This window comes from Candidatus Liberibacter africanus PTSAPSY (assembly GCF_001021085.1).
Taxonomy (GTDB): domain Bacteria; phylum Pseudomonadota; class Alphaproteobacteria; order Rhizobiales; family Rhizobiaceae; genus Liberibacter; species Liberibacter africanus.
Map to the genome: position 1 here is coordinate 1 of NZ_CP004021.1, position 57671 is coordinate 57671.

Below are 57671 nucleotides of genomic sequence, written 5' to 3' on the forward strand. Positions count from 1 at the left end.
CAAACATCAATAATAAAATATTCTCTTCTACTTATCATACCATATACGTTTTTCGGTCATATCATTACCAATTTGCAAAAACGCATCATGCATAGAATTTGAATCTTCCACGAAATAAAATTGATCCGGCGAAGCGCACTTTTTAAGAAAATCTCTCGCTTTAAGGACACGAATACCAACAGAATAAATTATTGCCCCTTTTTTCTTTGCCTCATTACAATAATATAGACTTTTTTCATTTTCTTTCTCCCTACTATTATCTCCATCCGTCACAAATATGATAAATTTTTTATAATAACTATTTTCTGCGAGAAAAATTCTCTGTGTTTGTAAGCCGAAAATTTGGTTGTAAGCATATTCCAACCCAGGAGTTGAGTTCGTAGAATAACCCATATTAAAATTATCCATTTTCCTCTTAAGATGTTTTATGCCCCAGTCCAAAGGAATAGACTCCATAATCTTTTCAGCAAATGTTACTAATCCAGTACGAACAACATTTTTCACATCTGAAATGCATTTAAGTGAATTTAATATTATATGAATGCATTCTTTTGCTAAATCTATCTTTTTTTTACATGAAGATAAATAATTCATCATAGAACGGGAAACGTCCAAAACTATCATCATATCTAGCCCAACGTCATTTTGAAGGCTTACTTGTAAGGAACTGGTAATCAAGATTAAATTATGACCGCTATTAACTCTATTAGCATACCAAGAAGCAAAATTATAAAATTTAAACGGTACTCTATGCCGCGAAACAGCAATTAAATTATATGATTTGTTGATATAATTTGAAACAACGCTAAATGATGTAGAATTGATCAGATCATCGACATATTCCGCAAAACCATTTTGGTATAATTCATTGTAAAAAGCTTTTTGCCAAATATCTTTTATTTTACATTGAACGTCCCTGGCAATTGGTGTTGCAGTTGTACTACTCAATTCACCTGTTATTTGTGATGCCGTATATAAGAGAGAACGATCAAGAATAGACCGAATTTCTTCCTTTACATATAATATATTCGATAATTCAACTATTATCCCCGTAACTATTAAAATTATAGGGAATATAATAGCCGATAATATACTTACACTTCCTATAAAATCATGAAAAATTCTTTTAATTTTTAAAAAAAACATAAAAACCTATATATCTATTACTTTCCTTTTATAAAGAATACGACATAGGATTAATATATAATAAGTATATATTATATTTATATGATATATATAAATAATTTATAATTATAAATGAATTTAAATACAAATATAAAATGATTTATAGATAGTCTTAGTATTATACTTTTTGTTATTTAATGAATTTATTATTATAAAAAATCACTTATTATTTTGGGGCAACCATTTTCTCAGCAGGATGTGGAGAAACTTTACCCATCTTGTGGGCTGTATCTCCAGACAACAAAAGTCCTTTAGACTTCTTATAACCCTTCAAAATCTTCTGAGATTCATGAGCTAAAAATTCAGCTTTTTGCAAACTAACCTGTACATTGCGAAAAATATCTCGAAAAGACATGTAAAAACCATGGCGATTTCCAGATATATAATCTCTGGTCTGCCGATACAATCCAACTACTTTGGATATTTTAATATCCGAACCATCAAGGTATAACAAGGAACGAATAAGTTGGTAAGATGCAACACCATATAAGACATGAGCATTATCCAAGTTCTGAAGATCATATTCCTGTCGTGCAAGTTGTATATTTTTTTCTGCTTCTTTGATGATATTATTAGCTATTTCTTCCCGATTTTTATCATCTAAAGTTTTTGCCCATTTCCTTTCAATATCACGTAAAATACAACCCTCATGATTATAAAAATTACCCGCAGAAAACTTAATATCATTATAATAAAGCAATTTCTTGATAAGATTGCTGGTGTTTCCTTCAAGATGTATTAAGCGTCGATAAGCAGAACGCGAAGGCTCAACAGAACGATCATAAGATGATATAATATTGATGTGCCACTGAGCAGCAGAATCAAAATCTTTCTTTTGAAGGCTTTCTTGAGCTTTAGTCTTATACATATCTAAATCTTTAAACATATTTATAGCAGATGAAATATCCTGCTCAAATTGATCATCGCTGACATTCTTAATTATGTTTATATTATGAATAATCCGATCTCGCAGATCTATAAGACCAGGAGATGGGTAATGCAATATCATTTTATTAAGCCCGTCTAAAGAGACGTTTAAACTATTTTCAACTTTCAATGATCTTTCTATAAGAGCATCATTCAATTTATATAACTTATTTTTTGCAAGATCATAGATTTCACTATACTCTTTGAAAAACTCCTTCATAAGCCTAGTGTATTGATTGTTTATACTCCTTTCTTCGGTGATAATAAATTTATTTGGAACTGATTGCACACGAATAAAAGAGCGTGAAGTTTTTCTTAATACATCAAGAATCTTTTCCAAAGTGAGATCTTTTTTCTGTGCTTTTTGTGTTGCTATTTTAGTTCTTTTGAGGGTCCTTTCTGCTTCTTGCAGTATCTTTTTTGCCCCCTCAAGATTCATTGTAAGTGTCTTGTTTTGCCCCTGTGGCACAGTAATATTTGTCTTGTTTTTTGGACGCCAAAGAGACCATCCGCCATTAACAAAAAGGCTTAGAACTACAATACTTCCTATTAATCGTTTATTCATATCTCACTGCCAACCACTTTATATTTTAGGTTGAAAAACAAAATTATAATGAAAATCTTTAATTATCAACCAACAAAATCCCTAATACCAGTTGGCCTATAAGCCGGGTTCTGTATATTTCTCTGCGAGAAACTGGTAATCATTCATCTAGTATGCTATTCACATAGCACCTCATGCGACCTACCCGGACAGCTAGATCGAAAACAAATCTGGAAATTACTCCGCGCTATCCCTATTTGGTCTTGCTCCCAACGGGGTTTACCCTGCCATTTTTGTTACCAAAAACGCGGTGAGCTCTTACCCCACCATTTCACCCTTACCTTTAAATTTAAAGGCGGTATATTTTCTGTGGCACTTTCCCTAAAGTCACCTTTGCCGGACGTTATCCGACGTTGAGTTTTCATGGAGCCCGGACTTTCCTCATCTTAAAAAAAAAATCTTTCAAAACGCGATTACCCAGCCAACTGGTTTATTGACTGTAAAGAAAACAAAACAATAATACTATTAAAATATATTCAATATGGTAAAAAACTCTAGATAAAAGACACAATACTCAATACCCATAATGACAACTGATATCCTTTTATAGAAATATGGAATGATAATGATGAATATGCGATATTTAAATGACTTTTAGAGGACATTGCATATTTGCCTCGGCAAGTATTATCCTTACCAAAAAATAAACCTCTAGAAATCTTTTGAAGATATGGAATGATAATGATGAATATGCGATATTTAAATGACTTTTAGAGGACATTGCATATTTGCCTTGGCAAGTATTATCCTTGCCAAAAAAATAAACCTCTCAACATCTTTTGAAGATGCTGAATGGGGTATAGTGATTGCAGGCGCATTATTATCTTGTCTTTTGCCAGATATTGATCATCCTAAATCATTTATTTCTCAACGTTTTAAAACCTTTTTCTTTTTTCCTTCCTTTATATTAAACCATCGAGGTTTTACGCACAGTATCCTCGCAGTTATCTTATATGGATGGCTTATACATTATTTTTTCCCATTAGAAAAAATATCTTATCAAGGGTTTCAAGATTCGCTCATCATCGGATATGTAAGTCATTTAGTCGCAGATATCCTTACCCCATCTGGCATACCGTTATTATGGCCTTATCAATGGAGATGTCGCTTGCCTTTATTACAATCAAAATCTCCTACGATAGAAATATTCTTTTGTGTATTATGCCTTATTTATGCCATAATCATCGTTAGTTAAAATACTAAAAGACACTGCTATTATTAAAAATATCCACTCGAATTATCTATACAATGATGAAATGTCCGCTTAAAAATGTAAAATAAAAAAATAATTATGAACTAAATGACTTAATTATATAAAAAATGACATATAATTTAATTGTATTTTTCTATAATAGAGATATCCCATACCATAGGTATGAAAAGGAGTTAAGCGATTGCGAAAAGTATTTCATAAAAAACCAAATCTATTGATTGGTTGAAGAGTAATAATAGAGATTAAACAGAGAGATTTTCTAATTAGCATGAAAGAAATATCAAGCATATCAATGCCCATGCGTTGGATCGGGCCTATTAAAATAACAGGAAATGTTATCCAAGAAGAGGTAAGCGTTCCTCTCGCAACCTACGAATATCCTCTTTGGCACTCTGTAAAAAGAGGCGCATATATCTCAAGGCTTTGTCAAAATGGTATACGCGCAACACTCATTGATGAACGTATGACCCGTTCTATATTTTTTGAAACTGAAAATGCACAAATGGCTTTAACCGCACTCCAAGAAATAAGCCTACGAAAAGAAGAACTAGAAAAAATTGTAGAAAAAACAAGCCGTTTTGCCCGTTTTATTCAGTTACACCCTCAAATAGCAAGCAATCTCCTTTTTCTCCGCCTTGAATTTTCTACTGGAGATGCCTCGGGACATAATATGGTAACCAAAGCAGCCGATGCCGTCATGGACTGGATTTTATCACAATGGACTTATTTACGTTATGGGTCTGTTTCTGCTAATATTTGCTCCGACAAAAAAGCAACTGCCATTAATGGTATTATGGGGAGAGGAAAAAATTTTGTAACAGAAATAACGATTAATCGTGAAATATGTCAAAAATATTTACATACTACTCCAGAAAATATTATCCGTCTTAATATGCAAAAAAATTTGATAGGAACTATTTTAGCCGGGGGTATACGCTCGGCTAATGCCCACTTTGCTAATATGCTGTTGGCCTACTATCTCGCAACAGGACAAGATGCCGCCAATATCGTTGAAGGATCTCAGGGTTTGACTTATGCCAATTTGCAAAACGATTCTCTTTACTTTTCTTGTACAATACCAAATCTCATTTTAGGATGTGTTGGAAACGGCAAAAATATTCCTGCTATAGAAAATAATTTAACAGCATTGGGTTGCACCCAAAAAAGGAATAATGGAGATAATGCCCGTCGTCTTGCAACAATATGTGCAGCAACTGTACTCTGCGGTGAATTATCTCTTATGGCAGCACAAACGAATCCTGGCGAACTAATGAAAGCTCATTTGCGCCTAGAAAGGACGCATGCAAATGCTAAATGATCGAAAAATTGACCATATCAACATTGTATGTAATGATTCTGAAGTAGATCGCAAAAAAAATTTTTTTGATGATTGGCATCTAATCCATAGAGCTTTACCAGAAATATCCCTTGATGAAGTTGATCCATCCGTTACTTTTTTAGGGAAAAAATTGTCTTTTCCATTGCTGATTTCTTCTATGACAGGAGGAAATCATAAAATGATTGAGCATATTAATCGTAATCTCGCTATTGCAGCGGAAAAAACCCAAGTAGCAATGGCTGTCGGTTCACAAAGAGTCATGTTTACTGATCATGAGGCTATTAAAAGCTTCTCCCTACGTCAATATGCTCCTAATACAGTTCTCATCTCTAATTTAGGTGCAGTGCAATTGAATTATGATTTTGGTATTAGTGAAGCACGTCAAGCCGTTAATGTTTTACAAGCAGATGGATTATTTCTTCACCTTAATCCGTTGCAAGAAGCAATCCAGCCAAATGGTAATACGAACTTTGCTAATATCAGCTCCAAAATTTATATGCTATCGTCAAAAATAGACGTACCTATAATTCTTAAAGAAGTAGGATGTGGTCTCTCTCCTATGGATATAGAGTTAGGATTAAAATCAGGGATTCGCTATTTTGATCTCGCAGGACGAGGAGGAACATCTTGGAGCCGAATCGAAAGTCATCGCGACCCCAGCGATACCGGTATTGTTTTCCAAGATTGGGGAATTCCAACACCTATTGCTTTAGAAATGGCTCGTCCATACTGTAATAAAGCACAATTTATTGCTAGCGGAGGTCTCCGCAATGGATTAGACATATTAAAATCAATGATCTTAGGGGCTTCCCTAGGAGGATTGGCTGCACCTTTTTTAAAACCAGCTATGGATTCGTCTGAAGCCGTTGTCTCTTTAATAGAATCCCTGCGTAGAGAGTTCATCATATCAATGTTTTTAATAGGAATAAAACGTGTGAAAGAACTATACCTAAATACAGATCTTATACGGCGTCAATAAGCGGAGTATTTGGTTTATGGCAATTGGAATCGAAGATATTTCTTTTTACACCACCAATCAGTATATAGATTTATCTGTGATAGCAGAAAAAAATGGTGTAGACGTAGCCAAATTTTATGTAGGAATTGGACAAGAGCGAATGAGTGTCCTAAATCCCGATGAAGATATTGTTACGATGGCAGCGGCAGCGGCTTTACCCATATTAGAAAATCAAGATAAAAACTTAATCAACACTCTATTTTTTGCAACAGAAAGCAGCATCGACCAATCAAAATCTGCAGCAATATGGCTTCATAATCTTTTAGGTTTAAATTCTTCTTGTCGTGTAGTGGAGCTGAAACAAGCGTGCTATAGTGCTACTTTTGCGTTACATATGGCTTGTGCATTAGTCGCTAAAACACCACAACGCAAAGTACTTATCGTAGCTTCTGATGTGGCACGATATGATCGTGGTTCATCCGGAGAACCCACACAAGGATGTGGTGCAGTTGCAATACTGATCTCATCTCAAGCATCTGTTTTGGAAATTGAACATGCAACAGGAATGTATACAAATGATTGTATGGATTTTTGGCGCCCTAATTATCGTAGTGCAGCATTTGTCGATGGGAAATACTCCACTAAAATTTACCTACAATCTTTAAAGTTATCCTGGCAAGATTATAAAAAAAATAATGGCCATGATTTCAGTCAATTTCAACATTTTTGCTATCATCAACCTTTTACACGCATGGCTGAAAAAGCCCATATTCACTTATCTAAAACTGTTAATATGAATCTTTCTGCTACTGAAATTGAAACTGCTATCGGAATGACTGTACTGTATAATCGTCTGATCGGGAATAGTTATACAGCATCTTTATATATTTCTTTGATCTCTCTATTGGATCATAGCGAAGAAAATCTTGCTGGTAAACGTATAGGATTTTTTAGCTATGGTTCTGGTTGTATGGCAGAATTTTTCTCAGGAATTGTCCAAGAAGGATATCGTTCAAGATCACATAAAAAACATCATCAATATATCATAAACTCTCGTATTCCTGTTTCTTATCAAATATATTGCAATTTACATCAAGAAATGATTCCATCTGATGAAGGGAATTGTATAATACCCCATACAACAACAGGTCCATTTCGTTTAAGCGCAATTAAAAATCATAAACGAATTTATGAAAAAACAACCGTTACAAAATTCTAGTGCTACGAGCATTTCTCCTGCCAAAGTCATATTAAGCGGCGAATATTCTGCTTTATATGGAGGATCAGCGCTAGCTATGACGATTTCTTTTTATTTAAGGGCCTCTCTCACAACCATTGAGCCATCGATAATCCGCATTATAAATCCAGATCCTATCGAATATTCTTTTAAAAAATGTCTTTCGATTGGAAATCAAATCGATCAACGATATCATGATTTTACAAAAAAAAAAATTCCAATATCATCTGTTTTAACCAATCCAAATGATCTAATCATCTATATTGTTAATCGTCATTTCCATAATATATCTTCGGGAATATCATTAGAGATTCATTCTACCATTCCTATAGGAGCTGGTTTTGGTTCTTCTTCTGCAATTATTTCTGCCGTATCTTTAGCCTTAAGTGCTATAACGAACAAACCTTTCTGCAATAAAGAAAAACTTATTTCTGAAACAAGTTACATAGAACGTCTTCAACATGGAAAAACTGGTGTAGTTGATCCTACGACAATAATAATTGGAGGAATCGTATATATAAATCCTCCTCATATTATAAAAAATGAAATTCTTATAGGAGAATGGTGGGCTATAAATACAGGAACGCCAAACAGTTCGACAGGAGAATGTATTTCTTTTGTTGAAAAACACTTTTCAAAAAGCAATATTTGGAGCGAATTTAATTCTGTTACTAATGAAATAATGAATTGTATCCAAAAAAAAGATGAAGAAAAAATATATCATTTAATAAAAATCAATCAATCTCTATTGCAATCTATTGGTGTCGTCCCAAAATCAGTCAGCCAATTCATTCATGCTATTGAGGATAAAGGAGGATCCGCAAAAATTGCAGGCGCTGGAAGTGTTCAAGGAGAAAATGCGGGCCTTGTTCTTGTAGGTGGCTATAATCCAGAAGAATTATCTTCCCTCTATGGCTATACATGTTATAAAATAAAAGAGGAAAAAAATGGGACAAAAATTATATAAAATTCAAGTAAGCGCACCAGGAAGCTTAGTACTGATAGGAGAACATGGAGTACTCTATGAACACGCTGCACTAGCTTTTGCCATTGATAAAAGAATAAAATTATCCCTGACATTACGCAAAGATCGTCTGATAAAAATAAATTCTTCCCTAGGTCAATATTGTGTATCTCTTGATCTTCCAATGATGAATCATCCATTATTTTCTTTTATTCTAGTAGCAATTGAACATATAAAACCACCTTGCGGCTTTGATTTAAACATCATATCTGATCTTGATTCTGGATTGGGTCTTGGCTCTTCTGCTGCCATTACGGTTGCTATAACTGCAGCTCTACTAATGCTTCAATCTCATAAAGAACCTTCATCAAAAGAAATACTTGCACAAGCACATGCGATTGTTTTGAAAACACAAGGAAAATCCTCTGGCATTGATCTTGCTACTTCTATTTATGGAGGATTGATTTTTTACAGCATGCCACAATATAGCGTAGAAAAGATTGATTTTATTTTCCCTATACATTGCGTCTATTCAGGATATAAAACCTCCACTGCTCAGGTTTTAAAAAAAATTGTCCTTATAGAAAAAGAATGTCCTGAAATCAAAAAAATAAATCAAAGTATTTATACTCTTATGGGAGAACTTAGTCATATAGCTGCGCATGCTCTCCGTAATAAAAATTTAAAAGCATTGGCACAGATCATGAATAAACAGCAGGGATTATTGGAAACATTAGGCGTATCTGATCCAAAAATTTCTGAAATTGTTTGGAAACTCCGCGAACAACCTAATATTATAGCCTCTAAAATTTCAGGATCAGGATTAGGAGACTGTGTCATTGCTCTCGGAGAAGGAAATATACACTCTCTTCCTTATAACTCCATCGATTGTCACATGCATTCAAAAGGAATACACATTGTCCCTATCACTTCGTCATATTCTACATAGTTACATTGGTGAATGTAACCCTATCATCCAGAATACAGGAAGCGCTTTTCTTCCTAGTAACATTGCATTATGTAAATACTGGGGAAAAAGAGATTCAAAATTAAATCTGCCATTTAACAATTCTCTTTCTTTGAGTCTGGGATGTCTCGGCACAACGACACATATAACAGTCATTGATTCCGATGCCGATTGTATCATACTAAATGGTCAAAAAATATCTCCTCAGAGTAGTTTCTTTAATAGAATCACTCAATTTTGCGATCTTTTTCGTCAATTTAAAGAATCCTATTTTTTAATAGAAACTTCCAATAATATCCCTACTAAAGCAGGATTAGCCTCTTCTGCTTCTGGCTTTGCAGCATTAACTTTAGCATTATTCCGAATTTATTCTATTCCCGAAAAAAATGAATCTCTATCTCGTGTTGCACGTCTCGGTTCAGGGAGTGCTTGTCGCTCGTTTTATAGAGGATTTTGCGAATGGATATGCGGAACAGATCAAGATGGCATGGATAGTTTTGCTATACCATTAGAAAATCAATGGCCTGATTTACGTATTGGACTATTAAAGATAATCAATAAAGAAAAAAAAATAGGATCGCGTGAAGCGATGGAAATTACACGTCATAGTTCTCCTTTTTTTACACAATGGATAAAACAAATTCCCACAGATCTTGCACACATTAAACAAGCGATTATAAATCAAGATTTTGTCAAATTTGGAGAATTTTCTGAACAAAATGCTTTAAAAATGCACGCAACTATGATTAGCGCATCTCCTCCTCTTTTATATTGGCAAGAAGAAACAATCCAAGGTATGCAAAGAGTATGGAATGCGCGAAAACAATCCATCCCTATTTATTTTACTATCGATGCTGGACCTAATTTAAAACTCTTATTTACTCATAAAACAGAAGAAATAATAAAACAATTTTTTCCAGAAATAACTGTGATCAACCCTCTTGATAGTCCAGATTTATGGGGCAATAAAAAATAATTTTATTCAATAATTATTTTAATAGACCAAAATCAATAGATTATACCTCCCGAACCTAATAATTCCCATATCTTTAATATCCTTTGCATTTTTTTACCATTGCATAATTTCTGATAAAATGAAGAAACAATCCAAGGTATGCAAAGAGTATGGAATGCGCGAAAACAATCCATCCCTATTTATTTACTATCGATGCTGGACCTAATTTAAAACTCTTATTTACTCATAAAACAGAAGAAATAATAAAACAATTTTTTCCAGAAATAACTGTGATCAACCCTCTTGATAGTCCAGATTTATGGAGCAATAAAAAATAATTTTTATTCAATAATTCCCATATCTTTAATATACTTTGCATTTTTACCATTTCATAATTTCTGATAAAATATTGAATTATAGAAATTTTAATCAAATAAATATCCAAGTCATTCGAAAAACATTATGGCCATTAATGATAACAAGATATTCAAAGGGCTATTTGATAAAATGTTTTTTTTACAAGAATAAATGTATTTGCTAGCTTTAAAATACCATCGTAAAATCTATACTTTTGTATTTCTTTATGTATTTAGTGTGACGGTTTTTGCTTAGAAGCAGGAGACTTCTTCAACAAAAGTTTATTATTGTCCTTATCATGTACAATAACAAAGGTTACCCCTTTATCGGGTAATTCTTCCGTCGCAGTACCAGTGAGACCTAACATAATACGTTTTGATTGAAGATGTCGTGTTATAAAAATTGGAAAAGGATGCTTTCCTTGCTGATTCCATAATGCATTAGATAATACCCATAAAAACACCAAAGAATACCCTATAATCATAGATGTAAAAACAGAATTACAAAAAGCTATTTTCCCTAACTTTTTGATGATTTTTAAAAATATCTTGAGAAAAACCGATGTCATATTTTTCCTTAAAACATTTTTTCTCAATGCCTACTTACAGTCATGCACTAATGATATGTTATATTAATAAACAATTAAAAACCACATATAAAAAACATCGATTATAGCTATATCATTATGATAATAAATGTAATTTTACTTTAAAAAATAATATTATTGTACAAAAAAATCAAACTATAAAACAATTGATAGCTCAAGGGGAAAGCCCTATTTCTATATTAACATAAAATAAACAACTTGTATTACTTTTCATCATAATTATATTGGCCTTACATTTTTATTAGTACAAATCCACTCTTTTTTGAGTATTAAAATGCCTTTGGGTTTTCAATAATATCCCCCTTTCAATCCCCCTTTTTTTTCAATTACTTAATTAACACAAAAAATTAACCATATAAATTAATATAATAATTGGATATTGGTACAAATTTTAATGCAATGTTACATAGATATGCAATTAAAATGATAAGTCGTAAAAAAAATTGAGGATATGAAAAATATGTTTAAGATCGCCTCAATAACAGCTAGCTTGCTAATGTTGCCAGAATATATATTGGCTAGTATTCCCAATCGTGATAACAATGCACGTACTTCTGAATCAGCAAGAAATTTAAGGGAGACAACACACCCCATACACACGCTTTACCTTTACCTCCTGCTCTTTATAATTAACCTGTTAGATAAGAGGAAAATCCGGTCATGGCAAGACTGATGGAACGGATACAATCTCTCGACGTTACTGTTGAAGAATCGAATGCAAATTTAAAAAGATCAAGAATAGATACACTAGGCATTACTCCGAAACAACGAGGAGAAAGTTTGGCTCTTACTCTACTAGCTATTCCTCTATATCTAGTCACTCATCGACTGCAACTCATATGATCCACCATATTATGGAAGATAAATATTCAATTATTTTGTATACTACCTGCATTAAAAGGGAGGATACATGAAAATATTAGACGATATCATATGTTTAAAAATTTGTTCGTAAAAAAAAAATTTACATAAGAATGTTTATCAAATATAATTAATGAGTGTAATCTATTTTTTTAAAAAAGTGCAAGGATCTGAGAAAAAGATGTTTTTTATCGCAAAAAAGATTTTTTGGATATCAATGTTTTTAGTAATTTTATCTAGTGTGTATCCGCCATCTTATTTAAAAAACACAACCAAAGATAATCAAATGCAAACAGAAATAAAAGATGTAGTGATTGCTGTAAGCAGTACAGTAGATTATGCAAGAAATATTTGTAATGAAAAACCAGAATTATGTGTCTTATGGAAAAAAATCATTCATGATACTAAAGTACATACTTTAAATGGAGCAAGAATTGCATATAATTTTGCAAAATCTACTCTTGGAAAGTATGAAAAAGAAAATTCAGGGAATCTTGATAAAAAATAATATTTTTATCCCCTACATGATTTAAAAATCATCAGTTGTAATAAAATTTGTTCAGTATATTAAAAAGTATGACGCCTCTTTTTTGGTGAATAAAATTTTCAATGATTCGTACAATAGTATTACTTAAGGATTTATGATCCCGACCATCAAAAATGGTGGTTAGGGTAAGAAAAAACATTGTTATATCACATGCTTAATCTATATTAAGTGTCAACTACAAGGAATTGCTTGTTTCTTGCGATAACTCTAAAAAATATATCCTGTCCAAAACTTATTGTAAAATTAAGAGAAGCGGCAATCGAATCGACTTTTTGGATACGTTTTTTCCTTGACACTTCCATATCTGCCAAAATTTGTTGTTTAGGGTAAGAAAAAAAATGTTATATCACACACTTAATCTATATTAAGTGTCAACTACAAGGAATTGCTTGTTTCTTGCGATAACTCTAAAAAATATATCCTGTCCAAAACTTCTTGTAAAATAAGAGAAGCGGCAATCGAATCGACTTTTTGGATACGTTTTTTCCTTGACACTTCCATATCTGCCAAAATTTGTTGTGCGGATACTGTAGTCAAACGTTCATCCCAAAAAACAAAAGGCACACATATTTTTTTATCGATCATATTATTCACAAAAGCACGCGTGGAGTGCACCCGTGGACCTTCGGAACCATTCATATTCAATGGAAGTCCAATGATAAAAGCTGCTATATTTTCCGTAGTAACAAAAGAAAGTAATTCTAATGCTGTTTGTGTAATCTTTCTTCTCATAATAAATGGACGAGGATATGCAAATTTTCTTCTAGGATCAGAAATAGCAATGCCAATCCTCTTTGTTCCTAAATCAATAGACGCTATAGGTTGATTGGGTTTAAGAGACTTGACCAAGTCTTCAATAAGAAGTATTGACATGCGAACAGTACCTGCTTTTGCATAGTATTTTATAATTTGTTACGTAAAAAAATAAAGGTATTCGTCTTCATTCACCGTATTAATTTAATCAACGTACATACTAGATTATAATGATATTCTTCGAAGATAGCGAGTATAATTTTTTGTAATTGTTTTAACTATTGAGATATTTACAAAAAAATATTACGAAGATTTATTTTCTTGATTACTACTACTCTTGATATAATTAATTTTTATATCTGTGTCCTCATTTAATATTTTAGAGTAAAGTAATGCGCTGTGATAGGAATACATTTGAGATGAAAGGTTCATAAAGATGTTAATTGATGTAGCAGAGGTCAAACGCGTTGCGCATCTTTCTCGCATATCAATAAAAGAGGAAGATATACCCATTCTTTTATCACGTCTTAACAATACTTTGAATATCTTAGAAAAAATTACAGAAGTTAATATTGAGGGTATAGAACCTATGGTATCTGTTGTTCCTATAAAAATGGTGCAGCGATCTGATAAGGTCTCTGATAGCAGTAATGTAGAATCCATTCTGTCAAATGCACCCCATGTTGAAAACAATTTTTTTATCGTGCCTAAAGCCGTAGAGTAATGAATAATACAGTAATTTTTATCGGTTAATTTTATAATGGGAGTTGTATTGAAATGTCAGAATTAAATTTCATGACTGTCTCAGAAGCTAGAGACCGATTAAAATCAAAGGATATTTCCGCAGTAGAACTCGTTGATGCTTATATTAAATCTATTGAAAGTTCTAATAGTAAAATTAATGCATACGTGAAAATAGTTGCACAAAAAGCTCTCGAGTCCGCAGAGGAATCTAATAAGCGGATTATAAAGGGAGATTCAAGGGATTTAGAAGGAATTCCTGTCGGAATTAAAGATTGCTTTGCCACGAAAGGCATTCACACACAGGCGTGCAGTCATATTCTTGATGGTTTCCTCCCCGAGTACGAATCAACGGTTACACAAAATTTATGGAATAACGGCGCCATTATGTTGGGGAAACTAAACATGGATGAGTTTGCTATGGGATCTTCCAACGAAACATCTTATTATGGTCCTGTGATTTCTCCTTGGAGAAGTGATGGCTCTACCGATAAGTTTACGCCTGGCGGATCTTCGGGAGGATCTTCTGCAGCAGTCGCTAGTTTTTTATGTGCCGCTTCTATAGGAACAGATACAGGAGGATCAATTCGTCAGCCTGCATCTTTTACTGGAACAGTAGGAATAAAACCAACATATGGTAGATGTTCTCGTCTGGGTATCATTTCTTTTGCGCCATCTCTAGATCAAGCAGGTATCATTACTCGTACAGTTAGAGATTCAGCAATTTTACTCAAAGCAATTGCAGGACACGATGAAAAGGACGCAACATGCGTTGATTTGCCCGTTCCTGACTATGAATTAGCAATTGGCAAATCTATTAAAGGAATTACAGTCGGAATTCCAAAAGAATATCGACTTGATCAACTGCCTCTTACAATTGAAAAAACATGGCAAAAAGGGATTTCTTGGCTTAAAGATGCAGGAGCAAAAATTGTTGAGATATCTTTGCCTCATACCCAATATGCTTTACCCTCTTATTATATTATTGGTCCAGCAGAAGCTTCTTCTAATCTTTCTCGTTATGATGGTGTGCGTTATGGTTTACGTGTAGAAAGCAAAGACATTGTCGAAATGTATGAAAAAACCCGTTCTATTGGATTAGGTCAAGAGGTTAAGCATCGTATTATGGTTGGTACTTATGTTCTTTCTTCTTGTTGTTATGATTCTCATTATTTACGAGCTCGTAAAATTCGCACGCTTATCAAGCGTGATTTTACAGAGGTTTTTGAGAAAGGTGTAGATGTTATTCTGACACCAACCACACCAACATCAGCTTTTACCCTTGGCAAAAAAGAAAACAACTCTGGTTCCATGGAACATATATACAACGATGTTTTCACAGTTGCCGTTAACATGGCAGGACTACCAGCTATTTCAGTACCAGCAGCTTTATGCGAGAGAAAAATGCCTCTCGGGTTACAGTTGATTGGACAACCATTTCGCGAAGATATACTCTTTAGCGTCGGAGAAGTTATAGAAAAAGAAGCAGGATATTTCCGCCCTCATAAGTGGTGGTAATAATATTTCATGTAACGATATTTTTTTATAAAATAAGCATCTTCTCTAATGTCAATGATGGTTTAAGAAATGTTGAATTTATTGTAAGGCACTATTATCTTGTATGATTTTTTGTAATCATTATTGTTTTTAAAGGTTTATTATGGTCTCAATTGATACACATGTTACTAATTCAGAATCTTTCATATCTGGTACGACAGGAACTTGGGAAGTCGTTATAGGAATGGAAGTACATGCTCAATTATCTGTTGTTTCAAAATTATTTTCAGGTGCGTCTGTTGACTTTGGTGCTAATCCTAATACACAAGTAAGTTTTTTTGATGCGGCAATGCCAGGAATGTTGCCAATATTGAACAGTGAGTGTGTTCGACAAGCAGTTATGACGGGTCTTGGATTAAATGCTCATATTAATAAATACTCTGTTTTTGCAAGGAAAAATTATTTCTATCCAGATCTTCCACAAGGATATCAGATTTCACAACATAACGAACCTATTGTGGGAGAAGGTAAAGTCTTTGTATCCATCGGTCCAAATAAATCAGGTCAATTTAAAACAATAGAGGTAGGAATAGAACGTATTCATCTAGAACAAGATGCAGGAAAATCTATTCATGATCAGCATTCATCTGTTTCTCGTATTGATCTTAATCGTTCTGGTATAGCGCTTATGGAAATAGTGACCAAGCCAGACATGCGTTCTTCACTGGAAGCTAAAGCATTTTTGACTAAATTACGCAGTATATTGCGTTATTTAGGAACTTGTAATGGAAATATGGAAGAAGGTTCAATGCGTGCTGATGTCAACGTTTCTGTTTGTCGTCCTGGAGAAGCATGGGGTACGCGTTGTGAAGTTAAAAATGTAAATTCTATTCGTTTTTTAGGTAATGCTATTGAATATGAAGCACGTCGCCAAATCGCCATTCTTGAAGATGGAGGACATATTATACAAGAAACTCGTTTATTTGATCCATCAAAAAACGAAACACGTTCTCTACGCACTAAAGAAGACGCGCATGATTATCGTTATTTTTCTGAACCAGACTTACTTCCCTTAGAAATTGATGAAAGTTTTATACGCGAAATTAAAGAACAACTTCCAGAACTTCCTGATGCCAAGAGAGAACGTTTTATCCAAGAATTTGGTATTTCTTTTTATGATGCTTCTGTCCTAGTTTCTGATAAATCAATCGCAGATTATTTCGAAAAATTAGCAACGAATCGTGATCAAAAAATCTCTGCTAATTGGGTTATTAACGATCTTCTAGGTGCGCTTAATAAATCGGGGAAAAATATAGAAGAGACACCTATCTTACCTGATCAATTAGGAGAATTAATTGACTTGATAATTGATGGAACAATATCAGGAAAAATTGCAAAAGATATTTTTAATATATTATGGGAAAAAGGAGGTAATCCAAAGCAAATCGTGGAAGAGCTTGGATTACGCCAAGTAACTGACCTTTCTGCTATTGAAAAAATTGTTGATGAAGTAATTAATTCTAATCCCGATAATGTTGCACGAATAAAAACAAAACCTAACCTAATTGGATGGTTTGTTGGACAAGTTATGAAAAATACGGGGGGAAAAGCTAACCCTAGTATAGTGCAAAAAATAGTGAAAGAAAAATTAGGGATAAAGGAATAAGTATTATATTTTTACCTATTATTTTTTTAACAATCATTTTTAAATGATTAAGTTTTATTTTCATTCAATCTATCTAGATCACAAGCATACTTTGATGAAAGTTTTAGAATAATCCTAGACAGTGGAACTGTAGTCAGTAACCTAAATATTCAAAAAATTGATATTTAATAACTGTATGGTCATTATTATTTCTATAAAAAATTTTAAATGAATATTTTAGAATAAGAAATTTTCATACGTAAAATAAAAAATGATATCTTCAAAAAAAAATCATAATCAGTCAAGAAAAATTACAGTCATCAAACAAAATCAATAGCTTATACCACCCGAATCTAGTAATTGCTGAAATGGGGAGTCGTTGATTCTACGCAACTATTTTGATACCCACCCTAACCTTCTCACCTATAAACAACAGCATAATCGAATTAATTATAACTATGTTAATTCATCGATTGTGTTTCATAAACAGGGAAAATAAAATTACTAATTAAAAACTACAATTCTACAAAACATATCTATCAACTTAACTGCAGAATAATTTTTTCATTTTTATGTTTAGAAATATATTGACACAATCACAGATATAATTATTGTAATAACCACAAACTTTTTATTCCGTTACTGTATAGGAATTGGGTAATGAAAACATTGAAATATACAACTATTTTTCCTGCCCTATTGATTTCAGGTGGGTTGTCTTCACACGAAAAAGCGGAAGATCCTAATATTAAAATAATCGAAAGATTAAATCAAAGTATTAAGGATGCGGTTAACGGGGTAAATAAAAATATTACTGATTCGCAAGATAACTTAATTATTTCTGTAAATAACATTGATTATTATAATAAGCAATCAACAGAAAGTTAATACATGTATACAGAGATAGGGCTTATTAGCCCTCTTTTTGCTTTAAACTCTATTCTTCTGCACTATTTTATCGGTGTACCAAAAGCCACGGGTACAAGATATTATATCCTGAGTAAATGTAGCTAGAATCATTGAAGGATTCGTGAATAAACCCCTTCTCTCACAAGAGAAATTACTAATAACGGATAAACAATAATCCAAAAAACAGTTGTCAGAGGTCGAACAAGAGCTTTGAAGCTATCAACCCATTGTGTGCCACTTTTGTGTTTATGCTCATGAATCCTAGCTAATATCACTGGTTTATCTTTAATCCTTTCAAGAGCAACCAGGTTCTCGGCATTGATCTTCGCCAATTCAAGCTTCAACCTATCGTGTTCTATTGATTGCTTGTACTTCATATGCTCTACTATCGTTTCAAACACAGACGGAATAAAACGAAGCAAGAACCTAAATACCCCCCCAACAATAAAAGACTGTATCATGTTTGTAACTTGAAAATTATATACAATCGCTGCTAAGTCGCAGCAGTAGCCAATGGCCCCCAATAGTTTTGAAAAACGCACTCACTCCTTTGAGAGTAGTACGTATATTTAAAATCTCTCTAATATCCTATTGTTGTTTGATATATTGTTTTTCAAAATTCTCGAATCGTTTCTCAAAATTCTCGAATCTGGCACAAAGCTCATTAAATTTTTTCCTTGTAAATGCTTTCCTTGTGGTTGCTTTCTATGAGTTGGTTGGTCACTATTTTTTGTCATTTGGACATAACCTCTTGTACATAGTAATGGATTTCACCCATTTTAGAAGTTATTTTATCTGTAACTCTCCACCATGCACTTCTTTCAATCTCGGTTTCAATCTCGGTAGTAGAAGCTGAAGAACAAATCGTAGAAGAAAAACTAAGTAGCAGCAAATGTTGGGTCTTCCCAAGCTAGTATCTCATTTCATGATACAGCGTCTCCAACTGATTTTTCGGCGGAAACCCTAAATTTGCAACAACGAGAATTGGTTCTCGATTTCATAAATAATCTAATTCTATAATCAATATTGGAGTTTTCGTCCACAGTTGGTTGAGTTCTAAAGGATGGAGCTGTTCCGAGTGGAAGTTTTTTCTCAATATTTATAACTTTTGTTTCTAAAATATTGATGTCGGCTTGTAGTTTTGTTGCCACACTACCTAGATCTAATTGGCCCTTGTTGACATCGGAGGAAACCCTATCTATTTTATTTTCGTTCTCTAATGTTTTCAATGCGATAGCAAACGCGTCTTTAGCAAGTTCAATAAAATTTACATTATCAACATTATGATAAATGCGATCGACTACAGAGGTAAGGTTTCTGTATCAGTTTTCTATATCATCAACCCTTTTCAGGATAATGGAATGTCCTTTTAATTCGAGGAGAACTTCTTCCTTTAATTTTTCATTCTCTGATATTGTATCTTTTAACTCTTTGATTTCATCTTTAAGAATGGTTATAAGATTTTCTTGTTCACCTAATTTAGTATCATATACCGAAGTCTTGCTTTGAGTATTGTTTATCTCACCCTTAAGATCTGTAAACCTCTTTTTTGATCGGATCTAGAGTTTTTTCATCGAGTGGCGACACACTGGTTGATGGAGAATAAGTTGGTTTTAACTCTAACTCTTTTAATATATTTTTGTGAGATCGGTAACTTCCTTCTTAATAGAATCTAAAACTTTTTCATCGAAAGGAACGCCAATCGTTAATGGTGTATCTTCTAACTTCTTAACACGACCATATATAGATTCTACCTTGTTTTCGATGGGTTGGAAAAGAGACTTGTCATTTAAAAGGATCTTTTCTGCTTTAAAAGTAATTGATCTATCTTTATTTATAGTTATGCCAGCTGGGTATATCAATCTTTCTGAAGAGTCTTTTTCTGAAGTAAATATTTCTAAATCATCGTCGTATGTGGTGTTTATTACCGCCAAAATCAGTAAAATATAATGATGTGGTGTTACCGTAAGTTGTTAGGTCTCTAAAAGTTTGATTTGCGAAAAGAGGTTTTTCGTTGATAAGAACTTTAGAATCTTTAATATTAATTGAATGGTCTTCTAGAGATATAGAACTAGTATAGATTTTATTCCCCCCAAGGATGTACTCCAACATGTCCTATTATAAAGTTCTTACTTGTATAAAGTTCTTACTTGCAGTTTAGAAAGTTCTTACTTGCAGTAACGTATTACTCCTTCGTGAACCCACTTCATTGCCTTGGCGATCACTTTGGAATTTTAGGCCTCTAAGGACAATTACAGGTTCTTTAACAAGTGAATAATCCTACGTATGATCGGAAGATTCTATGGTGATACGTTTAGTGTATTTATCTTCTAAGAATGGCAAAATATTAAATATATATTAAGGAAAAATGGCATGTTATTTGTAATATATAAAAAAAGTGTAAAATACTATTGTAAAAAGCAATATAATTTTCTATAATTCACCAATTGTGATTTTAAATAGTCGTTTTCAGATTCTGAAAACACATGAATGTTCGTTACTATATCTAGTAAAAACTATTATCTTCACTATAAACTTTAAACTATAGAATAAGATAGAAAGGAGTATGATATGGCTTTCGAAACATGGCTTTCGTTTGTGGTTTTTTGTTTTGTAATCGCCTCTGCCCCCGGGCCGGGTAATATTCTCACCATTAATCACTCATTACAACATGGATGGCGTTCTTCTAAAACTCTAATTTTAGGACAAGAGATAGCGATCTTTATTATAATGTTAGCGGTGACCTTAGGAACAAAATTCTTATCTAGTTTAGATTATACAATGTTAATCATTAAAGTGTTAGGAGTTTGTTGGTTGATCTATTCTGCGTGGGGCGCTTGGTTCTCTCCTTTTAATGATCTTCCTTTAGATCAAATTCCTCCTTTTACTAAATTAGAATCTTTTACTAAAGGTTTTATTACAGATTTTACAAATGGAAAAGCATGGATATTATTGATGGCTATGATTCCTCCATATTTAAATATGGAACATCGTTTGCTTCCACAGTCTCTTATTCTATCGTTCACAGTAGTGGGTGTTGATACTATGGTTCTCGTGACTTACGCTTTTATAAGCGGCCAATTGAGAAAACTATTTTCCACACCTAAATTTGTGAAAATACAAAATCGTGTTTCCGCTGTTGTCTTGCTATTATTAACATTTAAAATAGCTTATTTCTAAGATCAAGAGTAAATCACATATACTAAAAAAATTATGCGATATAAGTAATTATCATCCGATTTTTTCTTATACTCATGAGAATAAGTATTCATAATAATCGGTGTTTTATTACTTTATCGCATATATATATGCTTTAAGTAGCGGAGGTGATATCTAAATATCGAGACAAAAAGTTACAATAGATAATAAGGGCCGACTCCCAAGGGAGCGGCCCAACATTATTATTTCATATTTTTATTAGAATTAGAAAATCTTATTTATTTTCTCGTCAATAAATTTAATAATTACATTTTTCCAATACCACCGTTTTTCTGTGACCATTCCATTGGATTTTCAAGAAAAAATTGTACTTCCTTTAAAACATCTTGATTAAAAATTTTTAATTTTCCAGCGATTTTTAAAACATCATGCCATGTAGAAAGATAATGAAAGTTTATATTATTTTCACGAAATCGTCCAAAAGATTCAGGGAATATATTATAAAAAAACAACCCAATTCCATTGTCAATTATTCCACCCGAATCACGAACAACCTTAATGAAATCAAACATTGAACCACCTAAAGTAACCAAGTCTTCTATAATAAGAACACGAGCTCCTTTAAACATATGCCCTTCTATTTGAGATTTTTGACCATACTTTTTTGCTTTTTTTCTGATATAGATCATTGGTAATTTCAAACGTTCAGCTAAAAATGCCGCGAATGGGATCCCTGCTGTTTCTCCGCCTGCAATAATATCAATAGATTCAATCCCTATATGTCTTAATACAACCTTTTCCGTCAAATCCATAACCATTGAGCGTGCATTTGCAAAAGAAATAAGTTTTCGACAATCAATATATACGGGACTAACAATTCCTGAGGTAAGATGATACGGATTTTGGGGCGAGAAATCAACAGCTTGAATTTCAAAAAGAATTTCAGCCATCAACTCTGCGATTACTTTTTTTTCTGAAAAATTATTAATATTCACTGACTAACAAAATCCTTCCTACTATTTAAAAATACCTATTGTATAATGTCAGACAGATAAGAGATACGTCAACTTATTATAACTTTAAATATTATCATTATGAACTACTTCCCAATATAATGAAAATAGTGGGTTAAAAATCGTAATATATCCCATGGAAGTATTAATTTTTTCATCAAAAAAAATGGGTTTTTCACGTTTTATTAGGGATATTTTCTCTGTATTTAACGGTATGCCATACCATGTTGCACCGTTAATGCTAACAAAACTTTCTAAATTTTCAAGTTTATTTTCTTGTTCAAATACTTGAGCAAGACAATTAAGAGAATTTTTTGCAGTATAAATACCAGCACAGCCATAAGATGATTCTTTAGAAGAATCTAAATGAGGAGCAGAGTCAGTGCCAAGAAAAAATCTAGAATTACCAGAAACGGCAGCCTTACGAAGAGCAAGACGATGTTCCTCTCGTTTTGGGAGTGGAAGGCAGTAATAATGCGGATTAAGACCATTCTGAAACATTGCATTTCTATTAATAATAAGATGATGAACAGTAATAGAAGCAGCTATGTTAGAAGAGTTATTGACATAGTCAATGCCATGTGAAGTTGTTATATGTTCAAAAATAATTTTTAAGTTTGGTAGTTTATTACGCAAAGGTTCTAAAATCTTTTCTATAAAAACTAACTCCCGATCAAAAAAATCAATATCCGGATCCGGCATTTCTCCATGAATGCACAGTGGCATTCCTATTTTTTCCATTCTTTCCAATACAGGAAACACACTCTCAATACTATCTACACCATTGTGAGAATTTGTAGTACTACCAATAAAATATAGTTTTACCGCCTGAACTAATCCAGAGGAAAATCCTTCCTCCACATCATCCGGATCTGTTGTTGCAGTGAGATATATAGTCATCAAGGGAGAAAAATCATATCCTGGAGGAACTGCATCTAAAATCCTCTGACGATAAGCACGTACATCATGGGTTGTCATAATCGGAGGATTAGTATTAGGCATAATAAGAGCTCGTTTAAAATTTCTCACAGTATCCTTGATAACAGTTTTTAATATTTCTCCATCACGTAAATGTAGATGCCAATCATCTGGAATTCGTAAGGAAATTTTTTGCATGTTCTCTCCAAGAGATAATCTGAAACGATACTTTGATAGCATCTAGGGAAATTTTCATAGTAAATATTAAAAAGAAGTCTGTTATCATTCCCGAGTTGTTTAACTATATCATTCCTATTAAAAAAATGAGCAATAATCTATTTGTATATCATTACTTTATCTGAGTTATATTTGGCAATATTATGTAAATACTTCTTCTTTAGCTTCATTATACGTTGATAAGCGCTTTCAATTCTGCTTGCTTCAATCTCACCTGACTTTACATGATTATAAATAATTTCAATTACATTAGCAGGATCTTGCCAAACAGGAACTCGCTAATTACTAAAAATCAACATATCGACCCCCGCATTAATAGGTAACTTTAATGCTTCACTCACTATAATTAGCCGATATAGCTCCCATTTGCATGCAATCAGTGCTAACAACGCCCTGAAAGCCCATCTCATCCCGTAATTTATCTTGTATTATAACCTTAGATAAAGTAGCTGGTTTGCCACTAGGGTCTAAATTACGATTAACAACATGTGCGCTCATAACAATAGGACATGCATTATTATGAGAAATTCCAGATTGATATGGCTTTAATTCCTTTTTATTCCAAGTATCAGTTACATCAACAAAACCTAAATGAGTATCACCTACGGCACTACCATGCCCAGGAAAGTGTTTGTAAGCACAAGCTATTCCATATTTTTTATAAGTGCGAGATAATAATTTAGCATTCTTTTCTACTTCTTCAGGATTGCTTGAAAAACTACGTTCATTTAGTGCAATAAATGTTTTTGGTCCGTATAAAAGATCAACAACTGGCGCAAAGTTCGTATTAATACCCGAGTTTAGCAAAGTTTTAGCCATACTTTCAGCTTGTTGCTTTCTCTGCTTAAGAGGTAATTTCGCAAACTGTTGTGCAGAATATGTTTTAGGGAAACCATAGCGACTACTTAAGCGCTCTACAGAACCACCTTCATAATCAATTGCGACAATTAAAGGAAATGAAGATTCTTTTAAATTCGCTCTATGTTGATCAGCTTCCTTAGCCATATTTTGTAATGCTGTTGTTAATTTATGCAATTGATTAGGATCTTTAATATTTCTTTGGTAAGAGTTCTTTTTAAAATCATGATCAAAGAGAATCACTCCTCCAACCTGCCTATTTTGAATAGCAAGTCCAATTGGGCTATTGGGCTCCAACTCAAAGCCATCAAAACCAACAATCAACATTTGCCCTATTTTTTCTTTCATAGAAATTTCATCAATTGAACTTTCTTGTCTTCTTGATGGCAACCTACAAGAAAAAGATAAAAATACTAGCAATAGAAAAAAAGGCTTGATATCATAAAAGTTAGAAAACGACATTATAAATCTCTCAACGGTTATTTAATGTATCTTACTTTCATGATTATTATCATAAAATAGCACAATGCTGAGTATTTAAGCTAGAACATCGATAAATAGCAAGATAATTTTTTTACACTCAATGAGAGAAAATAAACCATGTTATTTTTATTATAATATTTTTAATTATCCGAATATTTTAATTAACTGACCAATATAGCAGATACCAGACAACTAAAATACCTATAGTAATCCGGCTGGACTCAAGTAATTTTTGATTCTACTCTGTCTGTGTGGAAGATGCGGAATGATTTTTTTAAAAGATAATATGGAAAGTCAACCATCATGACCAAACGTCTTTCATAAAGTATAATTCACCTATAACATAGTCATATAACAAAAGATAAAAATGACGTTTATAATAAACAGTACCCATAACATTATAGACGTATTTGCTTGCAGAGGAAAGTTTAAAACAATCAGCCCACTATTCCTAAAAAACAAGAAACTGCCTAAATTATTCGGAATAAAATATAAACATAGCAAAAATCATAAAATATAAACATAGCAAAAATCCTTTCCCATCAATACGGGAAAGGATTCAAAGCTTAATGTTCATAAATTCCCATAATTAATTCATATTAAAAACGAACAACTACACCTGTTGATACTCCTACGTTTTTCCATGAACTATATTGCAACTGATTATATGGAGATGAGAAACTATATTCAGCACGAACTGAGAACATACTTGCTATTTTCTTTTCAATTCCAACACCTAAAACTGTATCTGATGTAGGACGTGGTATAAAGCCTCGTATATTTTTAACATTTGAAATATCTTTTACACGAAACCCTCCAAATCCATAAACAAGAGTGTTTTGGAAAATAGTAGAATTTGAATTATCAAAAGTAAAACCAGTACGTAATAAGAACGTAGCAGATAAATTATTAAGATCGGTGTCCTTGTTTAAAAAGTTACCTTCCAAATTAGAAGATAAACCATAAACCAAACTTCCATCTTGACCATCATAACCGACAGAAATATTTCTCATAACAAGGTTGCGGAAATTAAAAGAAGCATTGGAATCATTTTTAACAAAATCCGAACCAATATATAATCCCTGAAACCTTGAGAAATTTGAATTAGAGAATTCTGCTCTAGAAGGGCCAGGATAGTAATAATTATCAGCCATTACAGTAGAAGACATAAAACCTAAAAACAATCCACTACATAATAATGTATTAATTGGACTGCTAACAAACTTTTTGCTTACAAAACCCATCATTAATCTCCTTACAAAGTTAATGTTTTACATGTATAATATTGTAGTATCGTATAACAATATATTTAATAAAACAAAAACAAAAATATAAATAAATAAAATACAATTTAAAACAGTAATAAATATAAATATACAAAAATAATTTTTATATATTTGTATAATACAATGTAAATAAAAAGAATAATTATTATTTTATTAATATTACTTCATCTACATGCACCTCTTCATATAATTCGATGAAGAGATGAATGTTATTTCATGCAATCCCAATACATCGAAATATGATTTGGAACGCATTTATAAGCATATCATACTATCTAAAAATAATATACTACTTTTTATTAATTTACTTCATTTTTAAACAACATCGTTAAGCTTATCTTTTATGGCATCATTAGCCATTTTCTCGTCTTCTTTGATAGAAGAAATATTAGGAAGTGATGTTATCTTCGAAAGAATAATATCACTTAGTTTATGATCATCTAATTTAAGTTGATTAACAGCATCAGGATTGGTATTACGCAGGTACTCTTGTGCTAATTTCATTTTTTCAGGAGTAATATCAGAAGATTGAATTTTTGAGATAGCAAAGGTTAAAGCATTACTTGCCGCCTTATGCAAACCATCTCGTAATGCAGATTCTATTTCTAATTGCTTAGCTTCTTCTGTCAATTTTAATACATTTTTTAAGGGTTCTATAATTCCTTTAACAAATATAGGAACAACAAGAGAAATCCCGAATACTACTAAAGGCTGAAATATGTCAATTACATTCATTATATAGTTCATTAAATAACCTTTCCTCTTTGATATTCAATATTGTGCCATTTTAAAATTATTTTATTATGGGACACATCACTCTCGATGAATGAAATATCCCCCGAAAATTCATTTATTTATTTCTTTTTAAATATTAAAGGATGCACTGTAAGAATATTAAAGCAAAAAAATCAATTGTATAAATAAATCGATTTAAATATGAACTGCTCATTACAGTTAACGAAATATTTTTTATAAAAATTAGTAATATAAAGTAGATATACAGTAAAAAATAAGTATTTATATTATTCAAACTATCATAAGTGGAACGACTAATACATCAAATTTCATGGAATTTTTTATAATACATAAGACGCATAGATGCACTTCATGTTTTTTTATCAATAATATTACGTAATTTTATTACTTCTTGTGAAAGTTCTTGTACGGCTTTTGCTAGATAAGGAAGAATAAAAGATGGATTAGGAGTCAAATAATCGCCAATGGTATCAACAAACGATTTATTGACTTCTTGTAGATTATTTGCCGAAAAACCAATCTTATGTCGGACTAAAGGATCCATTCCAATTTCAGGAATATAGTTGAAATCGATAAATTTTAATTTTTCAATGCTTTCTAGCGCAGAAACAGATGATTTTCCATGTATATTTTTTAATCGCTCATCAGATATAAAATAACTACAGCCCACAGGACCACGGTCAGTATCGAAATGAATATATCCTGGACCTCGCTGCATATTAGAAACTTTCGTCTTTTTTATATACATATTTTCTGCGTTATCAGCTGTATGTTGAGCTTGTCTTATTCCTTGCCATACCGTTTTTTGGTACTTATAGCACATGATATCCCCATCATCCATAAATTCGACAATCTTCTGGGAATCTCTATAAAATTTAACACCATTTTTAAAAATAGCTCGATGCAATGCTGAATCATCATTACAAGATAATAATTCTCGCATAAAGGAAGAAAGAAAAGCTGTAGCATATTGATTACTATCAGCAGTATAAACAATATGGCCCGGTGTTTTCGCATGAGCGACTAAATTTTGCAAAGCAAGAGGCGCTAAACGCGATGTCCAAACTTCTCCCATAGAGCTTGAATCAACCTGTAATGTGAATTGCCTTCCATTCCATCCCAAATATATTTTATTATTTAGTTGCTCTTTTCCTCCCCTTGTTGTACAGGGAGAAAAGGCAATATAGTTTCATTGATTTTACCTTTAGTAAGATTTCTAGCATCGTCTGTGCCTAAATTAACACGCGCTTGAATGGCATTAGTTGCAGCCGTTCCTCCTGCACAAATAGGACGAGGACAGTTATTATCCAATGCTAGATCTTCTAATAAATTATTATAAGCACTGCTACTAATATTACTATTGGGATAAGCCTTGGATCCAGATGGAATAGTATATACTTCTCTAATACGAGGCATGAAATTTCCTTTAAAAATAAAATAAAATATTTCTCAATAAAAATTACAAAATATTTGAATAGCTAGCACCACATAACAAAAACCGAATGTGGTTAGTTGCTTTATCTCATAATGCCATTCACTTTGATCATGCAGATCTTTTTTTGTTTTTTCTCCGTATTTGAGCAATATTAAAGAGCCGACCATAATCAACAGATTGTATCCCTTGATGATTTTCAATAACGGAATATGGGCGAATTTTATTGATTTCTTGTGCCATCACACCAATTCTTTGGATATTTGCCGGATCTGATACATATCGATATTGATATAGATTTGCCACGGGCTTGATATCGCGTTTCATTCGACGATCAGAAATAAGAGGCGCTAATTGATTGCCCATATTGAGTATATCATAGAACTCTTTTTTCTGTTCCTTCCATTCTGCTAATTTATTACGATATGAATCTTGAGCTATTCCTGCATAATCAATGGGAACTATAGGTGTAGGATTTTTAAAAGGAATAGAAATTTTAGGTGAAGTAATACCTTGCATAAGAGATAGAATTTCATGAAATGCTTGCTGTCTTTGAGCTATTTTTTGCTGTGCTCTTTGTGCTTGCGCAAGATTATGAAAATAAGCGCGTCTAGCTTGCATATTATCTACACGCTCTTGTTCCTCAGAAGTTTTTAAAATTGTGGATAGACGTGCATCATTGAGCTTTCTATTTGTTTCATCTATTGCCCTATTCCAAGAAACAGATCCTGGCATAACCCCCTGATTATATAGTTTTGTTTCCAAGTCTTCGCGATCTTTTTGCAATAACGGCTGTAATCGATCTAACAAGGCCTTTTCATATTGCTGATTTTCAACTGTAGGATAATCATAGAGAATTTTTTTCTCTTCATCGGAAGAAATAGTTTCTCGTTCTGGTAAATTATTGTCCTGAGTATGAGGAATAGCAGAAAATTGTGTGGTATTAGTGTTGATGTTGTCAGGAAGAATATCTGTTATCCGCCGCGTCAAGAGATCTGACAACAAAAGATTATTCATGTTTTTTCGATTATAAATCTCTTGTTGTTGAGGATGCAATGAATAACTCTGAACGTAATGTGGAATAGATACTTCACGACCGATTAAAGGATCAACCACCTTGTCTACACCATCTTGTTTATACCGCAAGATACCATCTGGTGTAATCTGATCCATGTTTTCTCTACTTGAATTAATCAGAGAATTAACAATATTTTCCGATGATTGCACAGAATAAATATCTTTAGGATCAGGAGCTGCAGGTGCGGATTGTTTACCCATATAAAACCTCATAATTGTAAATAGCACAAACCAACAAACATTTTATCACTTGAGATATGATGCTTGAATCATTGAAGGAGATTGTATTTTTATTATTATTGTAGGAAGGAAAAAAATATCGGCGGTAAAAAACATCAAACCGCAATCAAAATTAATTAATTAATTAAGAACAAGAAATATATTTTTTGATATTCAAAAACAAAAACTACGATGACTTATCAACCAAAGTCTTTTTATTAATTTTATTGTTCATCCAATCTTCATACGTAATCACATAGATATTTTCTGCTTCATACCTACCTCGCAAACGTGGGATACGATAGCGAACCCCTCCTAAAGAAGTAAGCATACGGTGTTGAGGATAATCATCATCAGGAATACGATGGATAACTGCTTGACAACACAATTGATCCCAAGGATAACTGTAGATCTTCTGTAATAATTCTCGACTAAGCCATGATTTACTTACAGATGCGCCTGATAATTCTATTACACGAGATGTGGGACAATAATTGTGGTATATAACACCCGCTATGAGTGTCGCTTTTTTCAAGACTCCCATAGAAACAAATCGGTCCCAACCATTAAAACAATTATGGATACGCTTTGCAACAAAATCTGCGATTAACTTATTAATTTCTGGCTTATTATGCCCACCCCAAATAATTGTCATTTTGTTATATATCCTTATTCAACTAAAAGTTTTGCGTTATTAATTTGAATATCATTTATAAATTTTCCAGAAGAAATCATAACACAACCGACTGCTAGAAAATTTCCATAAGCCACGACATTTTGACAAAAATTAAATAGTTGCTTTTTTTTTATCGATACGTTATCTGTCCATTTTACCTCATCCCATAAAGAATTATCCCATATGCCATTACTCATAGAACCATTATTAAAAGTTTCTTTTGAGAAATTCGGATAACTATAATCATAATCAGCACGAGAAAATAATTTAAGATGAGGACGTTGATAGGCACGAAGAGAGATATGCGCAACACAAGCTTTTTTTTTAAATCCCAGACGAGGATCAACTTCATGAAAAGACGAAAGATACACAGCAGTAAAAGGCTGATTATTATCTGAACCTGAAATATCCCCTTGCCAAAAATTTCCTTCATAATCACCAAAAAAGAGATTTTCATTCGAAACAACATATGATTGAGCAAACCAATTATAGAAACTAGCCCAGAGATTATTGTGCTCTACATTCATAACGAATGTTTTGTCGGATAAAAGAGAGTTTTGGGGGAAACTAATCAATAACATATTGCGTTTTTCCCATAAGGTCATCGACCATCCTGTTGGAGCCACCATCACTGCTTGTTCCCATTCTTCTTGTATAGGCCAAGACAAAGGTAAATTATTTTTATCTTCTTGTAAGAAGATATTTTTCATCGAAATCAAACCATTTTTTGTTGCAATCAATACATCGTTTTTAACAAAGACGATGGCCTTTTTCCCCAATGGACGCCCAATATGATAAATTGCTTTAAGAAAAAAAGAAGACTCTACATCAGGATCATCCCCCCCATAAACAGCGACTTCCCCAAGATTAGATAAGAAAACGCATAGTGTAGATAAACCATCACTACTTTCATTTGAGAAGGAAAATCCCGCAAGCAACGCTCCCCCTGCTTGCATTATTCCTCCTAAAGGAAATACTTTAGCAACGCCACCCAAAGATTTAGCCGGTAGATACCATGCATCCATACTGTCTGAAGCGATATACCATTGACGATTTTTGAAAAAGCCATCCATATGAAAAATATGTGAGATTATTTTCGTTGTATCCATTGCATATTATTTTAGGATGATCCGACATCCATTCATTTCCATCATAAACTTGGCGTTCATCTTGACCATTCAATGCAATCAAAAAAGTTTTATCTGGAGTTGTATACTGAAACGTCATCCATTCACCAGATTTCATGTTCGAGACACATACAGTTTCTGAATGCATGAGAGAAGAATTTGTCACATCATATATTTCTCTGTGATTGGCTAGAAATACTCTTTGTTGCGTGCTACTTTTATATGAAAAAGCAGAAGTAATACCACTATTGTAACTCAGTTTACATATTTTTCTACATCCTCCACGTATAATTGGACCTTTTGTAGCAGGCCAAAAATTACGCAAAATACCAAATACATTGTCTTGTAATTGTTGTTTTTCAATGAGAAAGTATAAAAACTTTTCATTTCCCGAAGAAAAATTCTCTATCGCAATATTATTACTTGAATCAGAGTATTGATTTTCAAGGGAACAAGACATTCTATCCTCCGAGGATTTTTTCCATAGCAAGAGCGGAATCAAATTCTCGCAAATAATCAGCAAAACTTAATCCTTGTACACGACGCCAACGCCAAACAACGTCAAATTATAAATCCGAAGAAAAATTCTCTATCGTAATATTATTACTTGAATCAGAGTATTGATTTTCAAGGGAATAAGACATTCTATCCTCCGAGGATTTTTTCCATGGCAAGAGCGGAATCAAATTCTCGCAAATAATCAGCAAAACTTAATCCTTGTGCACGACGCCAACGCCAAACAACGTCTTTGATCAGCAAATATGCCGGAAGTAGCGTACTATCATCATCTGTAGTGATACTATTTTTTTCTTCTTTATTACGTCCGATTATCCAATGTTTAGAAAAATACCGAAAAGTAACCGGCGAATTAAAAGAAAAATGTATCTTCTGACGATCAATCCAATACCAAGGGATATTAGAAAAATTTTTAACAACTTCCCAATCGGCAATATTCATTACTGGACGCCCTAAAGAAAGATCTGGCATTATTATTGCACTTCCCAGAAGGGGTCTTTGATAATCTTGAGGAAGAGGATATGGAAAATTCTGTATTTTTACTTCACGCAATAAATGTGGCCAATCAACTTTTAAACAAATTTCCTCACCAGATTGTTGCAATAATGATACAAGAAGAGCTGTATTTTCATCTTGATTTTGATAAATTTTTTCAAATTTAGATAATCCTATTAAATCACAAATAGTATTTAAGATTGTTAATATATTCATGGAGTTAATCTACCACGATTTAACGTAGTATCAGCCCAACGTAAACGAGTATCATTTTGCTGTAATTTTTTGATAGACTGCTGGAACAAAGAACCCGCAGTAGCAGCTTTATCAATTTTTTGTTCCCATAAAGCAATTTCTTCTACCAAACCATAGAGATAAAGATCTGGAGCTCTATGTAATAACCAATTGACAGGATTATTTTCTGTCAAAGGTGGAATGCAGGAATAATAATATAGCACAACATCCTCAGACACAGCAGGCAAAACGCAAATTGAATCTGCGGTAATGATGTATCCTTTTTGCTTTTTCAATGAAATACTCAAAGGAAGATGATCTAATTTATTTCCCTTATTATCATGAAGAAAACGAATTTCTATATAATCATCTGGCAGTGTAACCGATCCTTCCACGAGAGAAAGAAATGCCTTTTTTTCCATTTCACGCAAACGCAATTCACGATTGATTTTTACCTCTATTCTATGCAGAAAATCCTTAAAAAGATACGTAAATCCTCTTTTTTCTGAATAATGACTCACATCAATTAATAAAGAAGAATAATCTTTTGCCATTATACATATCCCTCCGAAGTACGCCAAGAAGCGTTATCTTTGTTATTAAGCCACTTACTGACCCAAACATCATCTCCTTCAGTATGAGCTTGAAGGAGATGAGAATTTTTTAAAATATTTAAAGGTATGCTCGCTATTCTTTGCCAATCCTTATTTTGTTTCTTAGTAGCTATTGCACAAGCCTGATTCATTTCCATAATTTTGGATACAGGATAGTCGATTCGATATACACCTTGTTGATTATCTGATGCATGCCAAATTGTTCTTCCAGTTTCTGGATCATAATTTATTAATTTCCACGAACCATCATAGATATCCATTTTGACCTCTTTTCTAAGTTGTTTTTGATAGCCCAAATAAATCAGCTACTACCCCTATAGCTTTTTCATTTTTAATTTTTAGGGTTCCCTCTCCGATCAGCACACCTTTATTGGCATCTCCATTTTTAGAAATATTTTTATCCTCGTGGATTGGACGCAACCATAAAAACTCCAACATATTGGGATCAATGAGAAAAGCATTTCGCGCAGTCTCTACATTGCTTGCCATAACCCGATTAGGATGTACCATGACCTTCCCAAATGGCCCATCATATATATCAGCGGTTGCAACAATAGTATTATTATGACCTTTACCAGATGCAGAATAGCGAAAAGATGCAACATTGGGATCAGACATAAATCGAACAAATTCACTTTTCACATAAGGTGAAACGATAATATGGCGAAAGTTAGCTCCATTTTGATATCCTTCTTGCATAACTTCATCAAGAAGTTGTTTAGAGAAAGATCTTTGTGCACCATCCTTAGCTTTTTTAGTCATGCCAGTTACAGAATCATATCCTCCCGAACTTCCCCCTGTTCCCCTTCTAGCATTTGTTTTGATCCAACTACTCAAAGAAACCATTTTACGTGGTGATGTTTTTTCAGATCCTTGTGAACTAACGATTGCAAATTCAATATCTTTCCGAATTTCTAATGCTTTTTTTTAATTTTTGCTCCTTATATTTTAAGAGGTGTCCAGCATCATCAACAGCTTCTTGAGTTCCCGAAATAATCCAACTTTTACGCATAATCTGCGTATAATTCCCCATCCTTTCAGGAGCAGTAATTGATTAGAAACTGTATTCATCTCCTTCTAATTGTGCGTTAATCCCTGGAGAATTAAGATCATCTACAATCCATTCTGGATGTATCGAGTGTGTGGTTCCTTTTTTAATCATCGAATAAATAGGAGTATCTTCTGGTGTAATGCGCGATACAACATCAGACAAAGATTCTTTATTAGAAGAAGAAGTAGTAGTAACAAATGTATTATTAACTATAGTCATAATATAAAATTTTCCTTTAATTAGTATAAATTTTTTATAAATTGTATAATATTTTATTAGCAAAATAATATGAGAAGATTTATGCATTAAAAAAATGCTTATATACCAGATAAAGTTGGAAAATATGCGATATTTATTCTAAGTAATTATTTTTATAGAAAATCTACTGCTAAAGCATCTTCGAAAGATCCAGTTTGAGACAATTTTTGTATTGCTTTTTCTTGCGAAACTATTCGGTGATGATTATTGTTTCTAGCTTTATTCGTAATATTAACAGCAGGTTTATGGCGTATTTTATGATAAGCATCTTCAGATAATTTTTGAGCTTTCCATCCTATTTGGGCATAATAAGCCAACGAAAGTAATCGATGATCTGCAATATTTTTCATTTCCTCTTCTTGAAATCCCAGAATATTTCCTATTTTGAACACATTTTTAAAAAAATCCTGTCGTTGTGCTGGATCTTTTGTTTGGGGAAAAATATTTTCTAATTTTTGATTTTCATCCTCTAATTTTTTTTCTATAATTTCTGAACCCAATTCCTTAGCAAGATTATCCGGATTTCGCCCTGCTTCGACAAAATGATTAATGATATCCAAGGCATTTTTTCGCAGATTTCGTATACGATGATACGTTTCCGAATCTGTTTTTTCTAAAATAGGATCAGGCTCATCTGGAATATGATGATTGATTAATTGTGCTAATGCTTTAGAACTATGTGCCAAAATTTGTGCTTGATTTTGTACGTTTTTTTTCTGTTCCCAAATATCTTGTTGTTGTGAAAGGTATTCTTTATGTCGGCTATACCCATCTTTGAGCTCAGAGATTGTGATTTTTTCACCATTATCAAGAGATATTTCATTTAAATCATTAATATTTTGGCTATTCTCATGTGAATTTTCTTGTTTTATCTCTGTCTTTAATTGATTCTCTAATTGTAGGTTAACTTTCTCATCAACATCATTTTTGTCAAATTCATCCGTATCAACAGAATATCTTATATTTTTTTCCTGTTGTTTTTGGTTTAGTCTATCCGATCCATAAATACGTTTATCTTTTCGAGGATATGAAACGTGCTCATGATCATTTTTGCTTATGATAGTATCATCTAACTCTTTATTGATACCCTGTAATATTTGGGAAGAATTATTTGCAAAGTTCCAAGGTTTTGTCTGTAATTGATTATGTGTCAATTCGATATCAGCAAACGAATTATCCGAGTTTATCATAGAATAATTTCCTTCGTAAAATATTGATTTAAAGAATAATAAAATGATTTTTTTAAAAGAATGGACTATTTAATAAAATTATATTCTAAGTAATTTTAATCCTGGCAAGACTTGCTACAACTGCAATTTTTCTTTTTTTCTAGTAAATATTCTGCTTCCAATTTTTGTCTTTTTAAGTCTATTTCCGCCTGTATTTTTACTCGCTTTAATTCCATATCTGCTTGTAAACGATTATAAGAAAGAACTTGTTCAAATTGTAAATTTTGAATTTTTTCATCGTTAGAATCAGCAGTAAAAGGTTTTTCTAAATCCGGTTTGTTAAAGTACTCATTAACATTTTGTACTCCGATCGCTTCAGCAAGACATGCAATACCATTATATAAGTTAGCAGCAGATACAAAAGGATTGTTGATCCCAAATGTTGCCATAATTTCTTTTTGGAGAGATAAGAGATGTGAGACCATCATAATATCTTTCTCACGATTTCCTGATCCTAAGCCTATATTGACCTTTGCATCCATGTCTGCATTCCAATATCGAGGATCAAATGAAACCCATTGATCACGGAGTCTGACCATTCTGACCTTATCTTGATGCTGAATAATCAACCGCAACAACCCTCGGAAGAGCATTTCTAATCCTTGCGCTAATGTACGCACAATAAGCTCTACTTGCCCTATACTACTTTGTTCTATCAAAGATGTAGCAGTCGCAGTCATATTCTTCAATATTTCTGGAGATAATCCAGAAGAGACATTCGAAATACCCGTACGATCTACTAATTCTTGATCTAAATAATGCAACATTGAAAAAGATTTATCTGCGATCATTGGCACACTATGGATGCCCAATACACTACGAACATCCATTCCTGGTGCGACTCGAATAGGCTTTCCAAATTGTGGATTGAGTACACTTTCTGGATCAACAATTGCTCCTTCTTGAACAATTGTTTGTGGTTGATTTTGCCAGTAAAGATTATCTAGTGTCTGCCGTAATAAAACAGTTTTTATTTTTTGAATTTCGATAATAGATTCCGATAAACTTTCACCAACAAAACAATGTGGCGCACGGATAGCGCGCAAACATGTAAAAGGTACTTCATCCCATTCTTCATTAACAAGAATATTATCCTGTCCTGTGCCACCCGCCATGATCACTCGACGCAATTCTGCAATTCCATCGTCATCATAATCAATAGTGACATATAATTCATAGTATTCAATCACTTCAAGAGCTTTATCAGCATTATGACATTGTTGGAATTGCCATATATTTTCAGTATTGCTTGAAAATGCCGCAGGTAAACTATTAATATGTTGGCGGTCATATCCCATAGAAATAAGATCAGAACGTGTAAGATATAATTTACGCCCAACAATAGGACTTTTTTCAATATCAACTGCGCTAGGATGAATGAGGAATTCATCAGGTGGAACAGCATCAATACACACTTTTCCTTGAGAATATTTACGCCTAATACGAATATCGTGAACCTTTTCTCCTTCATCTTCTCTTTGAGAGTGTTCTAAAACCTCTATATCAGGATCTTTTATTAACGTAATAAAAGACTGCTCATCAAGACCAGTATGTAAAGTTGTCGTGCACAGTTCTTGCAATTCATATCGCCAAGTTAAAATACCGATTCCGGACAATAAAGCATCATAGATAGCATTTTCAACGGAATCACGTCCTTTTGCTTCTGGAAAGATGATATGATTAACATAATCACTTGCAGCACTAGCCATTTTTTCGTCTCCTTGTCGTATAGGAGAATACTCAACAAATTTATGTCCATTCAGAAGTACTCTACAAACAGAAGGCATAATTTTACGAATTGCAGCACGCAAATCACACGATACAACAGAAGAATGGCCTGCAACAGAAGTCACATCCCGCATAATTCCATTATAATACTCTTGTGAACGAATATAGGATTGTTGTCTTTCTGCCAGCATTTTTTCTGCATCAGCAATAAGATGCGATATTTTATTTGAAAAATTTATTTTTGGATCATAACTGCTCATTGACCGTGAACTTCTTATTTAAATTATGAAATTAAAAAAAAATATTTTTAAAAATGAAATGAAAAAATATCAAATTTTAAAATTAAGGAATGCTTTAAATGCTATTTTTTGTTCTATAAGAAAGCACTGTTTAAATATGTATAGCCATGATATTTCATCATATTTTCAAATATGAAATGTCATATCACTTTTCTTGGAACATATTTCCAGGAAGAATGTTTCGGCTTGGAAACAGCGAAACGTTTCATCATCAACGCATATCGGCTAGCACATATGAGATCATCTTTTTCTTTGATGACACGTCCATCACGGCGATGGTATTGACGAAATTCATCCAACCATTCTTGACATTCTGCAAATACCTTCCAACGCCCCGATCGCATACGATCTAACATATCTGATATCCCTGCTTCAACGCCATTACTTCCATCATCAAATGTTGCCCATTCTGGCAACATTTTCATACCTTGTTGACGATATTGCACTGCTAATTGTTCACCTGAGCCTTTATCATGCTGCAGTCCATCATGAGGCCAAGCCCAAGGAAACCAATTTCCCCAAGATTTCAATGATGCTGCATGAAATATCGGGGTTTGCTCTCGACATCGATAATTTTTAACGACGTATATAGTATCCGAATCCCGATTCCAGACAAGATGTACAGCAGCAAAAGGATGATGCCATCCAAAATCCATACCTCCTATTTGCACCCAATGTTCTGGAATCTCAAAAGAATTGGTGACAATATCTTCCTCTACAATAGGGAAAATACGTCCAGATCCCAAGATAGGTTCTCCACTTGTTCTAGCCTTCCTTTCATGAAGAGGATAACTATTAATAATTCTTCTTTTTTCTTTCTCATCATAATGGGGCGTTTCATCAATAGTCATGCGGATAACTTGTCGATCTTGTGAAGAAGATGAGAGATAATGCTCAATAATATTAGATCGTCCTTTTAAGGGTGTTAGTGTTAGAGCAACCAATCCTTGTGTTGCATTAACACGCGTAAGTCCTTCAAAATATACATCTTCTGGTGGCTCCTCATCGAACCATACATAATTAACGGTATTTGACTGCCATTTATCTCTACCCTGTTCATATGCTTTCAATAATAAAACCGATACTCCTCCAGATATATGTCTAACAGTTACCGTATTACATGCCCCTGCAACATTTGAACGCCGTGTTAAATTAAGGATATTACTTGCAGGAATCATGCCACTTCCCTGTTGATCTGGAGACATAGGCTCTCCTAATAAGAGACGTTGAATACCATCTCGTGTTAATTCATATGATACAGAACCCGCCACCATTACGATTTGTTGTAAAAAACGATGCCCTACCCACCATGAAGGATAACAACCTGTTAGATGCATTGCAGCTTCAGCAGCACCAGCCAAAGTTTTTCCGAGTTGATTTCCAGCCATGAAAAGACGTTCTCGTGCTATTTTCCCTATCTTATGAAAATCTTTTTGTTTTTCATAAGGGTTATAGAATTCAAGCCTACGAAAATTCCTTTGTTTTTTTAATTTTTGGAGCATAGCCATCTTTGTTTTTAGAATAATCCGAGAAAATCTGCAATTCTTCTTCGAGAGATCGAATGATTTCACATAATTGTTCATCGGTTAATTGATCTCCATTTGATAATTCTTCTTTTTTTATATTTTCTTGTACTGCAATTTGAGAAATAAGACGCAAATATTGCTCTGGTTTTTCTTTGCGCAAATATTTTATGACTTTTCGTCCATATTTAGAGAAATCATTGATTAAGAGACTATGATATAAATGTTGTAGAGAAATTTCTTCTTGCAATGATTTGTTGAGGCAAGAATATTTTTTTCTATTGGCAATCGAGCGAGAGTTGACATCTAGCAAAATCTCCTGATACACGATTCACGAAAATCGATTTATTTTTTAAAATAAACATGAATCTACCCCCTCATCCATTTTTTCATAAAATAGATTCTTATCTACTTGTTAAATATGTATAGCAGCGTCACATAAGATCACATTCACGAGTTTTAATATAAAAAATTCTGAACAGTAATTAACTTAGTTTTTTCTTTTCTAGATTTTTACACCTAATCATAAAATACATGAAATAATATGCATCTAAAATAATATGCATCTAAAATGATTTTGATGTGATGCAAGCGTCACATAAGATCACATCCACGAATTTTGATATAAAATTCTGAGCAGCGATTAAATTAGTTGTTTTCTTTTCTATATTTTTACACCTAATCATAAAATACATGAAATAATATGCATCTAAAATGACTTTGATGTGATGCAAGGCAAGCGTCACATAAGATCACATCCACGAATTTTGATATAAAATTCTGAGCAGTAATTAACTTAGTTATTTTCTTTTCTAGATTTTTACATCTATCATAAAATACACGAAATAATATGCATCTAAAATGACTTTGATGTGATGCAAAAGAAAAATTATCCTGCATGAAGAAGCAAGAAAATATCTTTTTTTACCAAACTTATTACAAACAATTTTTTTCAGTACTGTTTTTTTTAATTAATACCTAAAAAACTATCTAAAAAATAAATTTATAAAAAAATTTTCTGACATAACAAACCGTCATATATGGACGTTTTTTAAACACCTCTAAAAAATAGATCAAAACAATACACCAAGATGTCCAACTGTTTTTCTCTGTAACATCTATAAAATTTGGAATCTATTTAGTAAGGATAAATATCCTATATAATGGTAGATGTCAATCAATATTTCATAAAAATATGAAAATATTCTCTTAACGCTTTGTTCGATCCCGAAAAAACATATAAAAATATGAAATTAAACCTATCTTTTAGGCATAAAAATCTATCTTGCTCAAAAAACAAATCAAGACGAAGGTATCGCTAATATATTTTATACATATCATCTCTACGCTTAGCTACGACAGGTACCCTTCTAAGTTTTGGAGCTAACAACAAAAAATTTACCGTTGATATAAACAAGAAACAACCCACCGAAAAATTGACCTGTAAAAAATGGGGGAACATAAATCTTCTCCAAAAAACAAACTAGATAAAAGGATCGAAAAACCAAAAATACCTTACATAAATAATCATACAAATAAAATATTTTATGACAGAAATACATAAATATTCCCAAAAATAATTTCTCCTTTATAAGGAAATAATATTTCTTTTTATCACAAAACAAAATTGACTATAAATTGAACTGTACTATACCTATCTAAACAACACATTAATTTTTTCTTAAAAAGTTATTTTTTACTAGAAAAATTAAATCAAATAACCATCCAACAATCATTTATGTTAAATTAAAAAATATTTTATTGTAATGAATGTAATTTTTGTTTTTTAATTATTGTATCATAATAAACTAAGTAGTATCATAAAAATACATTTTGGCTTGTATGCTTTTTTTTATCTTTAATTATTATCGTATCAATGATATATTTTATATAGAACAAACTATTTATAGTGGATATATAAAAAATAATTACTATAAATAGGTTATAAAAAAATATATGGTGTACTATTTATGGAAAAAAAGATCTATTACTATATTTCATGCAGTATTTTATAGTATTGTATCTTATTGAAACCAATGTATACGTTTAAAACGCAAAAAGCGATGTTTTTTACCGTTAACGACAAAAGGGAAGTGATATAAAATATGCCACGGCGTAAAAAAAATAATTTATGTCTTGCAGATGATACAATACTTCGTGAGAGAATGATTTTTGTACAAAATTTTCGAAATACTCGAAAAAAGGCAAAAATGACCCAAAAAGCAATTAAAGAGTGCACTGGTTTTGCTCAATCATGGATTAGTGAATTAGAAACAGGAAAGTCTACAATTAACATTGATAATATGATTATCCTAGCCCATATTTTAGATACCCCTTTGTGGAAATTATTAAAGCCTTAGAATAGTTGTTATTTTATGACGCTATACCCCTCTTCATAAAGATGAATATAGCGTCATAAGTGCAAAAATTGTTTTATTGCACTGAATGGTTTTCAATTATTTCATATATAGCATACGCTTATTTCTGATCATTTTTTCAGAAATCTGTACAATGATACTTTTATTTTTTAAATACAAAAATCCCACATTTTTCATTTTAAAATCTGAGTTAGAAAATATAAATATCCTCCATACTCAATGAAAAATTGGCATCCTGTCATTTCGAAAAACCACCATTTTGTTTCTGAACATCTGCAGAACAATATTTTTATGACATTTATTTACATGATGATTATCCAAATGAGTCATTATAAACCTCTCATTATATAAGCTACATCAATCTCACTATTAAAAATATATAAAAATAAAAGAATAAAAACCTATATATCAAAGAGAAAAGCAACCATTTATAGGTGAAAAATATCTTTCAAGAAAGATTTTATTAAGTTAATAATCCTAGTTAATAAGGATATTTAAAAAAAAGATTTAATATTAATTATATTAAGATATAAAATGAAAGAGATGATATCTTTATCTAGATTTTTACCTAAAAATGCATTATAATAAAGGAATAAATTCTTTTTTGGCGTTTTATACATTTTTTTCATAGTTTTATTTTTAATTATATAGAAATATTTTCCTATCTAGTGCGTAGAAAAAATCTATAATAGTACTAATAAATATAATGAACAGAATTTTATTATATTTAAATAATACTAATATTTTTTCTCGCAAAAAATATTTTTATAAAAATAATTTTATTTATCATATTATTTAAAAGGAGAATATTAAATAAAATTACATCTTTTTTGAAAATCAATTTTACTAATCAAAACATGATATCAAAATTATATTTATCATTTTATCATTATTTTTATTATCTCAATCCCATGAAATATTTAAAAAAACTCATAAAAATTTATAATTCATATAGGATAAATTTATGACGATCATTGAAAATGATTTTTTTATCGAATTTGAACAAGAAGTTTTAGGATCCCTATTATTAAAAGGAGATTTAAAGCTGATTATAAACTTTTTAAATGAAAAACATTTTATTGACCCTGTTCATAGTGAAGTATTTCGTGCAATTAAATTAGCATATGAGAGATTTAATATTATCAATCCATTACTCGTAAAAAAAGTAATGAATGCTGAAATCATATCTAATTTTGAGACTAAAACAAAAACACCTTTTACCATTTATATTACTAACTTACTTACTTTAGCTTCTGCAATTAGCTCTGAAGTAATCAATGCCGCGCGTCGAGTTGTACAACAATGGGCTAGGATACAAATTTCTAAAGTAGCAAAAAAACTCGCTTTACAGACTTCTGATCCTAGTTGCAATACAATAACCATTACTCGAAAAGCTATGCAAAATTTTGAGGATATTATTTCAGAATTTCAGCTATCTAATACTCAATGCACGAGATCATCTTGTACTTCGATTGCTAACGCAGCTACAACAGCTATGAAATTAGCAACTAAACAAGAGAACGAAAGCGAATACCCCAATATTACATGGGGATTAAAGAAAATTGATCATTTAATGGGCGGAGTACAACTACGTGAACTTACTCTCATAGGCGCCCGCCCTTCTATGGGGAAAACAACCTTTGCTCTTTCCATTGCATTGCATATGGCGATGAGCGGTCATGGTGTTGCATTTTTCAGTCTTGAAATGGACCGCGAGAAACTAGGAGCGAGAGCAATATCAAATCTTCTTTATCAAAGCCCTTCTCAGATCCCCTATATTAATCTGATCCGTGGAGAAATTACCCAAGAACAACATCGTGTCTTTCATAAAATATGCAAAAAATTACAAGATTTTCCTCTTATTATTGACGATCGTCCCTTTCCTGGGATCGTAGAAATTCGTACACGCAGCGAACAGATAGCAGAACAAGCACAAAAATCTAGTAAAAATTTGCAAGTAATTATCATAGATCATCTTGGTTTAATACGCCCATCTAATCGTTATCAAGGAAATAGAATTTATGAAATTGCGGAAATAACAGCAAGCCTCAAGATGCTAGCTCGTGAATTAAATGTAGCAATTATTCTTCTATCTCAACTTAATCGTTCTGTTGAAACACGCATGAATAAAGTTCCACAACTTTCTGATTTACGAGATTCTGGAGCAATTGAACAAGATGCTGATACCATCGCATTTTTATATCGCGAAGCCTATTATTTAGCACGCGAAACGGGAGGAACATCTGATGACATATTTGAACGCCGTGATAAATTAGAAAATAATGAAAAAAAAATGGACTTCATTATTGCTAAACAACGCAATGGACCAATTGAATCTTTTTCTCTTTTTGCCGACATGCCTCATTCCATAATAAAGGATGAAAAATAATAGTGAATAATCGTCCTTGGTATAAACGTTATCCTGCTGATTTTATTTCCGGTGTTTTAGAACTCACCCTCGAACAGAAAGGAGCATATAGCATCATTATCGATCTCATGTACGATCGCGGAGGATCCATTCCGGACAACGACAAATATATTGCCGGTGTTTGCGGCTGTTCAATCAGGAAATGGCGAAGTATCCGCATAATACTAGAAAAATCAAATAAAATTTTTATACGAGAAGGAAATATTTACAATACTCGCGTTGAAAAAGAAATAATAAAAGCTATAAAAGCGAGCGAAGAACGCCAAGAAAACGGACGGAAAGGTGGAATAAAATCTTCTCAAAAACGCCTCTTATCCAGTAAAAACAATAACTTATTTCAAGGGATACTTAAGTCCGCGCGCGTATCCCAGAAATTAGAATCTATAAATAACAATAAATCACATAGTGATTTTCACAGAGGCAATAAAATATTTCTATCAAAATATCAATGGCAACAAAATAGCCTTGAAAGAATAGAAAAGGTTGATGAAGGACATTGGAAAAAACGACTGGCATGGGCTAATCGTGACGGTATATGGCCTGGAGATTGGGGACCTCCTCCAGGCAAAGAAGGATGTCTTGTACCTATACAATTACTCAAAGAAAATAATCTTCAACCATCCGATTAAAAATTTTTTCATTAAAAATAAATTTGACATAAAAAAATTTTTAAAGGAGATAATATGAAACATAAAAAAAAAAAGTCTATAGGACGTCCTTGTAAAAAAGGTGTTTCACGCACTGATAGCGGTAGAATTTCTCGTTCAAAAAAAGCTAAGTTTTCTCCTGAAAAAACTGCTCAAGAAGCAAGAATGCGTATTTTTGGATTAAGTGCCTTCCAAGCAGCGCAAGCAGAAAGTGGCAACCGTGTTGGTCGTTTGAGATTAACTGGGAAAATATCATCTGAACAATATCAAGCTTTTATCCGTTTTTCTCATCAATATCATCAATATATGAATATGATTCAAGCTCCAAATAGTTTACAACGCAGTGGTGAACAGCGTAACACATCTATCTACAACGAGGATGCGGATACAAAACGTCGTTTATCCATTAAGAAACGTTGGATGTCCTTAAAACAAGCAATAAACGAAGCACAAGAAAAATCATCCTATAGTTTATGGAAATCTCTAGAATACTTTTTGAAACGCGATGATGGAATAGCATATGCTACTCCTTTAAGTTTAATTGTATCTTTAAGTTATGCAACCGATATCCTCGTTCATCACTATGGTATTACCTCTAACACTTAAGAAAAATTCCTCTATATATTACCTCGTGAAAACGTAATGAAACAAAACTGATAGATAAGATTATTTAAAATAGAGAAAATTTTCAAATAAAAACAATTTTATGTTGAAAAGTAATAATCTATAGTATTAACAGTTGTAATATTTTGATGAATCTGCTTTAGTACGATTAAGTTTGATCATTGATTATATTTTCAAAGGAGTCTTCCAATTTATAAGTCACTATTAATAACGATCTTTTTAAGCGCTATATCCTAAGGTACCATTTTAGCTAACAGTGATACGAGTGTGGAAAAATCACTAGTATTAAAGTTCATATCCCTGAGAGAGCAAAATACAACAGAAACTAGACCTGCTGATCCTACACCTGTTAAACCTAATCCGCCAGCCACAAAAAAACCAGTTAAACGTAAGATGGGTGACTATAGCCCACAAGAAATTATCATGCTTTTTGGGAATATAAACAGCTAATTTAATTACATCCGCAGTTTTTTTATAATTACTGATACATCTCTTAAGTATGAGTATGAGTGATCTACGGTTTAATTTTTTTTATCTCTCTCTATAATACTTAATTCAATATTTTTCATAAACAAATATAATAATAGCAAGTGGTGCACGCTGGTGCACCACTTGGTGCACGGTAGTTCACTAATGGCGCACAACTTTTAAAAAGTATAAAAACTATTTATAATCAAATATTTAAGCATATATATAACAACTGATGCGACATAACGATGTATTTATAAACTTCCACGCATATGAAATATTCGCAGAAATAAAAAATCATGTACGTAATTACGTGTATATGTTAGAAAAAAGTTTCTAAAAACACGGAATCTGCGCACAAGTCGCGGTTTATCATTTAAGTATTTGATTATAGGCTATTTTTTAGCAAGTTATTTTGTGCACCAGTAGTGCACCACCCCTCACCACCCTGATACGTAATTGCGTGTATATGTTAGAAAAAAGTTTCTAACAACACGGAGTCTACGCACAAGTCGCGGTATATCATTTAAGTATTTGATTATAGGCTATTTTTTAGCAAGTTATTTTGTTCCCCATTAGTGCACTACCCTGATTTTAAGGTATTTTAAAGTTTTAAATTGAAATCCGGGGCGATCGATTATACGCCTTGCGATCGTAAACCATGCCTCCAAAATCTCTATTTCTCAAAAGGTATGTCAGTTTATTGATGTGAAATATATAATTTTTATCAACGTCAAACGTTTTAGCGCAATAGGTTTTAATGTTAGAGCCCAACGGCTCAATTTCGTAGTGGGCGGTCAAAAGCTCTTCAATCTTCTTTATCATAGAAGGGAAAGCTTTTCTTACCTCTTCCTTAGATGGTCGGTATTTGGAATCTGATGTTATATTTAGTAGCTTACTAGATGTGACGTTGTTTAAGTGATAGATTTCGTCTACTAATCTATTTTCTTCGGGAATATCTAGCACTTCATATATAAAATTCGGAACTGAGTATTCATAAATTCGGTCCACATCCCCTTTATGAAAATATCTGTAATATCTGTCTGGAAATTGTAAACAATTAACACATTCCTCGATTACAGTCAAAGAATCTTCTAACAAATTATCTTTAATTTTATTATTTACTATTTCTTCTTCTTCAAAAGCACTGTCATTCGCCCTTAAAGTATCTTCAATGGCTGGTATTACTATAGAAACCAATAGAATTAACAAAAAGCTTAGGATTAGATACGACCAATCTGAAGCAATAAAACAAGAAAGACCCCAACGAAGAGTGTAAGAGATACCCCCAAAGAATGCGAAAAGCAATGATATCTTACCATATTTGGGAGAAGATTTAACTGCTTTCCAAATCATCCTCATACCATCTACTGGGACCTTAATTTTTGGCCCACAGAAAAACAGACACTACTATGCCCCATATATTCCAAATTAAAGTGAACGTCGCATGGGTGTACTCTACTATCGTTTTCAACCCATCGTAATTTTTTAGATCCATTATCTATCCCCCCCAATATCTATCCCCCCCAATCTTTTTGTTGAAGGTAATACAAAATAAACTAATAAGTTGCAAATAATCACATTCAACATCTACAGCTTCCTTGACTTGCGTTTTTACACCGAAGACGGTTGAGATGCAGATGCCAATCTTCTGCTTTTTGGAAGAACTGGTTCATCACCGAAGTAAATCCAATCCAGTGGCTTATGCAACGCTCTCTTGATCTTAAGAGCGCTTTTTATTTCAGGAGCTGATCGCCCTCTTTCATAACTATTAATAGTTGGGATAGGCAAACCCACCCATTCTCCAAACTCCTTTAAGGTTAGTCCTTCTTCTTTACGAAACTTTTTAAGTCTCTCACCTATTGCTGTGGGATTTAAAATACGTTTCTTCTCTCTATCGGAACTTTTTATCTTAGTTTCGACCCCGTCGTATAGCCAGTCGAAAGACACACCAAATTCATTACGCAGAAATAATGCGTAATGGGTACTAGCAGGTTTCGACCCAATTTCGAACTGACCTATGGCGCTTTTCTTCTGATTAGCTACTTCCCCCATTTTTAATTGGGTGTAATCACGACCTAGTCTCACACTTCTGAAACGCTGTCCTATCTCCTGCCAATCAAAGCTTTTTTTATTTTCGTTCCCCATACTATTTTTATATCTTAAATCAGCAATTTAGTAAACTCACTTGTAAAAATAATTTATCAATATTTCATTTTTTATATTACCAAACGACGAAGTATTGATTCATAAAAACAAAGTTTTATAAGCTTAAACGTTGAAGTTAGTGAAGTGTCTTAATCAATAACATACAACTTTTTAAAGGAAAAAACTGCGATGGGGAAATTAAAGCAACATTACATGACAGAGATATGAAGAAAACTACAATGATCAATAGCTTAAAAATACTCATATGAGCGTTGAGCCTGGTCCCTACTATGAATGTGAGATAGTTGAGAAAAGCTTCGCAGATCTTCCGAAAAATCTAAACGTCTCATGCATTTTAGAGACTATGCAACGAGGGTAGCTATATTGGAGAAACTTAATGCCGAAGTAAATCGTATTAATCTTTTAATTAAGAACTACAAAGTTCGTTTATCTTCCAGGATTGGGGTTAGAGATGAGGAAGTATTGAGACGAAAGCGGAGGAGTACGGATGCATCCCCAGACATGAAAACAAAGCTGAGATCCTAGAGACCTTAAAGTTTTTGAACTTCGGATGAAGTGGTCATTGGAGTGTTTGGAACGTGTGGAGGTTGAGGACGAGCCTTACGGCGTTGGAGATGTAATAAGCGACGTTTAGCAGATAGAAAATTACCTGTCTGAAGCAGCTAACAAGCCCTCTATTATTCCTTTGCTAGAAGAAATTCAGGAGGATGAGGAGGATCTTAGGAGTGATTATTATCCAAGTCAGCTTTAACACTTCCCCTTAAGGGGATTCCTCCGAGGAGCGGATATTTCTCTATTTTCTGCCTGCACCTTGTTTATGGATTTGATATACTCGCGTTGAGTGCTTTTTGGATAGCAAGTATCCTATTCTTGTCTAGCTAGAAATGACCATCGCCATATCTATCAAACAAGCGCTCCGTAAGTTCTGCGGTAGGTGTGGTTTTTGTTTGTTTTGGCCATTGCCTACCCCGTGAATGAAGATAGATTTTTGTTTAGTCACGTAATCAACTGAAAGGAGATATCAAAATGTCAGAAATATCTGAGAAAAAATACGAAATTACCGAAGAATCTGTTGATGCTTGTCAATAAAACACAGTTAAACTTTATCGTATCAGGGCTTTAAAGGATTTAGCATATGTTAAGAAAGACACCTTAGGGGGGCTATATCGAGTGCGAAGAAAACTTATCCCATGAAGGTTGGTGCTGAATTGGCGACGAGGCGAAGGTTTACGACGGTTCTAGGGTTAAAGACAAAACTGTTGTGAAAAATAAAGCCGTAGTGAAGACTCCCAAATCTACGAAGATGATGAAGATCGTGATGAGTTCCTTGTAGATGGTGCTAGGTAGGTGGTGCTAGATGCTGGGGCAATGACATTATGCGGGGGAAGAAAGTTAGTCATATCCACGCCCTTTCCCATGAAGGTTAGTGCTGAATTGACGACGAAGCGAAGGTTTACGACAGTTCTAGGGGTTAAAGGCAACACTGTTGTGAAAAATAAAGCCGTAGTTATTGAAGGCTCCCAAATCTACGAAGATGATGAGGATCGTGATGAGTTCCTTGTAGATGGTGCTAGGTAGATGGTGCTAGATGCTGGGGCAATGACATTATGCGGGGGAAGAAAGTTAGTCATATCCACGCCCTTCAGAAAAAGTACCGAGTGCTTAAATATTAGAAGATGGGGCACCGTTTTAGGACTCCATCACTGAGATACCACCGGCCTTTGGGGGTATTCTTTAAAAACTAAAGAATGAAGATAGTGGCTAAATTTTTAATATATTATCTCCTTGCCTGAAACTTTTTATTTGTTTTTGGATGGTCTCTTTACGGTCTTTCTTTAATTTATTCGGCTTTTTACAACAGAAAACCGAAGAAAAACGATAACCGCATCAAGCAAGCAGATCAATAATAATGGATCAGTTAGGTTAGTATATCTTTAGAGTATTGGCTATTAGTTTTAGTTTTCATAATCGCAGTATGGGCTTATTATTTAAGAAGAGAAGAACAACGCCGTCGTGAACTTGAAATTTTCAATAGTATCAACCCCCTAAAAGAAAGAAAAAGTGAAATAATATTGATAAAAGGAATAAATAATCTCAGAGTCATATCCACAAAATCCCCATGGAAACTCCCTTAAGGGTATTGATCTCTTCCTGTTGCGCTAATCAAGTGATTAGAAGTTTATCTTCTCCTAATAGAGTAGTAGATCGTCAGTTTTTTAAAAATGTAAAAGACGCAAGAGCGTTATTGCGGTCTGCAAATGTAACGATTTTAGAGATAGAGAAAATGCATAAAGTAAAAAAGAGAATTAACAAGGTTTAAAGGATTTAGTCGGCATTTAAACTTGCTTTAATATTGTATATCCCCTAAATTACAACTTTATGGGGTAATATATTCGCTTTTTTTAATACAGGGGAAATCAATGATAATTGATACCATTACAATAAAAAATTATAAAGGTATAAGGGAGACTTCTATCTATTTTAATGGTGGCAATATAATTCCTATTGTAGGTTTAAATGAAAGCGGTAAAAGCACTATATTAAAGGCTATCTCTCTTTTTTATCGTGCTATCTTTTGGGATTATGAAAAAGAAGAACCTATATTTGAAGATGATACAATACCTCGATCTGACAAGGGGGTTTTTCAAGGTGATATAATATTAGAAGACATAGTACGGCTAACCAAACAGGAGATAAAAGATTATTTTACTCCTGAAGAAATAGAAACTTATTTTACCAAGAAAAAAAAGCGCCAGAAAAAATCGATTTCCGATGATCAAGAAGTGTTAATAACCTATACTGAAAAGTATGTCGATGATAAGTATAAAAATAAATCACGAAAATCATATATTATAAATAATAATAAAGAATATCCAGAAATACCATACGAAGTAACACGTACGATATGCTATTTGTTTCCGAATATTTATTATTTCCCCGATTTTTTGTTTACTTTTCCAGAGGAAGTTTACCTTTCTAGTGAAGATCGTGATAGTAGCATGCGTGACTCTGATCGAAGTACTCATGAAAAATTTACAGAATCTCTTGAACAAATTTTCATGAGTATACATTCTGGCCAAGATTTCAAAAAACTTTTTATAGACAAGATGTCAAGTAATGACCCAAAAGATGAAAATTGCATCAATAATATTATAGCCACAATAAATAATCATATTACAGAAACTTTTCAAAGTTCATGGGAGAAAGTTACCGGAGATAATAATAAAAAGGTAAATTTTACAATTAAACAGGTAAACAAATATAAGAAAATTAAAATTAACGCTACAGAGGATGGAAAATAATTTACACTATCAGAAAGATATTCCGGTTTTCAGTGGTTTTTTGCTTATGTTTTGTTTACTCAATTTTATAAAGATAATTCAAATACACTTTTCCTATTTGATGAGCCCGCTTCAAATTTACATCCCTCCGCTCAACAGAAGATCCTTGAGAATTTTAAGTATCTATCTCAAAAGAAAAATCATCAAATTATTTACTCTACTCATTCCCATCATCTTATAAACGTGCATTGGATCGAAAAAACGCATATAGTAAAAAACTATAGTTCAAACAAAAATGGAGAAGAATCTGAAAAGGATAAAATAGGTATTATAGCTACCATTTATAAGCAATTTCACAACTCGCACCCTAAAAAAATCCATTATTATCAACCAATTCTAGATGCTTTAAAAGTAAAAGTAAGCCCTTTAGATATCACAAAAAATTCTCTATTAGTAGAAGGGATTAGTGATCATTTCGCTTATACCTATTTTATCAAAAAAATCCTAAAAAGAAGTGATAACCCTTATGTCATTCCATTAAACGGCGTAAATGCGATGAATCCGGTAATTAGCATTTTAATTGGCTTGGGTGTAGAATTTAGAGTACTCCTAGATGGAGATAAACAAGGAATCGATGCCAAGAAAAAATATGAAGAAAATTTTGAAATCAAGAATGGCGAAACGATAAAAACGGTATCTGAGTTGTGTGAGAGCAAGGTCGATACTCAACTCGAAGATCTTTTTGAAGATGACATCAAAGAACATCCAGATTATCCCAAAGAAAATAAAAATAAAAATAAAAATAAAAATAAAAAACAATATGCCCAGTTCTTTTGTAAAATTAAAGATGAAGAACCTCTCCAAAAATTCCCTAAAACAGAAAAGAACATGAAACCTATTATGGATTGGATAGCAAAAGAATTTCCTGTGAAGAATGAGGAAACAAACCCATCTTCAACCTTGAACTTAGCGCCCTTAAATAATCAACATAAATAAAGCTAATATTCACTTAATAACTAGACTCAAGATGTACCCTTAATAACTAGACTCAAGATGTACCCTATTACAGATGTCGCAATTGTTCCGAAAATCCCTATAAACCATTTCATTTGCGCGTCAAATTTTTCATATATGTCTAATTTATTTTCACAAAACATTTTAGCTGTTTCTTCGTTATTTTTACAAAGAATTTTAACTGTTTCTTCCCTAAATTTAGCGTTATCTACACGGAAATCCGCAAAATCATTGGTTAATTTATGATATCTTGAATCAACTTTATCCTCGAGTTTATCTTGTCTTCTTTCGAGGTCAGAAAATCTGTGCTCATTTATATTTTCTCCTCCTCTTTTGGTAAATCCATCTTCTTTATTTTTGAATAATTTTTTTAACTTGGCGATTAATTCGTCTAAATCAGTAGAGGGGGATGATCTAAAATTATACTTTTTCTTTCCTCATTTATCACCGTAGATCACATTGCTCGCAACTTTTTTTCGATCGAAAGATTCCTTCTTTTTTGAATACCATTGAATTATATCGAAATCATTATTAAGCATTACCACTTACTCCCCTAAAGCGTTTTTAGATTCTTTACAGTAACGTTCATCTGCTTTCCTCTGAATCCGATCTATAAGGTCTTCGTCGATATCAGAATTCAGCTGTTGAAATTGTTTATTTAAAGCTTTATAACCTTCTAATCTTTTAGATATTTCTGTGGTCAAGCGTAATAAAGCGTCCTCGTTTTCTTGTTGTTGGGAAAACATTAGGTCTTCACCGTGACGTATAAAATCTTTTTTCTCCTCATCATCAATTAAATCTACTAGATGGTCGACAATAACACTAATAAATAATTTAAGTAGGTCATTCGAACGTGTTAATTCTTTTATTGCAAGGTAGGAATACATATCTCTGTATCTGTGATGTGATCTCTGGAGACATCTTCTAGTTTATTCTCTTTATCTTTACTCATGCATCATCCCCTTTACTTTCACGCCTAGATTTAAACAATCTTAGGTTGTTTATATTCCATATATTACGCTTGGGGCAAGATGTATTACGCTTGGGGGCAAGATATTTTATTAATAATCCTCTCCTCTATCCCCTAAAATCCAAGGCGCTGTCTCTGTCACTAATATCTTCAAACCCAGATTTAAGGCGTAAACCTTTTATAATTCGAAGATATTTTCCTCGGTTAGGTCTAGTATTTTCCAATTGTCCACAGGTTTCAAACCCTTTAAGTTTGAGGTTTCGGAGTATCGTTAAAGCTGTTATCCCCTTTTGCGGATAATTCAATTCTTCTCTAATATAGGAGTTGAAGCTATTTATTACTTTTTTCGTTCTTGCCAATAGTCTTCTCTAACTTCGCACCAATCGTCTATCTAAACTTGCATATATCTAGATCTCTTCGGGCTTTTTAACCGCCTCTGTTTCTGAATCTCCATCAACCATTAAAGATTCTCACACGTTCAACTGAATTGAGATTAAATATGAACCCGCGAATAAAGAATTCAGCAATCCGATATAATGGAAAATGATCACAGCATACTAGAGTAAATCATCTATTCTGTTTCTGAATCTCCATCAACAATAAAGATTCACTCACACGTTCAACTGAATTGAGATTAACTATGAACCTACGAATAAATAATTCTGCAATCCGATAGAATGGAAAATGCTCATAGCATACTAGAGTAAATCATCTATTCTGTTTCTGAATCTCCATCAACCATTAAAGATTCACTCACACGTTCAACTGATACGACTCTTTCATCTTTCGCAGTAGAAAAAATGACAACCCCTTTGGTAGCACGACTAGCAATTCTAATCTCATTGACTGGAACTCGAATAAGAGTTCCTTTATCAGAAACAAGTATAATTTGATCATTATCTTCTACTGGAAATGCCGCTACTAATGCCCCTATTTCATTCATTTTTGAGACATCAATTGCACGAATACCTTTTCCACGACGATTAGCAATACGAAAATCATAAGAAGATGTTCGTTTCCCGAATCCTTTTTCCGAAATAGTCAAAATAAATTGCTCTTTCGCTTTTAATTCTTCAAAACGCTCTTCCGAAATACTATTTAGATCAGAAGAACTATTTAGATCCGAAGAACTATTTAGATCAGAATCATCATTTTTGACCGAACTCAATCCTTCTTCACACGTAATAAGACGACGATGCGCAGCCGTCTGTTTAATATAACAAACTCGCTCATTATAATCCGCATCAACATGAAGAACAATTGCCATAGAAATAACGTAATCTCCTTCAGAGAGCGATATACCTCTGACTCCGACAGAATTACGCCCCGAAAAAAGACGTACATCAGTAATCGGGAAACGAACACATTGTCCAAATTTAGTAGTCAATAATACATCATGATCTTCTGTACAGGTTTCAACGGAAAGAATCTCATCTTCTGGATCTAATTTCATAGCAATCTTACCATTACGATTAACCTGAACAAAATCAGAGAGATTATTACGCCGAATATTTCCGCATTTAGTAGCAAATACTACATGTAAATCATTCCAAGTCGATTCATCTTCTGGAATAGGCATGATCGTCGTAATGCGTTCACCTTGTTTCAAAGAAAGAATATTAATTAAAGCCTTTCCACGTGCTTGAGGTGATCCAATGGGTAAACGCCACACTTTTTCTTTATAAACAAATCCTAAAGAAGAAAAAAACAAAACTGGAGTATGTGTGTTCACAATAAATATATCTGTAACAAAATCCTCATCACGCATCGTTACACCAGATCGACCCTTGCCACCGCGACGTTGCGCCCGATAGACAGAAAGAGGAACCCGTTTAACGTATCCCAAATGCGAAACTGTGACGACCATATCTTCTCGTACAATACAGTCTTCATCTTCCATATCTAACAAACCATCCACAATTTCTGTTTTGCGGGGGGTGTCCAACTCATTCTTAATGAGAATCATTTCTTGCTTGATAATATCTAAAATACGAGATCGGGATGCTAAAATATCCAAGCATTCTTTAATTTCTATACCAAGATTATTTAATTCATCGCGAATATCGTTACGACCTAATCCGGTCAATCGCGCCAATCGCAGCTCTAAAATGGCTCTTGTTTGTACTTCTGATAAATAAATTGTTCCATCACTTCGTATGTTATAACTTGAATCGTCAATCAGATTGATCAAATCTTGAATATCAGAAGCTTCCCAACTTCGCTGCATAAGCTCTTTCCGAGCAGTTTCTGGATTAGGAGCAAAACGAATAATACGTACAACTTCATCTAAATTCGCTACAGCAACAGCAAGACCTACCAAAATATTTGCCCTATCACGTGCTTTATTCAACAAATATTTGGTTCTTCTTACGACGACTTCTTCACGAAAAGCAACAAATGCTTTAATGATACCGATAAGGGTAAAACGCTCAGGCTTACATCCATCTAAAGCAACCATATTAACGCTAAATAAACTTTGTAAAGAAGTATAACGATACAGTTGGTTTAAAATAACATCAGCAGCAGCACCTCTCTTTAATTCAATAACTACTCGATAACCCTGACGATCTGATTCATCTCGCAAATCTGCTATATCTACTATTCGTTTTTCTCTGACGAGTTCAGCAATCTTTTCAAGCATTGCTGCCTTGTTAACCTGATACGGAATCTCGGTAACGACGATTTGCTCACGATCACCAGAGATTTTCTCTATGTGACTTACTCCTCGTATAACAATAGAACCGCGACCCGTTGCATAAGCATTTTTGATACCAGTACGCCCTAAAATAATCGCTCCCGTCGGAAAATCCGGACCACGAATAATTTTCATTAAATCGTCTAGCTCAATATCAGGATTATCAATGAATGCCACACATCCGTCGACCACTTCTCCTAAATTATGCGTAGGAATATTAGTTGCCATACCAACGGCAATACCACCAGCACCATTTACAAGTAAATTTGGAAATTTAGCGCAAAGAACAACAGGTTCCTGAAAAGAACCATCGTAATTAGGACGAAAATCAACGGTATCTTTTCCCAGATCATCAAGTAAGAAATGTGCTGCTTTTTGCAAACGACATTCCGTATACCTTTCTGCTGCCGGAGGATCTCCATCAATGGATCCAAAATTTCCTTGCCCCTCAATCAACAATAACCGTAGAGACCAATCCTGTGCCATACGCGCCAATGCATCGTAGATAGCAAGATTACCATGTGGATGATACTTACCCATCACCTCACCAGAAATACGTGCACACTTCACATACTTCTTATTCCACTCTACACCCATCTGCATCATGCCAAAGAGTATACGACGATGAACAGCTTTTAATCCATCTCGCAAATCAGGTATAGCACGACCTAAAATGACGTTTATTGCATAAGTAAGGTAAGATTTCTGCATTTCATCTGATATTGAAACAGATGTTATGCCTTTTTCCTCTTCTTTATCACTTGGTATAATGTTCTGGGTCAATGGACTTTTTTATCCTCCTGTCAACTACTAATGATATGTTATCGTATCAAAATATCTTGTACAAGTAAAAAGTATTCTGTTCATTGTAGAGCTATTAAAAAGGAATATCATCATCAAGCTCATCAGAGAACACACTCCCTCCTTGCGAAGACGAATACCGATCTTCAACAACATTTTCCTTTAAATTACTATTACTATTATTATTACTATGTTCATTTCCTTGCAGGGAATCTTTACGACTATCTAACATAACCATGGTACGCATAATAATCTCAGTTGTGTAACGATTATTACCAGACTGATCTTGCCATTTTCGAGTTTGAAGAGACCCTTCTACATACACTTTAGAGCCTTTACGAAGATATTGCTCAACAATTTTACAAAGCTCTTCAACGAAAACAACAACAGAGTGCCATTCCGTTTTTTCACGACGTTCATTTGTAGTACGATCTTTCCAGCTTTCAGAAGTAGCAATACGAAGATTAACTATTTTACGCCCATCTTGCGTATGCCTAACATCTGGATCTGCTCCTAGATGTCCTATCAAAATAACCTTGTTGACACTTGCTACCATTTATAAAACACCTCAATTACTGATAGAATTAAATTTAAAATCTTTTATCATTACAAGCAATATCTATTCTAAAAACTAGAATCAATATATTGCGTTTATATATGCTATATATACCTCATACTTTACAGATGATTCTCCTTATAATACAGAATAATCGACTGCACCACCATTATCCAACAAAGATTT

Annotated in this window: 52 protein-coding genes, 1 other RNA gene and 3 pseudogenes; 21 read left to right on the forward strand and 35 right to left on the reverse strand. The window is 33.1% G+C overall.

All coding sequences use genetic code 11. The features are described from left to right. Positions 1-27 precede the first annotated feature (27 nt). The 3 genes from G293_RS00005 to rnpB form a co-directional block, all read right to left on the reverse strand. Positions 28-1146: a TadE/TadG family type IV pilus assembly protein gene (locus G293_RS00005; protein WP_047263770.1), complete on the reverse strand. Its 1119-nt coding sequence runs from the start codon at positions 1144-1146 to the stop codon at positions 28-30. 205 nt (positions 1147-1351) lie between these two features. Further along, positions 1352-2677, reverse strand: coding sequence for a hypothetical protein (locus G293_RS00010; protein ID WP_047263771.1), 1326 nt, complete (start codon positions 2675-2677; stop codon positions 1352-1354). Positions 2678-2760: 83 nt separating this feature from the next. Next, positions 2761-3145: RNase P RNA component class A (rnpB, locus tag G293_RS05495), an RNA gene on the reverse strand. 274 nt (positions 3146-3419) lie between these two features. On the opposite strand from rnpB, the gene G293_RS00015 reads away from it, so the two are divergent. The 7 genes from G293_RS00015 (at position 3420) to mvaD (ending at position 10370) form a co-directional block, all read left to right on the forward strand. Beyond that, positions 3420-3911, forward strand: coding sequence for a metal-dependent hydrolase (locus G293_RS00015; RefSeq protein WP_047263772.1), 492 nt, complete (start codon positions 3420-3422; stop codon positions 3909-3911). Positions 3912-4197: 286 nt separating this feature from the next. After that, positions 4198-5247, forward strand: a complete 1050-nt coding sequence (locus G293_RS00020; protein WP_047263773.1) for a hydroxymethylglutaryl-CoA reductase — start codon at positions 4198-4200, stop codon at positions 5245-5247. Further along, entirely contained in the window at positions 5237-6247 is a 1011-nt protein-coding gene (gene fni / locus G293_RS00025) for a type 2 isopentenyl-diphosphate Delta-isomerase (protein WP_047263774.1), read from the forward strand. Before G293_RS00020 ends, fni begins: the two co-directional genes overlap by 11 nt. A gap of 16 nt (positions 6248-6263) precedes the next feature. Next, positions 6264-7445 carry a hydroxymethylglutaryl-CoA synthase gene (locus G293_RS00030; protein WP_047263775.1) on the forward strand — a complete coding sequence of 394 codons (1182 nt, stop codon included), beginning with the start codon at positions 6264-6266 and terminating at the stop codon, positions 7443-7445. After that, positions 7417-8430: a mevalonate kinase family protein gene (locus G293_RS00035; protein WP_047263776.1), complete on the forward strand. Its 1014-nt coding sequence runs from the start codon at positions 7417-7419 to the stop codon at positions 8428-8430. The genes G293_RS00030 and G293_RS00035 overlap by 29 nt, the downstream gene beginning before the upstream one ends. After that, a complete protein-coding gene (mvk, locus tag G293_RS00040) occupies positions 8411-9376 on the forward strand; it encodes a mevalonate kinase (protein WP_047263777.1) in 966 nt (321 codons plus the stop codon). The genes G293_RS00035 and mvk overlap by 20 nt, the downstream gene beginning before the upstream one ends. Then, on the forward strand, positions 9345-10370 hold the full coding sequence (gene mvaD, locus G293_RS00045; protein WP_047263778.1) for a diphosphomevalonate decarboxylase: 1026 nt from the start codon (positions 9345-9347) through the stop codon (positions 10368-10370). The genes mvk and mvaD overlap by 32 nt, the downstream gene beginning before the upstream one ends. A gap of 568 nt (positions 10371-10938) precedes the next feature. Here mvaD and G293_RS00055 read toward each other — a convergent pair. Together G293_RS00055 and G293_RS05670 are read right to left on the reverse strand one after the other, a co-directional pair. Beyond that, positions 10939-11274, reverse strand: a complete 336-nt coding sequence (locus tag G293_RS00055; protein ID WP_047263780.1) for a hypothetical protein — start codon at positions 11272-11274, stop codon at positions 10939-10941. Positions 11275-11942: 668 nt separating this feature from the next. Then, positions 11943-12134: a hypothetical protein gene (locus G293_RS05670; protein ID WP_148407335.1), complete on the reverse strand. Its 192-nt coding sequence runs from the start codon at positions 12132-12134 to the stop codon at positions 11943-11945. Between the two features lie 221 nt (positions 12135-12355). Here G293_RS05670 and G293_RS00065 point away from each other — a divergent pair, with 221 nt between their 5' ends. Continuing rightward, positions 12356-12682 carry a DUF5330 domain-containing protein gene (locus G293_RS00065; RefSeq protein ID WP_047264627.1) on the forward strand — a complete coding sequence of 109 codons (327 nt, stop codon included), beginning with the start codon at positions 12356-12358 and terminating at the stop codon, positions 12680-12682. Positions 12683-12885: 203 nt separating this feature from the next. On the opposite strand, the gene G293_RS05995 is transcribed toward G293_RS00065, so the two are convergent. Beyond that, entirely contained in the window at positions 12886-13017 is a 132-nt protein-coding gene (locus tag G293_RS05995; protein ID WP_280136107.1) for a hypothetical protein, read from the reverse strand. Between the two features lie 79 nt (positions 13018-13096). Continuing rightward, positions 13097-13594, reverse strand: a complete 498-nt coding sequence (gene ruvX / locus G293_RS00070) for a Holliday junction resolvase RuvX (protein WP_047263782.1) — start codon at positions 13592-13594, stop codon at positions 13097-13099. Positions 13595-13910: 316 nt separating this feature from the next. Between ruvX and gatC the strand changes: the two genes are divergently transcribed. From gatC to G293_RS00090, 4 genes are all read left to right on the forward strand, one after another. After that, entirely contained in the window at positions 13911-14198 is a 288-nt protein-coding gene (gene gatC / locus G293_RS00075; protein WP_047263783.1) for an Asp-tRNA(Asn)/Glu-tRNA(Gln) amidotransferase subunit GatC, read from the forward strand. A gap of 53 nt (positions 14199-14251) precedes the next feature. Then, entirely contained in the window at positions 14252-15733 is a 1482-nt protein-coding gene (gatA, locus tag G293_RS00080) for an Asp-tRNA(Asn)/Glu-tRNA(Gln) amidotransferase subunit GatA (protein WP_047263784.1), read from the forward strand. A gap of 142 nt (positions 15734-15875) precedes the next feature. Further along, positions 15876-17378: an Asp-tRNA(Asn)/Glu-tRNA(Gln) amidotransferase subunit GatB gene (gene gatB, locus G293_RS00085; RefSeq protein ID WP_047263785.1), complete on the forward strand. Its 1503-nt coding sequence runs from the start codon at positions 15876-15878 to the stop codon at positions 17376-17378. 639 nt (positions 17379-18017) lie between these two features. Continuing rightward, positions 18018-18245 (forward strand): hypothetical protein, encoded by a 228-nt coding sequence (locus G293_RS00090; protein ID WP_047263786.1) that lies wholly within the window; start codon positions 18018-18020, stop codon positions 18243-18245. 42 nt (positions 18246-18287) lie between these two features. On the opposite strand, the pseudogene G293_RS00095 reads toward G293_RS00090, so the two are convergent. From G293_RS00095 to G293_RS00105, 4 genes and pseudogenes are all read right to left on the reverse strand, one after another. Continuing rightward, positions 18288-18727 (reverse strand): annotated as a pseudogene (locus G293_RS00095) (hypothetical protein). 272 nt (positions 18728-18999) lie between these two features. Further along, the gene (locus G293_RS05705) at positions 19000-19158 is read right to left on the reverse strand and encodes a hypothetical protein (protein ID WP_158402205.1); all 159 of its coding nucleotides are present in this window, start codon (positions 19156-19158) and stop codon (positions 19000-19002) included. A 31-nt stretch (positions 19159-19189) separates the two neighbouring features. Further along, the gene (locus G293_RS00100) at positions 19190-19495 is read right to left on the reverse strand and encodes a hypothetical protein (protein WP_047263787.1); all 306 of its coding nucleotides are present in this window, start codon (positions 19493-19495) and stop codon (positions 19190-19192) included. 399 nt (positions 19496-19894) lie between these two features. Then, a complete protein-coding gene (locus tag G293_RS00105; RefSeq protein ID WP_047263788.1) occupies positions 19895-20200 on the reverse strand; it encodes a hypothetical protein in 306 nt (101 codons plus the stop codon). Between the two features lie 637 nt (positions 20201-20837). On the opposite strand from G293_RS00105, the gene G293_RS00110 reads away from it, so the two are divergent. Then, positions 20838-21446, forward strand: coding sequence for a LysE family translocator (locus G293_RS00110; RefSeq protein ID WP_047263789.1), 609 nt, complete (start codon positions 20838-20840; stop codon positions 21444-21446). A 284-nt stretch (positions 21447-21730) separates the two neighbouring features. Here the strand turns inward: G293_RS00110 and G293_RS00115 are convergent, their stop codons facing one another. From G293_RS00115 to G293_RS05510, 19 genes and pseudogenes are all read right to left on the reverse strand, one after another. Continuing rightward, positions 21731-22420, reverse strand: a complete 690-nt coding sequence (locus G293_RS00115; RefSeq protein ID WP_047263790.1) for an orotate phosphoribosyltransferase — start codon at positions 22418-22420, stop codon at positions 21731-21733. 84 nt (positions 22421-22504) lie between these two features. Beyond that, positions 22505-23554, reverse strand: a complete 1050-nt coding sequence (pyrC, locus tag G293_RS00120; protein ID WP_047263791.1) for a dihydroorotase — start codon at positions 23552-23554, stop codon at positions 22505-22507. A gap of 372 nt (positions 23555-23926) precedes the next feature. Further along, entirely contained in the window at positions 23927-24913 is a 987-nt protein-coding gene (locus tag G293_RS00125) for a glycoside hydrolase family 3 N-terminal domain-containing protein (RefSeq protein WP_052774991.1), read from the reverse strand. 620 nt (positions 24914-25533) lie between these two features. After that, on the reverse strand, positions 25534-26181 hold the full coding sequence (locus G293_RS00130; protein ID WP_047263792.1) for a CLIBASIA_05150 family virulence factor: 648 nt from the start codon (positions 26179-26181) through the stop codon (positions 25534-25536). 354 nt (positions 26182-26535) lie between these two features. Beyond that, a complete protein-coding gene (locus G293_RS00135) occupies positions 26536-26967 on the reverse strand; it encodes a hypothetical protein (protein ID WP_244464395.1) in 432 nt (143 codons plus the stop codon). Positions 26968-27325: 358 nt separating this feature from the next. Continuing rightward, a complete protein-coding gene (locus G293_RS05830) occupies positions 27326-28051 on the reverse strand; it encodes a tail fiber domain-containing protein (RefSeq protein ID WP_244464396.1) in 726 nt (241 codons plus the stop codon). A 62-nt stretch (positions 28052-28113) separates the two neighbouring features. After that, positions 28114-28392, reverse strand: coding sequence for a hypothetical protein (locus G293_RS05835; RefSeq protein ID WP_244464397.1), 279 nt, complete (start codon positions 28390-28392; stop codon positions 28114-28116). Between the two features lie 127 nt (positions 28393-28519). After that, positions 28520-29686, reverse strand: coding sequence for a tail fiber domain-containing protein (locus G293_RS00145; RefSeq protein WP_047263793.1), 1167 nt, complete (start codon positions 29684-29686; stop codon positions 28520-28522). A gap of 205 nt (positions 29687-29891) precedes the next feature. Continuing rightward, positions 29892-30359 carry a hypothetical protein gene (locus G293_RS00150; RefSeq protein WP_200897311.1) on the reverse strand — a complete coding sequence of 156 codons (468 nt, stop codon included), beginning with the start codon at positions 30357-30359 and terminating at the stop codon, positions 29892-29894. Between the two features lie 14 nt (positions 30360-30373). After that, positions 30374-31453: a hypothetical protein gene (locus G293_RS05605; RefSeq protein ID WP_158402207.1), complete on the reverse strand. Its 1080-nt coding sequence runs from the start codon at positions 31451-31453 to the stop codon at positions 30374-30376. Further along, complete coding sequence (locus G293_RS05840; RefSeq protein WP_244464398.1) at positions 31380-32030, reverse strand: hypothetical protein; 651 nt, start codon at positions 32028-32030, stop codon at positions 31380-31382. The genes G293_RS05605 and G293_RS05840 overlap by 74 nt, the downstream gene beginning before the upstream one ends. A gap of 122 nt (positions 32031-32152) precedes the next feature. Further along, positions 32153-32734, reverse strand: coding sequence for a hypothetical protein (locus tag G293_RS00165; RefSeq protein WP_047263796.1), 582 nt, complete (start codon positions 32732-32734; stop codon positions 32153-32155). Continuing rightward, positions 32731-33306 carry a phage adaptor protein gene (locus G293_RS00170; RefSeq protein ID WP_047263797.1) on the reverse strand — a complete coding sequence of 192 codons (576 nt, stop codon included), beginning with the start codon at positions 33304-33306 and terminating at the stop codon, positions 32731-32733. The genes G293_RS00165 and G293_RS00170 overlap by 4 nt, the downstream gene beginning before the upstream one ends. Continuing rightward, a complete protein-coding gene (locus G293_RS05845) occupies positions 33306-33626 on the reverse strand; it encodes a hypothetical protein (RefSeq protein ID WP_047263798.1) in 321 nt (106 codons plus the stop codon). Before G293_RS05845 ends, G293_RS00170 begins: the two co-directional genes overlap by 1 nt. Before the next feature lie 13 nt (positions 33627-33639). Further along, positions 33640-34636, reverse strand: a pseudogene (locus G293_RS00180) (DUF5309 domain-containing protein). A 152-nt stretch (positions 34637-34788) separates the two neighbouring features. Then, positions 34789-35865: a hypothetical protein gene (locus tag G293_RS05850; RefSeq protein ID WP_244464399.1), complete on the reverse strand. Its 1077-nt coding sequence runs from the start codon at positions 35863-35865 to the stop codon at positions 34789-34791. Positions 35866-35960: 95 nt separating this feature from the next. After that, positions 35961-37892, reverse strand: coding sequence for a portal protein (locus G293_RS00190; protein WP_047263799.1), 1932 nt, complete (start codon positions 37890-37892; stop codon positions 35961-35963). Positions 37893-38071: 179 nt separating this feature from the next. Continuing rightward, positions 38072-39439: a terminase large subunit domain-containing protein gene (locus tag G293_RS00195; RefSeq protein ID WP_083965928.1), complete on the reverse strand. Its 1368-nt coding sequence runs from the start codon at positions 39437-39439 to the stop codon at positions 38072-38074. Continuing rightward, positions 39396-39767 carry a hypothetical protein gene (locus tag G293_RS05510; RefSeq protein WP_244464400.1) on the reverse strand — a complete coding sequence of 124 codons (372 nt, stop codon included), beginning with the start codon at positions 39765-39767 and terminating at the stop codon, positions 39396-39398. Before G293_RS05510 ends, G293_RS00195 begins: the two co-directional genes overlap by 44 nt. A gap of 1792 nt (positions 39768-41559) precedes the next feature. Between G293_RS05510 and G293_RS00200 the strand changes: the two genes are divergently transcribed. The 4 genes from G293_RS00200 to G293_RS00215 all read left to right on the forward strand — a co-directional run bounded on the left by G293_RS00200 (position 41560) and on the right by G293_RS00215 (position 45513). Then, a complete protein-coding gene (locus tag G293_RS00200; RefSeq protein ID WP_047263801.1) occupies positions 41560-41814 on the forward strand; it encodes a helix-turn-helix domain-containing protein in 255 nt (84 codons plus the stop codon). Positions 41815-42796: 982 nt separating this feature from the next. Then, complete coding sequence (locus G293_RS00205; protein ID WP_047263802.1) at positions 42797-44221, forward strand: replicative DNA helicase; 1425 nt, start codon at positions 42797-42799, stop codon at positions 44219-44221. Positions 44222-44223: 2 nt separating this feature from the next. Beyond that, positions 44224-44889: a YdaU family protein gene (locus G293_RS00210; RefSeq protein WP_047263803.1), complete on the forward strand. Its 666-nt coding sequence runs from the start codon at positions 44224-44226 to the stop codon at positions 44887-44889. Positions 44890-44943: 54 nt separating this feature from the next. Further along, on the forward strand, positions 44944-45513 hold the full coding sequence (locus G293_RS00215; RefSeq protein WP_047263804.1) for a hypothetical protein: 570 nt from the start codon (positions 44944-44946) through the stop codon (positions 45511-45513). A 1098-nt stretch (positions 45514-46611) separates the two neighbouring features. On the opposite strand, the gene G293_RS05395 is transcribed toward G293_RS00215, so the two are convergent. Together G293_RS05395 and G293_RS00230 are read right to left on the reverse strand one after the other, a co-directional pair. After that, positions 46612-47355, reverse strand: coding sequence for a hypothetical protein (locus G293_RS05395; RefSeq protein ID WP_052774993.1), 744 nt, complete (start codon positions 47353-47355; stop codon positions 46612-46614). A 258-nt stretch (positions 47356-47613) separates the two neighbouring features. Continuing rightward, positions 47614-48147, reverse strand: a complete 534-nt coding sequence (locus G293_RS00230) for a helix-turn-helix domain-containing protein (protein WP_047263806.1) — start codon at positions 48145-48147, stop codon at positions 47614-47616. 1368 nt (positions 48148-49515) lie between these two features. On the opposite strand from G293_RS00230, the gene G293_RS00235 reads away from it, so the two are divergent. The 4 genes and pseudogenes from G293_RS00235 (at position 49516) to G293_RS06040 (ending at position 52445) form a co-directional block, all read left to right on the forward strand. Next, a complete protein-coding gene (locus tag G293_RS00235) occupies positions 49516-49746 on the forward strand; it encodes a hypothetical protein (protein ID WP_047263807.1) in 231 nt (76 codons plus the stop codon). Positions 49747-50287: 541 nt separating this feature from the next. Continuing rightward, positions 50288-50488, forward strand: a complete 201-nt coding sequence (locus G293_RS00240) for a hypothetical protein (RefSeq protein WP_047263808.1) — start codon at positions 50288-50290, stop codon at positions 50486-50488. Between the two features lie 100 nt (positions 50489-50588). Next, positions 50589-51677: pseudogene (locus G293_RS06035) on the forward strand (AAA family ATPase); the annotation flags it as partial. 15 nt (positions 51678-51692) lie between these two features. Then, a complete protein-coding gene (locus G293_RS06040; protein WP_342027553.1) occupies positions 51693-52445 on the forward strand; it encodes a TOPRIM nucleotidyl transferase/hydrolase domain-containing protein in 753 nt (250 codons plus the stop codon). Between the two features lie 563 nt (positions 52446-53008). On the opposite strand, the gene G293_RS00255 is transcribed toward G293_RS06040, so the two are convergent. From G293_RS00255 to ssb, 3 genes are all read right to left on the reverse strand, one after another. Next, positions 53009-53350 carry a hypothetical protein gene (locus G293_RS00255; RefSeq protein WP_047263811.1) on the reverse strand — a complete coding sequence of 114 codons (342 nt, stop codon included), beginning with the start codon at positions 53348-53350 and terminating at the stop codon, positions 53009-53011. 795 nt (positions 53351-54145) lie between these two features. After that, positions 54146-56839, reverse strand: a complete 2694-nt coding sequence (gene gyrA, locus G293_RS00265; protein WP_244464461.1) for a DNA gyrase subunit A — start codon at positions 56837-56839, stop codon at positions 54146-54148. 166 nt (positions 56840-57005) lie between these two features. Continuing rightward, positions 57006-57485, reverse strand: a complete 480-nt coding sequence (ssb, locus tag G293_RS00270) for a single-stranded DNA-binding protein (protein ID WP_047263814.1) — start codon at positions 57483-57485, stop codon at positions 57006-57008. Between the last annotated feature and the right edge of the window lie 186 nt (positions 57486-57671).

Coding starts and splice junctions, on each gene's coding strand:
- G293_RS00005 (WP_047263770.1), bottom strand. CDS start 1,146: ATGTTTTTTTTAAAAATTAAAAGAATTTTTCATGATTTTATAGGAAGT.
- G293_RS00010 (WP_047263771.1), bottom strand. CDS start 2,677: ATGAATAAACGATTAATAGGAAGTATTGTAGTTCTAAGCCTTTTTGTT.
- G293_RS00015 (WP_047263772.1), top strand. CDS start 3,420: ATGACTTTTAGAGGACATTGCATATTTGCCTTGGCAAGTATTATCCTT.
- G293_RS00020 (WP_047263773.1), top strand. CDS start 4,198: ATGAAAGAAATATCAAGCATATCAATGCCCATGCGTTGGATCGGGCCT.
- fni (WP_047263774.1), top strand. CDS start 5,237: ATGCTAAATGATCGAAAAATTGACCATATCAACATTGTATGTAATGAT.
- G293_RS00030 (WP_047263775.1), top strand. CDS start 6,264: ATGGCAATTGGAATCGAAGATATTTCTTTTTACACCACCAATCAGTAT.
- G293_RS00035 (WP_047263776.1), top strand. CDS start 7,417: ATGAAAAAACAACCGTTACAAAATTCTAGTGCTACGAGCATTTCTCCT.
- mvk (WP_047263777.1), top strand. CDS start 8,411: ATGGGACAAAAATTATATAAAATTCAAGTAAGCGCACCAGGAAGCTTA.
- G293_RS00055 (WP_047263780.1), bottom strand. CDS start 11,274: ATGACATCGGTTTTTCTCAAGATATTTTTAAAAATCATCAAAAAGTTA.
- G293_RS00065 (WP_047264627.1), top strand. CDS start 12,356: ATGTTTTTTATCGCAAAAAAGATTTTTTGGATATCAATGTTTTTAGTA.
- ruvX (WP_047263782.1), bottom strand. CDS start 13,594: ATGTCAATACTTCTTATTGAAGACTTGGTCAAGTCTCTTAAACCCAAT.
- gatC (WP_047263783.1), top strand. CDS start 13,911: ATGTTAATTGATGTAGCAGAGGTCAAACGCGTTGCGCATCTTTCTCGC.
- gatA (WP_047263784.1), top strand. CDS start 14,252: ATGTCAGAATTAAATTTCATGACTGTCTCAGAAGCTAGAGACCGATTA.
- gatB (WP_047263785.1), top strand. CDS start 15,876: ATGGTCTCAATTGATACACATGTTACTAATTCAGAATCTTTCATATCT.
- G293_RS00090 (WP_047263786.1), top strand. CDS start 18,018: ATGAAAACATTGAAATATACAACTATTTTTCCTGCCCTATTGATTTCA.
- G293_RS00110 (WP_047263789.1), top strand. CDS start 20,838: ATGGCTTTCGAAACATGGCTTTCGTTTGTGGTTTTTTGTTTTGTAATC.
- pyrC (WP_047263791.1), bottom strand. CDS start 23,554: ATGCAAAAAATTTCCTTACGAATTCCAGATGATTGGCATCTACATTTA.
- G293_RS00125 (WP_052774991.1), bottom strand. CDS start 24,913: ATGTCGTTTTCTAACTTTTATGATATCAAGCCTTTTTTTCTATTGCTA.
- G293_RS00130 (WP_047263792.1), bottom strand. CDS start 26,181: ATGATGGGTTTTGTAAGCAAAAAGTTTGTTAGCAGTCCAATTAATACA.
- G293_RS00135 (WP_244464395.1), bottom strand. CDS start 26,967: ATGAACTATATAATGAATGTAATTGACATATTTCAGCCTTTAGTAGTA.
- G293_RS05830 (WP_244464396.1), bottom strand. CDS start 28,051: ATGGGAGAAGTTTGGACATCGCGTTTAGCGCCTCTTGCTTTGCAAAAT.
- G293_RS05835 (WP_244464397.1), bottom strand. CDS start 28,392: ATGCCTCGTATTAGAGAAGTATATACTATTCCATCTGGATCCAAGGCT.
- G293_RS00145 (WP_047263793.1), bottom strand. CDS start 29,686: ATGGGTAAACAATCCGCACCTGCAGCTCCTGATCCTAAAGATATTTAT.
- G293_RS00150 (WP_200897311.1), bottom strand. CDS start 30,359: ATGACAATTATTTGGGGTGGGCATAATAAGCCAGAAATTAATAAGTTA.
- G293_RS05605 (WP_158402207.1), bottom strand. CDS start 31,453: ATGGATGGCTTTTTCAAAAATCGTCAATGGTATATCGCTTCAGACAGT.
- G293_RS00165 (WP_047263796.1), bottom strand. CDS start 32,734: ATGAATATATTAACAATCTTAAATACTATTTGTGATTTAATAGGATTA.
- G293_RS00170 (WP_047263797.1), bottom strand. CDS start 33,306: ATGGCAAAAGATTATTCTTCTTTATTAATTGATGTGAGTCATTATTCA.
- G293_RS05845 (WP_047263798.1), bottom strand. CDS start 33,626: ATGGATATCTATGATGGTTCGTGGAAATTAATAAATTATGATCCAGAA.
- G293_RS05850 (WP_244464399.1), bottom strand. CDS start 35,865: ATGATAAACTCGGATAATTCGTTTGCTGATATCGAATTGACACATAAT.
- G293_RS00190 (WP_047263799.1), bottom strand. CDS start 37,892: ATGAGCAGTTATGATCCAAAAATAAATTTTTCAAATAAAATATCGCAT.
- G293_RS00195 (WP_083965928.1), bottom strand. CDS start 39,439: ATGGCTATGCTCCAAAAATTAAAAAAACAAAGGAATTTTCGTAGGCTT.
- G293_RS00200 (WP_047263801.1), top strand. CDS start 41,560: ATGCCACGGCGTAAAAAAAATAATTTATGTCTTGCAGATGATACAATA.
- G293_RS00205 (WP_047263802.1), top strand. CDS start 42,797: ATGACGATCATTGAAAATGATTTTTTTATCGAATTTGAACAAGAAGTT.
- G293_RS00215 (WP_047263804.1), top strand. CDS start 44,944: ATGAAACATAAAAAAAAAAAGTCTATAGGACGTCCTTGTAAAAAAGGT.
- G293_RS05395 (WP_052774993.1), bottom strand. CDS start 47,355: ATGATTTGGAAAGCAGTTAAATCTTCTCCCAAATATGGTAAGATATCA.
- G293_RS00230 (WP_047263806.1), bottom strand. CDS start 48,147: ATGGGGAACGAAAATAAAAAAAGCTTTGATTGGCAGGAGATAGGACAG.
- G293_RS00240 (WP_047263808.1), top strand. CDS start 50,288: ATGGAAACTCCCTTAAGGGTATTGATCTCTTCCTGTTGCGCTAATCAA.
- G293_RS00255 (WP_047263811.1), bottom strand. CDS start 53,350: ATGTATTCCTACCTTGCAATAAAAGAATTAACACGTTCGAATGACCTA.
- gyrA (WP_244464461.1), bottom strand. CDS start 56,839: ATGCAGAAATCTTACCTTACTTATGCAATAAACGTCATTTTAGGTCGT.
- ssb (WP_047263814.1), bottom strand. CDS start 57,485: ATGGTAGCAAGTGTCAACAAGGTTATTTTGATAGGACATCTAGGAGCA.